This window comes from Streptococcus sp. sy004 (genome assembly GCF_007859205.1).
GTDB lineage: Bacteria > Bacillota > Bacilli > Lactobacillales > Streptococcaceae > Streptococcus.
This window is the reverse complement of record NZ_VOHP01000002.1, coordinates 115,343-172,786: the sequence shown is the minus strand read 5'-3', so window position 1 is coordinate 172,786 and position 57,444 is coordinate 115,343. Positions and strand designations below refer to the sequence as shown.

Sequence of the window (57,444 nt, the reverse complement as noted above, 5' to 3'; positions counted from 1 at the left end):
AACCAGCATCTCGTGTAGCACGACTTTCTAAAATTTGAAAGTTGTCTGCCACTACTTCAGTTACATAAACACGCTGACCTTGAGCATTATCATAGTTGCGTGTTTGAATGCGGCCAGTAATCCCCAAAAGTGTGCCTTTTTTAGCCCAGTTAGCTAAGTTTTCAGCCTGTTGACGCCAGATGACAACATTGATAAAGTCAGCCTCTCGCTCACCTGCCTGATTCTTAAAGTTACGATTAACTGCTAAGCTAAACGTAGCCACTGCTTGGTTATTTGGTGTGTAACGAAGTTCAGCATCACGGGTCATACGCCCGACTAGTACTACATTATTTATCATAAACTACCTTCTTAAGCGTCAAGTTTTACAATCATGTGACGAAGAATGTCATTGTTGATTTTTGATAAACGGTCAAACTCGTTAAGAGCTGCATCGTTAGTCGCTTCAACAGTTACGATATGGTAAAGTCCTTCACGGAAATCTTTGATTTCGTAAGCAAGACGACGTTTTTCCCAAGCTTTTGATTCAAGGATAGTTGCACCGTTGTCAGTCAAAATTGTGTCAAAACGTGTTACCAAGGCGTTTTTCGCTTCTTCTTCAATGTTTGGACGAATGATATAAAGAATTTCGTATTTAGCCATTGATGTATTTCCTCCTTTTGGTCTAATGACTCATGACTTTTGCCACGAGTAAGTGAGGTATTCTCACAAGATATTATTATATTACCTTTCGATTAAAATAGCAAGAAAAAACTATCATAATTTTATTTTTCTATCCTAGCTTATGCTATAATGAAGAAAATTATAGATTGGGGAAAAGGATGAATCTAGCAGATTATGGCATTGACATGTGGGATACTGATAAAATCGTATCGTTTAGAAAGACCTTACTGGCTTGGTATGACAAAGAAAAACGTGATTTACCTTGGCGACGTAGTAAGAATCCTTATCACATTTGGATTTCTGAGATTATGCTTCAGCAAACTCAAGTTATCACGGTTATTCCCTACTATCAACGCTTTTTAAAATGGTTTCCCACAATTAGTGATTTAGCCCATGCTGAGGAAGAACTCTTGTTAAAGGCTTGGGAAGGTCTGGGCTACTACTCTCGTGTGCGTAATATGCAAGCTGCCGCTCAACAGATTATGACCGAGTTCTCTGGTCAATTTCCTACGACTTATGACGATATTAGAGGATTAAAGGGAATCGGTCCCTATACAGCTGGTGCCATTGCTAGTATTGCTTTTGATTTGCCAGAGCCAGCTGTTGATGGCAATGTGATGCGAGTAATCGCTCGGCTTTTTGAAGTTGATTACGATATTGGAGATCCCAAAAATCGTAAAATCTTTCAACATATCATGAAAATTCTCATCGATCCTAATCGACCTGGAGATTTCAATCAAGCTTTAATGGATTTGGGGACTGACATTGAGTCTGCAAAAAATCCACGACCTGAAGAAAGTCCAATCCGTTTTTTCAGTGCGGCTTATCTACACGGTACGATGGATAAGTATCCTATTAAAAAACCTAAGAAAAAGCCTCGCCCTCTTCGACTAGATGCTTTTATTATTAGTAATGACGTAGGACAATTACTGCTTGAAAAAAATACTGAACAAACCTTGCTCGCTGGCTTCTGGTCTTTTCCTTTATTGGAAAGTCAATTCAAACATCAATTAGACCTGTTTGATCAAAATAAAGAGGACGTGTTGGAAAATTACGACCCCAAAGCTACTTTCAACCAAAACTATCAACTACATCCAGACTGGTCATCTGAAACATTTCCAGCTATTTCTCATACCTTTAGTCATCAAAAATGGCATATTGAACTACATAGTGGACAAGTTGAAACCGAGGCAGTAAATCAATCAGCAACTTTGACTTGGGTGGATCTTGAGCAGCTTGAGCAATATCCCATGGCAACCGCTCAAAAAAAGATGCTAGCAAGTTATCTAAAAATCTGTAATCAAAAAAAGGCTTAGGATCGTTCTAGCCTTTTTAATAACCACAACTATTAACTCCACCAAGTGCTAAAAAGCGGAACAAGATTGACCAGAACTCTGACAAATCCACTACTATATAATCTTTCTTGTAAACTGGTCAAAGGTACAGTTGCTAAAATCGTCAAAACCATACTAATGCCTAATAAAGTCACTAAGACAGATAAACCACCTGCCAAGATATTTCTAAAAGCACTAGTTAAACTATCTACCTTAAATAAATGAACAAACAACCCTAAAATACGTCCTGTTAAATAGACGGATAAATAAAGCAAAAAGAAAGCTACACCTGCATAAAAGACATCATCTAGAGAAAAAATATCTCGATTAGTGAAAAATCTGACTTGAGCATCTTGACTAGGATTAGAATAGGGTACCCACAAAGTGAGGGCTTGAGCCACTTGGCGATAAAAAAGATTGGCGACAAACAAGCCTAATAAACTGGTTAAACTATAGTAGGCTTGTAAAAATATGCCACGCGCATAACCAATGTAAAAAGCCCAAACCAAGATTAGAGCAATGATTAAACTGATCACTTTTTGCTATCTCCTTTATCTTCAAGACGGCTTTGTGCCACACTTGTCCATTTTTCCCATTCTTTACGTTCTTTGTCAAACTCTTGTTCTCGACTTAACTGTAAAGCCAAACTATTAACTGCCAATAAAATAGCAATGGTTTCATCATCGGCTTGCGGTAAACGCTCCTTTAAAGCTTCATATTTCTCGCGAGCCAAACGTTCGACTTCTTCCATGAACAAATTGTCATGATCCATCGTTAAGGTCAAGGCTTTTTTGCCAAAAGTAAATTTATAGCGATTCTTACTCATCGTTTTCTCCTCGTTTGTTTCCATTATACCTTAAAAGTAGCTTTTCGTAAAATAGAAGAAAACTTTTATTTAATGAAAACTCCTCTTGATTATGATAGAATAAAAGACATGAATACAGTTGTTATGACCCTAGGAGATGGCGCAACAAATCAGTTGACGACCCGTTTATACGAATACCAAATTCCAAATAAACAAGCATATGTCCAATTCACTGCAAAATATCAAGGCGTGACTGTTCAACTTTATCATTCAGGAAAGATTGTCTTTCAAGGAAAAGAGGCACTCTCTGTGGCAAAAACATTTGGTTACCAAGACCATACGCCCAAGCCAGCTAGTCAAACCCGTCAGGTTACTAGTATGATTGGCACTGATGAGGTTGGAAATGGTTCTTACTTTGGTGGCTTGGCTGTTGTGGCTAGTTTTGTCACTGCCCAAGATGAAGAATTTCTAAAAAAATTAGGAGTAGCTGATTCTAAGCAATTAAACGATGCTAAGATTAAAGCACTCGCCCCTATCCTAAAAGAAAAAATTCGTCACAAAGCCTTACTTTTAACACCAAAAAAATACAATGAATTGATTGGTCAAGGAAAACCTTATAATGCTGTTTCTGTTAAGGTCGCTCTACACAATCAAACTATTTTTCTTCTTTTGCAACAAGGTATCCAGCCTGATAAAATTGTTATTGATGCATTCACAACAATGGCAAATTATCAAAAATATTTGAAACAGGAAAAAAATCCCATTCAGCGCGAGTTTCATCTCGAAACCAAGGCAGAGGATAATTATTTGGCAGTTGCAGTTAGCTCAATTATTGCCCGTCAACTTTTTTTGGAAAATTTAGAGCAATTAGGACAAAAAGTCGGACATCAACTCCCAAGTGGCGCTGGAGCTCAATCAGATCAAGTTGCTAGCCATATCCTAGCTCAACAAGGACAAGCAACTCTTGCAAAAGTTGCTAAATTACATTTTGCGAATACGAATAAAGCATTAAATCTACTAAAAAAATAAGGTCTTATCATGAAAACAGTTAAATCTTTTATCAAAGAATGGGGAAGTTTTACCCTCATTCTCACTCTCTTCTTTTTATCTTGGATGTTTATCTGGTTCAATGTTCGCGTTGAAGGACATTCGATGGATCCCACTCTTAAAGACGGACAACGTTTGTTTGTCCTAAAGGTCACTCCAATCGATCGTTTTGATATTGTGGTGGCCCAAGATGGCAATAAAAAAGTGGTTAAACGCGTTATCGGTATGCCAGGTGATACTATCACCTATAGTAATGATAAACTATCTGTCAATGGTCAAGAAGTTCAAGAAGATTACCTGAATGAGTATGTCACAGCGTTTCAAAAGGACAAGCTACAAGCAACCTACTCTTACAATAGCATGTTCCAACAACTAGCCAACCAAGCCAGTGCTTTTACGGTTGATGCGAATGGATCGGCTGAGTTTTCTGTAACTGTCCCTCAAGGACAATATTATCTCTTAGGTGATGACCGACTGGTGTCCAAAGATAGTCGTGCTGTGGGTACCTTTAGTGAAGAACAACTCATTGGAGAAGTGGCCTTTCGTTTTTGGCCTGTAAGTAATCTTGGAACGGTTAAATAAATGATGCTGCTGAGTGGTTGAAAATGAGATTCTACCACTCTTTTTGATAAATAAGGAAATAGATATGGATTATTATTTTTCAGGTAGGGTCGAACGAATTATTTTTGAAAATGCCAATAATTTCTTTAAGATTCTTTTATTAACAATTGACGACAGTGATAGTGATTTTCCTGATAGTGACATCATCGTCACAGGTACTATGGCTGATATTATCGAGGAACAAGACTACACTTTTTGGGGTCAGTTAACAACCCATCCCAAGTATGGTGAACAATTACAAGTTAGTCGATATGAAAAAACCAAGCCGTCTTCATCTTGTCTTATTAACTACTTTTCTAGCCAACAGTTCAAGGGAATCGGTAAAAAAACAGCTACTAAGATTGTTGAGCTGTACGGTGATAATCCCATTGATAAAATTTTGGAAAATCCAGATGCCCTCAAAACAATTTCTGGACTATCACAAACTAGCCGTGAGGCCTTTGTTGCCAAGCTCAAATCAAACTATGGTACCGAGCAAATTCTTACGCAACTCGCCAATTATGGTTTAGGTAATCAACTAGCAGTTGCCATTTTTGAACAATATAAAGAAGCAACCCTGCAAATCATTTCGGAAAATCCTTATCAGCTAGTCGAAGATATCAAGGGAATTGGCTTTAAGCTAGCCGACCAACTAGCCAAAGAAATTGGTATTGCTGATGATGCACCAGAACGCTTTCGAGCAGCTCTTATTCACTGTCTTATCCAACTTTGCTTAGATAAAGGCGACACCTATGTTGAAGCAAAAGAACTACTCGAAACAAGTCTGACATTGCTCCAAGAAGCTAGGCAAACCGAGTTAGATCCTAGCTTGGTTGCAGAACAACTTAGTCAACTCATTACTGAAGAAAAGGTGCAACATGTTGACACTAAAATTTTTGACAATAGTCTTTTCTATGCTGAAGTTGGTATCCACAAGCATCTCAATCGCTTGTTAAAAGAGGACTTGCCTGAAAAACTGACAACAGAAAAATTTGAAGAAGAAATCCAAACAACAGAAAAAGAACTGGGGATTTCCTATGATCAGCAACAAAAAGAGGCCATTTATCAAGCCCTTAGTCAGAAAGTATTCATTTTAACTGGTGGGCCTGGGACTGGAAAAACGACAATTATCAATGGCATTATTAACATCTATGCCCGTCTTAATGGTCTCGAGTTGAAAAAACAAGACCTACCAATTATCCTAGCAGCTCCAACTGGACGAGCGGCTAGACGCATGAATGAATTGACTGGCTTACCTAGTGCCACCGTCCATCGTCATTTGGGATTGACGTCTGAAGATAGCGACTACCAAAGCATTGATGATTATTTAGATGGTGATTTAATTATTATTGATGAATTTTCAATGGTGGATACCTGGTTAGCCAATCAACTGCTGTCTGCTATTTCATCTAACACCCAAATAATCATCGTGGGGGATAGCGACCAACTGCCCTCAGTAGGGCCTGGACAAGTCTTAGCCGACCTTCTTCAGATTACACAAATTCCAAAAATTCGTCTGACTCGCATTTTCCGTCAATCTGACCAATCAACCATTGTGACCCTTGCTAGCCAAATCAGAGACGGTTACCTGCCTAGTGATTTTAGTGAGAAAAAGCCAGACCGTTCTTATTTCGAGGCTAACCCTCAGCATATCCCCCAAATGATTGAACGTATTGTGCAAGCAGCTATTAAAACTGGCATTGCCCCCCAAGACATTCAAATCCTAGCTCCCATGTATCGTGGACTTGCTGGTATCAATACCCTAAATAAGCTACTGCAAAATCTTCTCAATCCTTTAGATGATGAACCTGAATTCATCTTCAACGACACCAGTTTTCGTCGTCATGATAAAATTCTCCATCTTGTGAATGACACCGAAATCAATGTCTTTAATGGCGATATTGGTTATATTAGGGATTTAGTTCCTGCCAAATATACTGACAGCAAGCAAGATGAGATTATTTTAGAGTTTGACGGTATTGAAACCTCTTATCCAAGAAAAGATTGGCACAAGATTACCCTAGCCTATGCCATAAGTATCCACAAGTCACAAGGTAGTGAATTTCCTGTCATTATCCTACCATTGACGCAGCAAAGTGGACGTATGCTCCAACGTAACCTCCTCTACACTGCCATTACCAGAGCTAAAAGTAAACTCGTTATGCTAGGACAAATTTCCGCCTTTGACTATGCCGTTAGCAACGAAGGCACACAGCGTTTAACCTATCTCAAGGAACGTTTTGAAAGTCCAGATGTTCCCAAACAAAGAGAAACTTTTCCACAAGATGTGGATAAGGCTGTGGATAAACAAGAAAACTATCGTCTAACTGAGGACAACTGGCAAAACATCAATCCCATGATTGGTTTGGAACAGGCTGACATTGATCTTTTTTTCAAAAATTCTTAGCAAACAAAAGAGGACCCGAAACCAAGTCCTCTTTTTATTGCATTAAATTTGCTTACTAGAGCTAGTTTAATTCTCCAAATCCAGTAGAATATCTTGACCTTGATCTGATAAGCCAATGGCTGTTACCCCAAGCAGACGGATACCTGAATTGTTTTCTTCCATTTCTGTAAAAATCTGCCAAGCATGTTGTTGAATACTCTCAACATCTTGCCTTGCTTGCTCCAAACTATGCCGTCTAGTCAAGGTCGAAAAATCTGCATAGCGAATCTTTAACACAATCGTTTTAGCCAATTTTCCATTTTTAATTAACAAATTGGCCACACGCCGTGCATTCTTATTGATTTCTGCCTGAATATCTTCTTCATTGTAAAGCAGCTTGGCGTAGGTTCTTTCACTACCGATTGATTTGCGTACCCGATCAGGCTTGACTGGAGAGTGACTAATCCCCCTAGCCTTACGGTACAAATCATAACCAAAACGACCAAATTGGTCAATCAAGGTCATCTCAGGCAAGTCTAGTAAGTCTTTTCCTGTAAAAACCCCTAAATCATTCATGCGTTGGACAGATTTCTTGCCCACCCCGTGAAATTTCTCAATGGGTAAGTCAGCTAAAAATGCCTGTGCCTCTTCTGGTAAAATGACTGTCAAACCTCTGGGTTTCTCAAAATCACTAGCCAATTTGGCCAAAAATTTATTGTAAGAAACACCTGCCGAGCAGGTTAACTGCAATTCTTGCCAAATATCATGCTGAATTAGCTTAGCAATCTTAATGGCAGACTTGATACCAAGTTTATTTTCTGTCACATCTAGATAAGCTTCATCAATACTCATTGGCTCAACCAAGTCTGTATAACGCTTAAAAATTTCCCTTGCTTGCAGACCAACTTGTCGATATTTTTCATAATGACCAGAAATAAAGACGGCTTGTGGACAACGTTCATAGGCTTCCTTGGAACTCATTGCCGAGTGAATACCAAAGGTTCTAGCCACATAATTACAGGTTGATACGACTCCTCGACCACCTGTCAGACGAGGATCTGCACCAATTACAACGGGTTTTCCTACCAAATGCGGCTGATCTCTTTCTTCAATGGCTGCAAAAAAAGCATCCATATCAATATGAATAATCTTTCTTGATGTGTCTTGTTTCAAAGGGAAAATTAACATCGCTTCTCCTTTTTCATTCCAATCCAACATCATTATAATACAGTTTATAAAAAGTTGACAACTGTTTTATAAAAGAATTTTTCAAAAAAAGCACTCCACTTATTGCAAACGCTTACTTTTGCGATATAATAAGGATAGACCAAAAGATATTAAGGAGGACGTCTATGGTAACTGTTAAAACTAGCACTGATATTTTTGAAAAAGCTTGGGAAGGCTTTAAAGGAACTGACTGGAAAGAAAAAGCTAGTGTTTCACGCTTTGTCAATGCCAACTACACCCCTTATGATGGTGATGAAAGTTTTTTGGCTGGTCCAACTGAACGCTCACTTCGTATCAAGAAAATCGTTGAAGAAACCAAGGCAGGTTACGAAGCAACCCGTTTCCCTATGGATACTGACCGTGTCGCTTCTATTGCGGATATTCCAGCAGGCTATATTGATAAGGAAAATGAACTCATTTTTGGCTTACAAAACTCTGAACTTTTCCGTTTGAGCTTCATGCCAAAAGGTGGTATTCGTATGGCAGAAACGACCTTGGTTGAAAATGGTTATGAGCCTGACCCTATCCTACATGACATTTATACCAAACACACTACAACAGTAAATGATGGTATTTTCCGTGCTTATACGTCAAATATTCGTCGGGCTCGCCACGCCCATACGGTAACTGGTCTGCCAGACGCTTATTCACGCGGTCGTATCATTGGTGTCTATGCTCGATTGGCATTGTACGGTGCTGATTACCTCATGCAAGAAAAAGTTAATGACTGGAATGCCTTAACTGAGATTAACGAAGAAACTATCCGTCTGCGTGAAGAGATTAACTTGCAATATCAAGCCCTTGCTGAAGTCATCAAGTTTGGTGAACTTTATGGTCTTGATGTTCGTCGCCCAGCCTTTGATACCAAAGAAGCTATCCAGTGGACCAATATCGCCTTTATGGCTGCTGCTCGTGTTATCAATGGTGCTGCCACTTCACTTGGTCGTGTACCAATTGTTTTAGATATTTACGCTGAGCGTGATTTGGCTCGTGGTACTTATACCGAGTCTGAAATCCAAGAATTTGTTGATGACTTTGTCATGAAACTTCGTACGGTTAAATTCGCTCGTACTAAAGCCTATGACCAACTTTACTCTGGTGACCCAACCTTCATCACAACCTCTATGGCTGGTATGGGGAATGACGGTCGTCACCGTGTGACAAAAATGGACTACCGTTTCCTTAACACGCTTGATAATATCGGCAATTCACCAGAGCCTAACTTGACAGTTCTTTGGTCTAGTGAACTCCCATACGCTTTCCGTCGTTATTGTATGCACATGAGCCACAAACATTCTTCTATCCAATATGAAGGTGTGTCAACCATGGCTCAAGAAGGCTATGGCGAGATGAGCTGTATCTCTTGCTGTGTGTCACCGCTTGACCCAGAAAATGAAGAAAAACGCCACAACATTCAGTACTTTGGTGCTCGTGTTAATGTCATGAAGACCCTTCTCACTGGATTAAACGGTGGTTATGATGATGTCCACAAGGATTACAAGGTCTTTAACGTTGTTGAACCAATTACTTCAGAAGTTCTAGATTTTGATGAAGTGAAAGAAAACTTTGAAAAATCATTGGATTGGTTGACTGATACCTATGTTGACGCTCTAAACATCATCCACTACATGACAGACAAGTACAACTACGAAGCTGTTCAAATGGCCTTTTTACCAACTCATCAACGTGCTAATATGGGATTTGGTATCTGTGGTTTCGCTAATACCGTTGATACCCTATCAGCGATTAAGTATGCGACCGTTAAACCAATCCGTGATGAAGATGGCTACATCTACGATTATGAAACAATTGGTGATTTCCCTCGATATGGTGAAGATGATGACCGAGTAGATGACTTGGCTAAATGGCTCATGGAAGCCTTCTATACTCGTTTAGCTCGCCACAAACTTTATAAAAACGCTGAAGCGACTGTGTCACTTTTGACCATCACATCAAACGTTGCTTATTCTAAACAAACTGGTAATTCTCCAGTTCATCGTGGTGTCTTTCTAAATGAAGATGGTACTGTAAACACTAGCCAAGTTGAATTCTTCCCACCTGGAGCTAACCCAACTAGCAAATCTCGTGGTGGTTGGTTACAAAACCTTAATTCCCTTTCAAAACTTGAATTCTCTCATGCTAATGATGGTATCTCTCTAACAACCCAAGTATCGCCACGTGCCCTTGGAAAAACAAGAGATGAACAGGTTAATAACCTCGTCACTATCCTAGATGGCTACTTTGAAAATGGTGGGCAGCATGTCAACCTCAATGTTATGGACCTTAACGATGTCTATGAACAAATCATGAGCGGACAAGATGTTATCGTTCGTATCTCTGGTTACTGTGTCAATACCAAGTATCTCACTAAGGAACAAAAAACTGAGTTGACACAACGTGTCTTCCACGAAGTCCTATCTATGGATTCTGCCTTATAATCAAAAAGTCCTAGAATTTTCTAGGACTTTTTTCATTTAATCAATTCCCAAACTCAGCTTAGGCACCTCATGCTTGATATAGGGGATTTGCTTATCCTCTAACAGTTTAATAGCAAAGGGATGGGGCCGATACTCTGTTTTATAGGTAATCTTGCCAATACCTGCCTGTAAAAGAGCCTTGGTACAGTTGACACAAGGAAAATGTGTGACATAAAGTTCTGTTTCTGCCGTTGAAATCCCTTCTTTGGCACATTGGATAAGGGCATTCATCTCAGCATGCACCGTTCGGATACAGTGGCCGCTATCCATCTGATGACCAATATCATCACAATTTGCTGTTTTTGACACACCACCATTGTAACCTGTTGCAATAATACGCTTGTCTTTGACCAAGACTGCTCCAACATAGGCACGATTACAGGTCGAACGCTTAGAAATCAGCTCTGCATTTGCCATAAAATAATCCTGCCAAGATAGACGTTCAGCCATCACTCAACTCCTATAAAACAATCAATTCTTTTGGTGCACTGGTTAGCACTTCACAACCTGTTTCGGTAATGAGCAGGTCATCTTCAATACGAACACCATATTTGTTATCCAAGTAAATACCTGGCTCATCTGTTACCACCATACCTGCTTGAAGAGTGTCTTTTGTTTTAGTGAAAAATGGTAGTTCGTGAATATCCAAGCCCATACCATGTCCAATCGAGTGTGTAAAGTTATCGCCATAACCAGCCTCATCAATCACACGACGAGCCACACCATCAAAATCAAGATAAGTCATGCCAGCCTTGGCTTGGTCAATCAAAGTTTTATTACTACGAAGAACAATATCATAAATCTCACGCTCTTCATCAGTCACATGACCGATGTGAATGGTTCTTGTCATATCACTGACATAGTGCTGATAGTAGCAACCAAAGTCCAGAGTCAAACTTTCACCAGATTTAATCACCTTATTACTGGCAACACCATGGGGCATGGCTGAGCGATAGCCACTCGCCACGATAAATTCAAAGGAAGCACCTGCTGCACCCAGAGCTCGCATACGTTGGTCTAGGAAATGATTAACTTCCATCTCTGTTGTAACATTTGGTTTAATAAAGTCCAACACATCTAGAAAGGCTTGGTCTGAAATTTGACAGGCTCGGCGAATTGTCGCAATCTCACTGGCATCCTTGATAATTCGTAACTCTTCAACGAAATTGGTTAATGGTTTAAGCTCGTAAGCCTCAAATACCGTTTGTAAGGCTTGATAAAACTGATACGACACCTGGCTATCAAAACCAATACTTGTCAAGCCATCATCTTTGATAATCTTAGCAATCTCTGCCAAGGCTTGACGTGTTTCTACAATATCAAAGCCCTTAATTGATTCTTTTGCCATCAAGGTATAACGTGAATCCGTTAGGAAAAGACGGCGATTTTCACTAATAAAAACCGTACCTTCTGTCCCCCAAAAACCTGTAAGGTAATAAACATTGTTTTGACCTGTGACTAATACAGCGTCAACATCAGTCTGAGCTAATTTGCTTTCAAATCTTGCTAAACGTTCTTGCATGGGTTATCTCCTTTTTATAATTTTGTTTTCAAATAGTGTCCAGTATAGCTTTCGGCAACTTGGGCGACTTCTTCTGGTGTACCAGTGGCAATAATCAAACCACCGCCAACGCCACCTTCTGGACCTAAGTCAATCAGATGATCGGCAGTCTTGATGACATCTAGATTATGCTCGATCACTAGGACGGTATTGCCATCATCAACAAAACGCTCTAAAACCTTCAATAGACGAGCAATGTCATCGGTATGTAGGCCTGTGGTTGGTTCGTCAAGAATGTAAAAACTCTTACCTGTGGAACGTTTATGAAGTTCACTGGCTAATTTCATACGTTGGGCTTCACCACCTGAGAGAGTGGTTGCTGATTGCCCCAGAGTGACATAACCCAAGCCCACATCTTGAATGGTCTGTAATTTGCGAGCAATTTTAGGAATGGCTGCAAAGAAATCAAGGGCATCATTGACCGTCATCTCAAGGATTTGAGCGATATTTTTGTCCTTATAGTGAACTTCTAAGGTTTCGCTATTATAGCGAGTGCCATGACAAACTTCACAAGGGACATAAACATCTGGTAAAAAGTGCATCTCAATCTTGATAATCCCATCACCTGAACAAGCTTCACAGCGACCACCCTTAACATTGAAACTAAAACGTCCTTTTTTGTAGCCACGAATCTTGGCTTCATTGGTTTGGGCAAAAAGGTCACGAATATCATCAAAAACACCCGTATAAGTTGCAGGATTAGAACGTGGCGTCCGTCCAATTGGACTCTGATCAATATCAATCAAACGATCGATATGTTCAATTCCAGTTACCCCTTTATGCTTACCTGGTTTTTCAGAATTACGGTTGAGGGCTTGGGCTAGAGCTTTTTTCAAGACGCTATTAACTAGGGTTGATTTCCCTGAGCCAGATACACCTGTTACGGCAATAAATTTACCTAGAGGGAATTTGACATTGACATCTTGAAGATTATTTTCACTAGCTCCCTTAACCTCAATAAAACGACCATTACCAACTCGTCGTTCTGTTGGAACAGGAATCACTTTCTTACCAGAGAGGTATTGACCTGTGATAGACGACTTATTTTTAGCAACTTGCTTGGGAGTTCCTGACGCAATAATTTGACCACCAAATTGACCTGCCCCAGGACCAACGTCAATTAACCAGTCGGCTTCTCTCATGGTATCTTCATCATGCTCAACTACAATCAAGGTATTGCCTAAATCCCTCATTTTTTTAAGACTAGCAATCAAACGGTCATTATCTCGCTGATGCAGACCAATTGACGGCTCGTCTAGGACATAGAGGACACCACTTAGGTTAGAGCCAATCTGAGTCGCTAAACGAATGCGTTGACTCTCACCACCAGAAAGAGTTCCAGCCATGCGTGACAGGGTTAGGTAGTTTAAACCAACATTATTAAGGAAGGTCAAGCGATCGGTGATTTCTTTAAGAATCGGTCTGGCAATAGCTGCTTGATTCTCATTCAGCTCCAACTGATTTGCCCAAAGCAAATGATCTGAAATGGACAGCTCTGCTAGTTGTCCGATATGAAGACCTTTTTCCCCACCTAAATGAACAGATAAGGCTTGATCATTCAGACGGTAACCTCGACAGGTCAAACAAGGCAACTCGTTCATATAAGCTCGCATGACATTACGCGTATAATCACTGTTCGTTTCACGATAGCGACGATTAATATTGGTCACCACACCTTCAAAAACAATATCAATATCACGTATGCCACCAAATTCATTTTCATAATGAAAATGAAACTCACGCTCACCTGAACCGTAAAAAATTAAGTCCTGATCTTCCTTGGCCAATTCCTCGAAAGGCGTGTCCATGCTAATGCCAAATTGATCCATGGCTTGTTCCAACATCAAAGGATAATAATTAGACGAAATGGGATTCCACGGAGCTAGAGCTCCCTCACGCAATGTTTTTGTACCATCAGGAACAACCAAGTCTAAATCAACTTCTAGTTTATTACCCAAACCATCACAGGTGGCACAAGAGCCAAAAGGAGCATTAAAAGAAAACAGACGAGGTTCTAATTCTGGCACAGTAAAGTGGCAAACTGGGCAAGAGTAATGCTCAGAAAAGAGTAATTCCTTACCGTCCATAGTGTCGATAATGACATAGCCATCACCCAAGCGTAAGGCTGCTTCAACCGAGTCAAATAAACGGCTACGGATACCCTCTTTATTGATTAAACGATCAATGACCACTTCAATATTATGCAGTTTACTCTTAGACAATTCTGGGACGTCTGCCAAATCATAAATCTCACTATCTACTCGTACACGAACATAACCATCTTTTTGAACACGTTCCAGTATGCCTTTATGTTGACCTTTTTTGCGTCGGATAATCGGGGCTAAAATTTGCATTCTGGTTCGTTCAGGCAACTCCAATACCTGATTAACAATCTGCTCAACTGAAGATGCTGTAATCGCCCCATGACCATTAGGACAATATGGAGTCCCAACACGAGCGTAAAGCAAGCGAAGGTAGTCACTGATTTCTGTCACTGTTCCTACGGTTGAACGTGGGTTCTTACTAGTTGTCTTTTGGTCAATCGAAATAGCTGGACTCAAGCCTTCAATAGAGTCAACATCCGGTTTTTCCATATTCCCCAAGAATTGACGAGCATAAGCTGACAAGCTCTCAACATAACGGCGTTGCCCTTCTGCATAAATCGTATCGAAAGCCAGACTAGATTTACCAGAACCCGATAAACCTGTCACGACCACTAACTGATCACGAGGGATTTCAATATCAATATTTTTCAAATTATGGGCGCGTGCCCCACGAATAACTAATTTATCTTGCATCTTTCTCAACTTCTTTATTTGTGATTAGGCTGCTTTCATTATAACACAAAGCTCATCTTCTGTACCTTGATAAAGTCACAAGCTCTCTTGATTTGCTAAGATTCAACTTTTTTTAACCAGTCTCCCCAAAACCTGTCTTTTTATAGTATAATAGAAGGAGTATGTATTGACAACGTAAGGGAGGGCTTGAAGATGAAACAAATGTTTCTTTCAAATGCAAGAGAATTCAAGGAAATTGACACATTCCAACCTGGAGCATGGATCAATCTTGTCAATCCTTCCCAGGAAGAGTCTGTCCAGTTGGCTGAGCAATTTAATATCGACATCACTGACCTAAGAGCACCTCTTGATGCCGAAGAAAGCTCACGTATTGCTTCTGAGGACAACTATACCTTGATTATCGTTGACGTGCCTACCCAAGAAGAACGTAATGGAAAGAGTTACTATGTAACCATGCCTTTGGGAATTATTGTCACAAAAGAAGCAGTTATCACGACTTGCTTAGAACCTCTTTCTCTCTTTGATTACTTTCTCAATCGACGGATTCGTAATTTCTATACTTTTATGAAAACTCGCTTTGTCTTTCAATTACTCTATCGTAATGCCGAACTCTTTCTAACTGCCTTACGTTCCATTGACCGCCAAAGTGATAAAATCGAAGCCGAACTGGAAGCAGCTACCAAAAATGCTCAATTGATTGACATGATGGAGTTGGAGAAGTCTATCATCTACTTAAAGGCTTCGCTTAAAATCAATGAACGAATCGTCAAAAAACTGTCTAGCAACGCCTCTAGTTTGCAAAAATATATTGATGACGAGGATTTACTAGAAGATACCTTGATTGAAACCCAACAGGCCATTGAAATGGCTAGTATCTATGAAAATGTCTTGAATGTCATGACAGAAACCTCAGCTTCTATCATTTCAAACAATCAAAATACGATTATGAAATCATTGGCTCTAATGACCATGGCTCTCAACATTCCAACCGTTATCTTTTCAGCCTATGGCATGAATTTCCAAGACAATTGGCTGCCACTCAATGATATGCCTAAGGCTTTTTGGATTATTGTCTTAATCGCTGCTCTTGGCAGTTCATCTGTCGTCCTCTACTTTTTCCGTAAAAAATGGTTCTAACCCCAAGGAGTATTTATGTCTATCCAAAATTTAACTAAGAAAAATCAAGATTTTATTAACATTGCCACTCATCAACTCATGAAAGATGGTAAAACAGACAACGAGATTAAAGTTATTCTTGAAGAAGTTTTACCAAGTATTTTGGAACAACAAGGTAAGGGCGTTCCTGCCCGTAACTTCCTTGGTGCACCAACTGTTTGGGCTGCTAGCTTTAGCCAACCGACCGAAACAGAACAAGAAACTGTTGCTGAAGAAAAAAACACCAAGCCACTACTCATGTGGTTGGATAGTTCCTTCTTTTTATTAGCTATTGTCTGCCTGATCAATGGTATGATGGCTATTTTCAATCCTAAATCAGTCAACACTATTTCTTCAGGTTTAACCACGCTACTTACCCTTGCCTTTGTTGGGGGCTTGGCCTTTTACATGATGTACTATTATATTTACCGTCATGCCAATAAACCTCGTAGCGAACGTCCAAGTACTTGGAAATCTCTGGGAATTATCTTTTTGGCAACGCTTGTTTGGATGATTCTTTACACACTCACACCACTATTGCCAAGTGCACTTAATCCTAGCCTACCTGTTTGGGGCTTACTCCTATTATCTGCGTGTGCCTTTTTGGTCTGCTACTATCTTCGCCGTCACTACAAGGTGCAAAGTGCTTTTGCTCCGCCACGCAAATAAGCTAGATATAACGACACATAAAAACCAAGTTGAGATGAACTCGACTTGGTTTTTTCTTATTTTCGTTTACGGGCAATGAGATGGATTGGTGTTCCTTCAAACACAAAGGCTTGACGGATTTGATTCTCTAAAAAGCGTAGGTAAGAAAAATGCATCAATTCTTCTTCATTGACAAAAATCACAAAGGTTGGTGGTTTGACAGCCACTTGGGTGGCATAGAAAATCTTCAAACGTTTACCTTTATCAGTCGGTGTCGGGTTAATGGCAATGGCATCCATGATGACATCATTAAGCACTGCCGATGGAATACGCAGATTTTGATTCTCACTAATGGTCTTAATCATCTCTGGTAATTTGTGTAGGCGCTGCTTAGTTACGGCAGACACAAAGATAATTGGTGCATAAGAGATATATTGGAAATTGTCACGAATATCTGCTTCCCATTGACTAACCGTATGATTATCTTTTTCAAGCGTGTCCCATTTGTTGACAACGATAATAATTCCTTTACCTGCTTCATGGGCAAAACCAGCAATTCGCTTGTCGTACTCTCGAATCCCTTCTTCTGCATTGATAACCATTAAGACCACATCAGAACGATCAATGGCCCGCATAGAACGCATGACAGAATATTTTTCTGTATTTTCATAGACCTTACCTGACTTACGCATTCCAGCGGTATCAATCATGACATATTCTTGACCACTGCTATCCGTAAAACTGGTATCAATAGCGTCACGCGTTGTGCCTGCGATTGGACTAGCAATCACTCGTTCTTCGCCCAAAATTGCATTGATCAAACTAGACTTACCGACATTAGGACGACCAATCAAACTAAACTTGATGACATCAGGATTGTCCTCTTCGTGTTCAGTTGGCAAGTGATTGACAATCGCATCTAGCACATCACCTGTTCCAATACCATGAACAGAAGATACTGGATAAGGATCGCCCAAACCGAGTGAATAAAAATCATAGATTTCACTACGCATTTCTGGATTATCGACCTTATTAACTGCCAAAATCACCGGTTTGTTAGTTCGATAGAGAATCTTTGCTACATACTCATCCGCATCGGTGACGCCTTCCTTGGCTGAAACGACAAAAACAATCACATCTGCTTCGGTCATGGCAATATCTGCCTGATGTTTGATTTGCTCCATAAATGGCGCATCGACATCATCAATTCCCCCAGTATCAATTAGACTGAACTGGCGATTAAGCCATTCGGCACTAGTATAGATACGGTCACGAGTGACCCCTTCCACATCTTCAACGATAGAGATTCGCTCTCCTGCAATCCGATTAAATAAAGTTGATTTGCCAACGTTAGGACGTCCGACAATAGCAACTGTTGGTAAAGCCATTTTGATTTCTTCGCTTTCTTTTTATGATAAACGGCGATTTTCGCCTTCTAAATGTAATTCACTTGCTAAATAACGTATGCGTTCCATGACTCGCTTAGTCTGCCAACGCTCATCTTGATCTTTAACCAAGGCTAGCTTGTTCTCCAAGTCTGCCATGCTATAATTAGACGTGAAAAAGGTAGGCAATTCTTCTTGCATACGATATTGTAAAATCACCTGTAAAACTTCATCTCGTAACCAAGAACTAGCCTGCTCTGCTCCAATATCATCTAGAACTAACACTTGAGCTGTTTTTAGCACATCAATTTCTTCCTTAACACTAGCAGTTTTAATGGCATGCTTAATGTCAATGGCAAAACTTGGGTAGTGAACCAAGGTTGTACTCACCTGTTTTTTTTCAGATAGTTCATAAGCTAGAGCTGCCATGAGAAAGGACTTCCCAATTCCCATATCGCCATAAAGGTAAAGTCCTTTGGCCTGTTTTTCTGGATAAGCCTTGACAAAATCAACTAGAGATTTAAGAACAGTCAAACGTTTATGGTCATCCAAATGAACATCATTTTCAAAACTAATATGACGATAGGCTTTTGGGAGATTCAACAATTTTACACGACCTGTGATTTCTCGTTCTTCTTGCTGTGCTTTAAGCTCTGCTGTTTCCAGATAAGACACATCCGCATAGCCTTCATTCATGACCAATATGGGCTGATAGCCCTTTGCCACATAAGCAGAGTCCTTACTTAAAAAACGTTGTCGTTCAATCAGATACTGATTAAACTTAGGTAAACTGCGTTTGATTTCTTCCTGTGACAAGCCCTCCCGGCTAATAAATTGAGCAATATCACTATCAGCCAATATAACTTGTAACAGTTGTCTTGTTTCAACCTTTTGAAAACCATCACGGTTCAGGGTTTGACTAATCTTTTTCATCTAGTCCTCCTTTCTCAACTGGGCTAAAAGGTCCTGCTTAATATTTTTTAACCTAGCTTTCTCTTCATCACTGGTTTGATTTTGGTAATCTTGATTACTCCACTGGGGAATATTAGGTTTAGTCATTTTTTTAGCCGACACCTTAGACTGACTAGACGGTTTCATGCCGATTTTCAGATACATCAAAGCGGCTTCTGCACTGTTAATCTTTTTATAGGCAAAATCATTGGCTAATTTCAAGACATAATTCCGATTCAAATTAGTTGAATTAGTCTTTTTTAAACTATACATGATGATGACATTAATGACTTCATCCAGTAAGTTCTTAGCGACCAATTCATCAAGTAAGTGACGCTCACTATCTAACAAACTCGCCTTATAAATTTTTTTGAGTTGCTCTAATAGGTCTCTTGGCGTCGTAACTTTGAAGACTTGTAACATTTCCTTTTCTTCTTGAGAAAATTCCCCTGTTAATTTCTGATCTTGCTGTGTTTTCTTAGCCCAAATTCGTTTGGGATAGATCATCCCCTGATAAGATGTTTCTTTGGCTAAGCGATAGAGCGACAACCAGTCCAAATTAAATCGCTCAGCCAATTCATAAAGGGCCAAAATGTCGTCTTGTTCCTTTTCAAAGCGTAACCCATCATTAAACATTCGCTTCTTAAAATGTTCTAAATCAAAGGCAGTTTGTTTGACTTCAAGTTGTGGTTCTAACGAGGTAGAAAAAACAGCTGAGAAAGATTTAGTGAGTTTAGTCAAACCTGTGGGCAACTTAACCTGCAAACTAGAGACTGCTTGCCCCCCTAAGGCCTTTTCCAACAAGGCACGAAAAGCTGCATTTTTTAAAAAATCCTCTGTCGGTAACGGTTCTTTTAAATGAACTAAATAAGCCTCTTTCTCTGAATCTTGATAAAGGTCTAATAGCTTAATCGCCATTAAACGATCCAAGGCTTGGGTCAACTCTTGTGGTGTCAATTGAAGCTGATCGAGCAAATGACTCACCGACCATTGGCTACGACCATCATCAAAAAATGTGACAAAATAATAATAAAGACCTAGGGCTTTTTGTCCCATAACTGGTAGATAAAGGCGATGCAAACTCTGATGATTGGGACTCAACCAGTTATGTGCCAAATAAGAAAAGCGATCAGTCGGTTTCATCTGCTACCTGACTAGACTTGCCTTTACTGCGAACTTTTTTAGTAATTTGTTTCAAGAGTTCTTCAATTTCATCCACATCCTTGAAGCTTCGATAAACACTGGCAAAACGAACATAAGTAATCTCATCCAACTCTGCTAGCTCATCCATAACCAAATTACCGATAACCACACTAGAGACTTCACTGTCATAATCCATACGAATTTTTCGCTCAATTCGGTTAATCGCCTTATCAATGTCATTACTTGAAACAGGACGCTTTTGAGCACTTTGAATAATCCCATTTAAAATCTTATCTCGAGAAAACTGCTCTCTTGTTCCATCCTTTTTAATCACCAATAAAGGCGAGTCCTCCACACGTTCAAAGGTCGTAAAACGTGCCTGACAATCATCACAAACACGGCGACGACGAATAGCCTGACCGTCTTCTGCTTGACGGCTATCAACAACACTAGATTTATTACCTTGACACTTAGGGCACCGCATTTTCTTACTCCAATCATTCTTTGCTTATCTATTTATTCTACCATATTTTAGGTAATTATAAAAGGAAGGGCCAACCCTTCCTTAAATTCTAATCATCAAATAAACCATCTAAAGCTGCAAAAGGATTGTTAGCCTCTTTTTCTTCAGCTTTGAGGTTCTGATATTGACTTTCCGTCAACACGACCCAATCATTACCTGATGGTAACTGTTCTTCCTTAGCCTCTTCTTCCGTCAAAACTTTTAGAGGGATGTTTAACAAGATATTATCAATCACACTCTCAGCTAAATCAATCGCATCACCTTCAACAACCAAAACAAGATGGTCTTCAACCAAGTCTTTTTTGTCTGCGACTTGACTGGCTTCGATAAAAATCTCATCAACCAAAAGTTGCTCAGTCAAATCAACTGGCACTAAAGAACGACTAGACGGCAGAGTGATGACATAAGACAAGTCATAACTCAGATGATACAAGCCATCTTCGTAAACCACACGTCCCTTGGCAACAAGAGCTGCTACTTTCAAAATCTCTGGCTGTCTATCTTGAAGAGCTATTGTGACATCTAAACTTTTTTCAAAAGAAAGACCTTCTTGACTTTTCTTGATCTCATTAAGATTAAACACTGCTTTCTCCTTGTCTTACTACATCTGTCTCAAACGTTCAATTCGATCAGCAATTGGTGGATGGGTTTGAAAAAGTGCTTGAAAATCCTTTGACTTACGAGGATCACTAATATAAAGTGCCGCACTAGCATCATCTACCTGCTGACTCATAGGAGCAGATTGATCTAATTTTTGTAGGGCATTGATCATCCCTTGAGGATTACGAGTTAGCTCAACAGAACTTGCATCAGCCAAATACTCACGTTGGCGAGAAATGGCCAGACGAACCAAGGTGGCTGCCATTGGTGCTAGCATAATAGATAATATCGCAAAAACTAGAATTAAGGCAGAGGCACCACTGTTGTCACGATTATTTTGACGACGACGTCCCCCACCATACCACATCATGCGACCACTCATACTACCAATCAGAGTTATTGCACTGGTTAAGGCAACCGCAATCGTTGAAATACGAATGTCATAATTTCGGATATGGCTGACCTCATGTCCCATAACGCCCTCTAACTCTTCACGATTCATGACGGCTAGAAGTCCTGTGGTTGCAGCTACCGCAGCATTTTCAGGCTTAGACCCTGTCGCAAAGGCATTTAATGCCCTATCTTCAATGATGAAGACACGTGGCATCGGAATCTGAGCGACCATAGCCATGTCTTCGACGATTCGATAGAGTTCTGGAGCTTCATTTTCCGTAACCTCACGAGCATTATTCATAGACATGACCACGTTAGTTGATTGGAAAAGCATGCTCATGGCATAGATGGCGCCAATGATAAGAGCAATCACGGCTCCGCCACCTAAACTCCCCCACATGAGATAACCGACACCTGCTCCCAATAGGGCTAGCAACGCAAAAAAGGCAATCAAAAGCAAGACAGTCCGACGCTTATTACTTGCAATTTGTTGATATAGCATATTGACCTTTCTTTAATTAGAAGTTAAATTCCACTTTAGGTACTGCTTTTTCTTCCTCTGGTGTTTGTAAAAATTCACTGGCCTTAAAACCAAAAATTCTTGCAAACAGATTAGTTGGGAAAGTTTGCAACCTAGTATTGTAATTTGCTGTTGTTGTATTGTAAAGCTGACGCGAATAAGAAATTTTATTTTCAGTGTTGGTCAACTCGTCCTGTAGTTTAACAAAGCTAGCATTGGCTTTCAAGTCAGGATAATTTTCTGCTACTGCAAACAGACCTGACACTTGCTTAGACAAGGCATCACTGGCTTGCATAGCTTCGTTTGGTGTTCCAGCACTCAAGACTTGTGTACGAAGTTGTGTAATTTTTTCAAAGGTCTTTTCTTCGTAGTCTGCATAACCCTTAACCGTTTCAATCAGATTGGGAATCAAATCATTACGGCGTTTGAGTTGGACATCAATCTGACTCCAAGCCTCCTGCGTTTGCATTCGACTCTTTACCAAACCATTGTAAGCCGAAATTCCAAATAGAGCCAAAAAGACCACAACAATAATCATAATCCACATGTTTCTTACCATCCTTTCTTGTTTTGAACATTATACCAAAAATCCTGTCATTATACCAGTTTGAGCTAGTTAGCGAGCGACTAGCTCACTTTTTTTCCCCTTATTTTTATGGTACAATAAAGTCAAGGAGAAAAGAAACACTTATGACACCTGATGTATTTTACCAACTCTTGGCTGAGGCTGGCTTTGCCCTATCAGACCAACAAAAAGAGCAATTTGAAACCTATTTTGAGCGATTGGTTGAATGGAATGAAAAAATCAACCTGACTGCCATTACTGAGAAAAACGAGGTCTATCTGAAACACTTTTACGATTCTTTGGCACCGATTCTCCAAGGAAAAATCACCGACCAAGCCTTAAAAATCTTAGATATTGGGGCTGGGGCAGGTTTTCCTAGTCTCCCTATGAAAATCCTCTTTCCTCAGTTAAATGTCACCATTATTGATTCGCTCAACAAACGTATTAACTTTCTGAACCTACTCGCCCAAGACCTTGGTCTGACAAACGTGCAGTTTTATCACGGACGTGCCGAAGATTTTGGTCAAGACAAGGCATTTAGGGGACAATTTGACATCGTTACGGCACGTGCCGTGGCTCGCATGCAAATCTTATCTGAGTTGACCATTCCCTTTCTCAAAATCAAGGGGCAGCTCATCGCTCTCAAGGCTAGCTCTGCCGAAGAAGAATTAGATCAAGCTAAAAACGCTCTAAATCTTCTCTTTGCTCAAGTTGATGACACAATCAACTACCAACTACCAAACGGTGATGACCGTAATTTGACTATCGTGGTCAAGAAAAAAGAGACTCCCAACAAATACCCTAGAAAAGCAGGGCTACCAAATAAAAAACCATTATAATCCCTTGATAAGTAGTTCTCAACAACAGAAAGCTCTTCAAAGCAAGATCAATCTTTCTTTTGAGGCATTATTGACCAGTCGCAAGTAAAGATAAGACATGTCTATCTACTATGCCGTCTGCTTAGATTAGGAGTGATTTGCCTATGATGAATTATGAGAAAATGATAACTGATGTTCTAAACGATCCAGAAGTCAAACAAAATCAGCAACTCCATACCTTGTTTTCTAAATCATTATCACGATACTTAAAAAATCACGATCGAACAGAAATCGCTTATCTTGTTAATGACATCTCCTATTACTTAATCTTAAATAACTACATTGCCCCTAAGATTGTGCTTGACTTTGCCACTAAAACCCAAAAAGAATTACACAGACTAAGGGGACTGGGTTCCGCCCTAGATATGTTAGCCACGTCAATTTTAGGATTTGTGATTAAAGAGAAAGTAAAATAAAAGACAGTAGTAAGCTACTGTCTTTTATTTTTGTTCTTTTCTAGCTTAACTAAACCAGCAAACACCTTATTCAGCGACAACGAGCATTGACTTAATCGCCTTACGGTCTGCCATATCTTGATAGGCCTGATTAACCTCTGCTAAGTCATAAGTATGCGTAAAGACTTTTCCAGGATTGATATTGCCATCTAACACCTCTTTGAGCAAGAACTGCTTGTCATAAGTGGTAACTGAGGCAGAACCGCCACCAATCGTGATGTTTTGAGCAAAGGTCGATCCAATTTTCCGATCGCCATAGTGAGGGACACCGACTGCTCCGATACGTCCACCATTGTGGAGAACTCCCAAGGCTTGCTCAAGGGCTGCTTCTGTTCCGACACATTCAAGGGCAACATCTGCACCGCCGTTTAGAATCTCACGAACCTTTTGGATACCTTCTTCACCACGTTCGGCAACCACGGCTGTCGCACCAGACGAGAGTGCCATTTGTTGGCGATCTTCATGACGACTCATCATGATAATTTGAGAAGCTCCACGCATTTTAGCTGCGATTACAGCACATTGACCAACTGCGCCATCACCAATGACAACAACCTTATCGCCTGGTTGAACATTGGCTACCCGTGCAGCATGATAACCTGTTGGCATCACATCTGCCAAGGTCAAGAGAGATTTTAACATCCCTTCAGAATAATCTGACGGTTGGCCTGGCACTTTAACAAGCGCCCAATTAGCATAATGAAAACGCAAGTATTCTGCTTGGAAACCACCACCCCAATTCGTTGGGACAGGATGATTATCACAAGTGCCATCAAATCCTGAACGACAAGCATCGCACTCACCACAACCGTGAGTAAAAGGAACAATGACAAAATCTCCTGGTTTCACTGTCGTGATGTCAGGTCCGACTTCTTCTACAATACCAAGTGCCTCATGACCACTATTGATTGAGTTGTGCTCACGAGCATCACCATGTGAGTATGACCACAGATCAGACCCACAAACACAAGCACGCACAATTTTAATAATGGCATCATCCGCTGCTTGAATAGTCGGCTTATCACGCTCCTCGACAATCATCGACCCTGCTTTTTCAAAAATAGCAACTTTCATCAGTCATCTCCTTATCATATTAGTGCCACTCATTATAACATAGACTTAATAAAAAGGCTATTGTCCTACTTACTGTTGACTACTCATCAAAGACTCCCAGAATTTTTAGATCTCACAATCTAAGTGATACTTTCTTTTTAGAGCCAATAAAAACACACGCGAGATCAGTCTGCTCCAAAAGAAAATCAGAAAAAATCTGTTGTGAGGAAGTTTTCCCAAAATGGGCTGAACCAAAAAAGTTTGTGAGGAGAACAAATCCATTTGGAAAACAGCTCGTCACAACCGTGAGGAAATCAATCCCTTTTGGGCAAGCAAGCTCAAGACTGTGAGCATATCTGCCCTTTTTGGGAAAAGCTCCTCACAGTTGTCAGTATATCTACCTATTTTGGACAGACCTCATTTATTTGGTTAGACTATCCCATGACTCTTGGAAATAACTAGCTATCTTATACAATAGATTATCATGATAGATACAAGTAACCTTTTCAAAAAATCATCAAAAAACACCCAAGAGATAAACTCTCGAGTGCTTTTTTGAGATCTAGTTCAATGTTAGATCTTGTTATAAATCAAAATAACGCTTTGTTAGTCTTCAGGATTTAAACTTGGAAATGAAGATTCAATATCTTTTTTCATTTGCTCTAGATTACTAACAAATTCTTTTACTTTTTCAATAATTTGTTTAACAATTTCTTTCTCCACTGGATTTCTGATACTATTAATTTCTTCAACCTCAGGAATTTGAACTTCGCTTATACCTTCCTCATACATTTTATTAAATAATTTCAATAGATTATCTTTAGACAATTCTTCTGGTTTTATTTCATCACCATCTATCAAAAAATAACACCCTTCATCATCAACTGTTAAGAGTTGCATATACTTCTCCCTTCTTAGCATAAGACTCTATTCCAGATTCCATTGCTTCAATAAATTTATCGTAGCTTTTTTCTTCGATCCTTTTTATAGAATCCCTTATTTTAGTAGAACTGAATTCCCCCGACATAATAGAATAATTTCCGTCATTGTCTTTTGAAGTGACAATCAGATAATCTGGCTCTAGTAATGTACCTAATGTAGAATTATGTGTTATAACAATAACCATACTATTTCTTGCAAGTTGCTTCAGTTCTTTATTTAACTCGTTTCTTATATAAGCATTATCTAAAGATGATTCTGGCTCGTCTATTAGTATAATTGGCTTATTTTTAGCTTCATTTAGCCTTAACATAAGAGCAAATCCTACAGCTTGCCCACCCGAAGCAGGAATCCCATCTGAATCAAGAAGTTTAACTTCTTTACGCACTAGATATTCTGCAAGATTTACTTCATTATAAAACTTCTTACCTTTTAAAATGTTTAAAAAAGTAGTAAACTCTTTCTTTTTGTAAGCTTCCATTAAATCATCGTTAACAGCTTCTCTCGTCCCAACCTCTTTTTGAAACTGACTAGCCAATTCATATGGAACTAAATTTACTTGTATCTGATAACCATGCAAACGTTCATTTTTTAGCGAAGTCTCAGTAATAATATCTTTTAGAAACTCATTTATTTTTTTCTCTAATTGTATCCTACGGATAACTTTGTTAATACTGCATTGTTGAACATTTGAAATTCCAGTACGAGCTGTAAGAGTAGTTTTAACTTCATCCATAATTTCATTAACTTTTTCCTTAATGTCATTCTCTTGTCTGAATTTCAAGTATACCCCTCTGAGCTCTGAATAAACATCAATAAAATTATTTTTCTTTTGGATCCTATTTTCTAATAAGTTCCAAATTTCAGTTTTTTCAATAACTTCTTTAATATTTACGAGTGCATTTTCTAGATAACCTATCTCGGATAGTTCATATTCAGATTCTTGAAATAATACATATTTTTTACTTGATTTACTTATAGCCATTTCATTAGCATATTTTTTAACGTCATCTAAAAATCCTTCAATATTTTCTTGTTCCGTTGCATCATTATTTAAATAATCCTTAACTTTCGAAAATTGAGTTTCATATTTTTCCTGCCACAAATGTAGAGCCGATAAACCTTGTTCTTTTCTTTGTTTCTCAATATATTCATCAGCTCGAGCGGTTTCAAATTGTTTTATTTCATAGCATTCATTTTCGCCATACTCCTCCTTTATTTTTTCCAAAAAATGAGTTTTGCCAGTTCCACGTTTTCCTACTACCAAGTTAAGACCTGAAGAAATATTTACTCCATTAACGTTGATAACACTTTGTAAATTATCCTTATTTATACTTATTTTACTTCTATCACGCAAACATCTTTTTATATCCTCAAATTCACATGAGTCAATCTGTAGATACGTCTGTTTGTTTTGTAATTTTTGAATATTATTTCTGTCGTTGGTGTCACTATCTGTGGCGTGAGCGTCACTAAACAAACAAGGAATTAAAGTTTCAGAATTCTTATGAGCGATATTAAATCTTAGTTGGTTAGGGACACCACCAACATGTACAACGCTATTTAATACACTGGGTATTTCTTTTACTCCTTTACTTTTTCCAAGCTCAAATATGTAAATCCCCTTATTCCAGCAAGGTAATTGTTCACATAACTTCTCACTTGTGATACTTTCTGACTGGGTTTGATGAATTTCAGACAACCAATTTGAAAAGTTTGATAATTCATCAATGCAATCAACAGGAAAAACTATATTTACATGTCCAACATCTAAGGTAAGCTCAATCCCAGGATAAACCATAATTCCTTCTAAGGCTTCCTTAATTTCTTCAAAATTTTCCTTGTCAAATAAGTCATGGTTTGTTATTGCTATTGCATCTAGTTTTGTTGTTTCAACATATTTTTTTAACCACTCTAACGAAAATACAAATTTAGAATCCTTTATACTTGAAACAGTGTGGATATGAAAATCAATCTTTCTAGTCATTAGGCAATTCTTAACCTTTCTATCAATTTACTGTCTCTTCAGTTGACTTTATTAATAAGTTTCACTTGAATTATAATTAGCCAATTATCTTATATTTTGATAAAAAAACATCTCTCAACACTGAGAAATGTTTTTCTGTAACATAATCCAAATAAAAGATTAACGTTTTGAGAACTGGCTAGCTTTACGAGCTTTCTTAAGACCTGGTTTTTTACGTTCAACCATACGTGCGTCACGAGTCAATAGACCTGCACGTTTCAATGAATCACGGAAATCTGGGTCAACTTGAAGCAATGCACGGGCGATACCATGACGAATTGCACCTGATTGACCAGCGTAACCACCACCAACAACGTTAACGAAAACATCGTATGAACCTTCAGTAGATGTTACCGCAAAAGGTTGGTTGATAACAAGACGAAGATCAGCATGTGGAATATACTCTTCAACGTCTTTTTTGTTTACAGTAATTTTACCAGTACCTGGAACCAAACGTACACGCGCAACTGCGTTTTTACGACGGCCTGTACCTGCATATTGTGCTTGTGCCATAATTTATTTGCTCCTTTCCTCTTAGATAAGTCCTGAGATGTCAAGTACTTCTGGTTGTTGTGCAGCATGAGTATGCTCACCGCCAACAAATACTTTCAATTTCATTCCTTGAGCACGTCCAAGAGTGTTATGTGGAAGCATGCCTTTAACTGATTTTTCAATCAAACGAACAGCGTTTTTAGAACGCAACTCACCTGCAGAGATTTGTTTCAAACCACCTGGATACAATGAGTGAGTGTAGTAAATTTTATCAGTCGCTTTTTTACCAGTTAATTTAACTTTTTCAGCGTTGATAACAATGACAAAATCACCTGTATCAGTGTGGGGTGTGAAAGTTGGTTTGTTTTTACCTCGAAGTACGCTAGCAACTACTGCAGAAAGACGTCCAAGAGGTACATCAGTTGCGTCAACCACGTACCATTTACGTTCAACTTCACCTGGCTTAGCCATGTATGTTGTTTTGTTCATGATTTCTCCTATACGAATCGTTTTTGTTTACTAGTGTGGATGTTCCAGTCCACAAGTTATTTGAAGGGTTCCGGGGCCTTTCAAATGGGGTAAACAATACCGCTTATTATTCTATCAAATCATATAGACTATCGTCAAGTATTTATACTTTATTTTTTTAATAATTTTGAGAAAGATTGTTATTACTCTTAATCACTAAAATAAATACTCTCATGTTCCTTACAGGCCGGGTTAAACGCTGCAGAACAATTAGGACAGACACTTTTCCCCTGACGATAAGCCAGAGCTGTCATACCTATCTGACAAGCTCCACAAAAAACAACCTCATCTTCTGATTGACTAGAGTAGGCTTGATAAGTATGTTGCTCATAGGTGTCATGGCAATGGTAACACGGATAGTAACGACGACAAGAAAAACACCTAAGTGCCACGATGTCCCTAGCACTATGATAATGTAGGCACCGTGTTTCCAAATCAACCACATCACCATAAATATGCTCAGGCCATTTTTGATCCACAACTAAATCCACACAACTGCCATCTTTCGTCACAAGATAACGCTGATCCGCCGACCAAAAATCTGCCAATCTGAATCTAGTCTGTTGCAAATCAGACGTCATCAAAAGACACTTCCCCTGTTTGACTAACAATAAGTGGGCATCTAGCAACTCAAGCAATTCTCCGTTAGAAGACACTCCAAGATTAACTATTCGCTCATTTGCAAGAGGTGGACTAACTAAAAATCCTTGACTTTCGCCCTCAACTATCAAAACAACTCTGGCTTGTTTTTGGCAATTAATCTCTAGTTTTCCGTCTTGAGTTAACTTGAACACACTCTTTCTCCTCGCAATAAGATTAAAACCAATATAACCTCATCATAAGAAGTCTGTCAAAAGAATTCCTTTTCTCACTTATTTTTTAACCTTTATGATATAATGAAAAAATGGATAAAATAGTTAAATCAATAGCAAGTTCTGGCTATTTCCGTGCTTTCGTGCTTGATTGTACCGAAACAGTCCGTACTGCCCAAGAAAAACATCAAACACAAGCTAGCTCTACTGTGGCTTTAGGACGCACCTTAATTGCCAACCTTATTTTAGCGGCCAATCAAAAAGGTGATAGTAAAGTGACCGTCAAAGTTATTGGTAATAGTTCTTTTGGCCATGTCATTTCCGTCGCTAATACCAAAGGACAGGTCAAAGGTTATATTCAAAACAAGGGCGTTGACATCAAAAAAACTGCCACAGGCGAAGTGCTGGTCGGTCCTTTTATGGGACAAGGGCATTTTATTACCATTGTTGACTACGGAACCGGTAATCCTTATACCTCAACCACTCCTTTGATTAGTGGAGAAATCGGCGAAGATTTGGCCTATTATTTGACAGAGAGCGAGCAAACTCCTTCTGCTGTTGGGCTTAATGTTTTGCTTGATGAACAGGATCAAGTAAAAGTTGCAGGTGGCTTTATGCTACAAGTTTTACCTGGTGCACCCGAAACTGAAATCAAGCGTTATGAAGACCGTATTCAATCTATGCCTGCTATCTCAAATCTACTAGCTGCAGAAGATCCCCTGACTGCTCTGCTCGATGCCATTTACGGCGAAGACGAATACAAGCGTCTTACAGAAAGCGAGCTTGCTTTTGTTTGTGATTGCTCTAGAGAGCGTTTTGAGCAAGCCCTCATCACCCTGCCAAAAACAGATTTACAAGAGATGAAAGACGAAGACCACGGAGCAGAAATCAACTGTCAATTCTGTGGCACAAATTATTACTTTACCGAAACAGATTTGGAGAATTTAATCAATGACAAAGCTTAATTCATCATTTATGATTGGCAATGTAGAAATCCCTCATCGGACAGTACTTGCCCCAATGGCTGGCGTGACTAACTCTGCCTTTCGTACCATCGCGAAGGAATTTGGTGCTGGTCTAGTCGTTATGGAAATGGTGTCAGACAAAGGAATCCAGTACAACAATGAAAAAACCTTGCACATGCTTCATATCGAAGATGGGGAAAATCCAGTTTCTATTCAGCTATTTGGTAGTGACGGCGACAGTCTAGCTCGTGCAGCCGAATTCATCCAAGAAAATACCAAAACAGATATTGTTGACATCAACATGGGATGCCCTGTGAATAAGATTGTTAAAAATGAAGCTGGTGCTAAATGGCTCAAAGACCCTGAAAAAATTTATTCTGTTATCAACAAGGTTCAATCTGTGCTTGACATTCCTCTAACGGTCAAAATGCGAACAGGTTGGGCTGACGCTTCTTTAGCAGTTGAAAACGCACTTGCTGCCGAATCTGCTGGTGTGTCTGCCCTTGCCATGCACGGACGCACACGCGAACAGATGTACACTGGCACTTGTGACCACGAAACCTTAGCCAAGGTTGCCAAAGCCCTAACTAAGATTCCTTTTATGGCTAATGGAGACATTCGTAGCGTTGAAGAAGCTAAATTTATGATTGAGGAAATCGGTGCCGACGCTGTTATGATTGGCCGAGCTGCCATGAACAACCCTTACATCTTCACTCAGATCAACCACTATTTTGAAACAGGGGAAATCCTACCAGATTTACCTTTTGAAAAGAAATTGGACATCGCCTATGAACACCTACGTCGCCTTGTTAAACTTAAAGGCGAGCACATTGCCGTTCGTGAATTTCGTGGGCTTGCACCACACTATCTGCGAGGAACGTCAGGAGCTGCCAAGATCCGTGGGGCTGTTTCTCGTGCAGAAAGTTTAGCAGAAGTTGATGAGATTTTTGCTTCAGCGCGTCGGTAGGTTAGTTTTAGTTAGACTTAAGTTTCATCACTTATACTAAGCTCATCCGAAATATTATTTGTTTTTCATAGATCTCCAAAAGAGTGCCACTTGGCACTCTTTTTCTAGTTTAGAACAACATACTTATCACAAAAAAACTGGGATAGCATCCCAGTTTTTACCTATACGATATCAAATTTTAATTTATTCTTGCTCAAGCCAACTTTCAGCGTTTGACCAGCCGTTAACTCTCCGCCTAGAATCAATTCTGCCAGCCTATCTTCCACCTGAGTTTGAATAGTACGTCGTAGAGGGCGAGCTCCCATCTCCACATCATAACCATCTTTAGCCAAATGTTTCAAGGCAGCAGGTTGGACTTTAAGCACAATATTTTGTTCTGCTAGATGAACTACCAAAGGCTGAATCAACAATTTAGCAATCGCAAAAAGATTATCTTCCGTCAAACTATGGAAAACCAATTTGTCATCAATACGATTCAAAAATTCTGGACGATAAGACGTTTTCAACTCTTCCAAAATACGTTTTTCCATAGCTGTATGGTTTTGACTCAAATCCCTTGCCCCAAAACCAACGGTTTTATCATCACGCAGAGCAGTCGCTCCCAAATTACTGGTCATGATAATCAAGGTATTTGAAAAATCAACTCGACGACCACGGCTATCTGTCAAGACACCATCATCTAGAACTTGTAGCAGCAAGTTAAACACATCTGGATGAGCTTTTTCAATCTCATCAAAAAGTAAAACAGAATAAGGTTTATTTTTCACTTTTTCTGTCAACTCTCCACCTTCATTATAGCCAACATAACCTGGTGGCGCCCCATTCAAACGACTAGCTGCAAATTTTTCCATGTATTCACTCATGTCAAAACGAATAAGAGCTGATTCATCATCGAACAATAAGGCAGCCAAGGCCTTAGCCAATTCTGTTTTACCAACACCTGTCGGCCCCAAAAACATGAAAGAGCCAATCGGTCGCTTACCTGTTCGGATTCCAGACTGATTACGACGAATGGCACGAGCAATAGCTGAAACGGCTTGTTCTTGACCAATCACTCGCTTATGCAACTCTTTTTCGAGAGTTAAGTAGCGTTTGTTATCTGCTTGGCTTAATTTTTGAACAGGGATACCCGACAAACGACTTAAAGTTTTCATCACATCAACTGATGTCACTTCAATTGGCTTCATCAACTTATCTTGCTTATCTACTTGCTTAAATAGAGCCTTAGCTTGTTTCATATCTGCCGCTAAAAAGGCCTGATCTAAAGCCGTTAAATGACTACCTAATTCTTTTTTAATCATGGTTTGGACAGTTGCACTGGTTTCATCCAACAAATCCAAGGCCGAATCAGGTAATCTCTTGCTTGTTAGGTAACGGTGGGCTGCCTTAACAGCTGTTAACACCACATCATCAGATAAAACAACCCGATGATAACTTTCATAAGTTTCTTTAACACCTAAAAGAATCTGATAAGCTTCTTCAATGCTTGGCTCTTCCAAAGTAATCTTAGCAAAACGACGAGAAAGTGCCGCATCTTTTTCAATATGTTTTTGATATTCATCTTGAGTAGTTGCCCCTACCAAACGAAGATACCCACGAGAAAGAGCTGGCTTAAGAATATTTGCCGCATCTAAAGTACCTTCCATGCCACTACCTGAACCCATAATGGTATGCAGCTCATCAATAAAAAGAATGATCTTGCCGTCTGTCTCAACATCCGCAATAATCTTATTCATGCGTTCTTCAAAATCACCACGAAAACGAGTTCCAGCCAAAACGGTCATCATATCTAATTCTAAAACACGAAAATCTTGTAATTCATAAGAAATTTCACCTGCCACAATACGTTGTGCCAAACCATAAGCTAAAGCGGTTTTACCCACTCCCGCTTCACCAACGAGAACAGGATTGTTCTTGCTTTTACGACTAAGCACACGAATCATGCGAGTAATTTCTTCTTGACGACCAATAACTGGATCCAGCCTACCTGCTTGAGCTAAAGCTGTTAAATCACGAGTAAACTCTTCTAATTCACCTGCCGTTGACACTGGCTTCATCATCTCTGAAAAGCCACCTTTTTTAGCTTTTTTTGGTACCTTTAACTCACGAATTGCTTTGATCTGATCCTTAGTAAAGCCAGCATAGGCTTCAACAGTCTTTCGCAAATCATGGATTTTAACCATTTCACCTTGTTCAACATTACGATCAAAACCAACCAATTGCAGCAATCTAAAAGCAACTGTATCCTCACTTAGTAAAATTGCTTCCAAGACATGCTCTGAACCAATCTCTTTGTTTGAGGTCACTGCACAAATCTCACTAGCATAATCCAACAGACGACTCAAGGCTTGAGATTGAGGCACAAAAGAAAAACCAAGATTCGCTTCCTCAGGTTCTTGTCCTATCATTTCAATCGCGGCATCTTGATAACGCTCAAGAGGAACTTCTTGATCATATTCTAAAAAACTAAGTGCAGCAACAGAACCTTCTGTTGCGGTCATTGCCAAAAGAATATGCCAACTTTCTAAAAATTTACTCTTAAAACTGACCGCAATAAATTGACCCAAGCCAAAAATTTCCTGCATTTTTAGTGAATACTGATGTGTCATCACTTATTATTGTCCTTTTCTATCTAATCGTTGTAATAGTTTGTCTAACATACGTGCACGAATTGCTGGAGCATCTTGACCTAACACTTCATCACAACTGGTTGCTAATAGCATTTCACCTTCACGTTGACTAATGATTTTTTCATCAAAAAGATACTGTATCAAATCCGCAAAAACTGTTTGACTAACTCTCAGTCCTAGAGATTCTCTCAGATTACTCAACAATTTATGTTTATCTGAAAAAGTGACCTTGGCAATTCGAATATAGCCACCACCACCACGCTTACTTTCTACCATGTAACCACGATTTTCGGTAAAACGAGTTTTAATGACATAGTTAATCTGACTAGGGACAACTTGAAAAAAATCTGCCAAGCTAGAACGACGAATTTCAGCAATTCCTTCTTGGAGTAATATTTTCTTTATGTATTCTTCAATATTATCAGATGTGCTTTTATTTACCATACGTCCCTCTTTCTAAGAACTTGACCTTATTTGACTATTCTATCATAAATTCGTATTTTACGCCAATAAATCAAAAAGTCCTAGCTAAGCTAGAACTTTTAGTTTTCCTAGTTATTTAGGGCTGCTGCCATAGTTGCTGCAACTTCTGCTTCAAAGTCGTTAGATGCTTTCTCGATGCCTTCACCTACTTCAAAACGAGCAAATGAAACAGCCTTAGCATTTACTGACTCAAGGTAAGCTTCAACTGTCTTGCTGTCGTCCATGATATAAACTTGTGCAAGAAGTGTGTAAGCTTGGTCAACTTGTGTATTGTCAAGCATGAAGCGATCCATTTTACCTGGCAAGATTTTATCCCAGATTTGCTCTGGTTTACCTTCTGCCGCCAATTCAGCCTTGATGCTTTCTTCTGCTTGAGCAATGACTTCATCAGTCAATTGAGCTTTTGAACCATATTGAAGAAGTGGAAGAGCTGGTTTGTCAACCATCGCACGACTTTCATTATCTTGTTCAATCTTATGGTTCAATTGAGCCAACTCATCTTTAACAAATTGTGGGTCAAGTTCAGTGTAAGACAAAACAGTTGGTTTCATTGCTGCAACGTGCATTGATACTTGTTTAGCAAGTGTTTCGTCACCACCTTCGATAACAGTGATAACACCGATACGACCACCATTATGTTGGTAAGCACCAAAGGCTTGAGCGTCTGTTTTTTCAACCAAGGCAAAACGACGGAATGAAATTTTTTCACCGATTGTTGCAGTTGCGTTCACATAAGCTTCCTCAAGCGTTTCACCTGAAGGCATTACCAATTTAAGAGCTGCTTCATTGTCAGCAGGTTGACCTTCTGCGATAACTTTAGCTGTTGTGTTAACCAACTCAACGAATTGAGCATTTTTAGCAACGAAGTCTGTTTCAGCATTCACTTCAACAACTGCTGCAACATTACCGTTAACATAAACACCTGTCAAACCTTCAGCCGCTACACGGTCAGCTTTTTTAGCTGCCTTAGCCATTCCTTTTTCACGAAGCAATTCAATCGCTTTATCAATGTCACCATCAGTTTCAACAAGGGCTTTCTTAGCGTCCATAACGCCAGCACCTGATTTTTCACGCAATTCTTTTACGAGAGCTGCTGTAATTGCCATTTTTCATCCTCCAAATATTGTTTCAATAAAAAACGGAGACAGAGCGGTTAGCTTTGCCCCGTTTGGTCTAATTTCAAATTTTATCGAGCTGATTAAGCGTTGTCGCCTTCAACAACTTCAACGATTTCTTCGATTGAATCAGCTTCTGCTGCTGTTTCAAATTCAACAACTGCATCCTCACCTTGACGACCTTCGATGATAGCATCAGCCAATTTAGCTGTAATCAATTTAACAGCACGGATTGCATCATCGTTAGCTGGGATGATTACATCGATATCATCTGGATCAGCGTTTGTATCAACCATAGCTACAACTGGAATACCAAGTTTTTTAGCTTCTTTAACAGCGATTTGTTCTTTATGTGGGTCAACAACGTACATTACATCTGGAATGCGTGGCATATCTTCGATACCACCCAAGAATTTCTCAAGACGAGCACGTTGTTTGTTAAGAAGTGCAACTTCTTTCTTAGGAAGTAGGTCAAAAGTTCCTTCTTCTTCCATACGTTTGATTTCTTTAAGGCGTGCAATACGTTTTTGAATTGTTCCCCAGTTAGTAAGGGTTCCACCCAACCAACGATGGTTGATAAAGTATTGACCTGCACGAGTTGCTTCTTCTGCTACAGCTTCTGCTGCTTGTTTTTTCGTTCCAACAAACAAAACAACTGCATCATTTGCTGCTGCATCACGCATGAAGTCGTATGCTTGATCAGCCAATTTTACAGTTTGTTGAAGGTCGATAACGTGAATACCATTACGTTCCGTAAAGATGTATTTAGCCATCTTAGGATTCCAGCGACGAGTTTGGTGACCAAAGTGAACACCAGCCTCAAGAAGTTGTTTCATTGAAATTACTGCCATGAGTATTTCTCCTTTTAATATGTTTTTGCCTCTCCCAAACTTAAACTCGCAAATCCACCATAACGGCAACAGACCCACAATCCATTTGAGATGAGTATTATCGGAAAACACCGACCTTTATATGATACCACATTACTTCAAGAATTGCAATTTTTTTAATGTAAAATAGCGTGTTTTTATGGTGTTGCTTTTCTTATTGATTAAAAAATCGATTGACATAATAATAAAAATATGTTGATTGACCTGTCACAATAGTCACAGTACCTTCCATACCATAAAAAGCAACATGACGTGGAAGTCAGGTTGCTAAATTCTTATCAAAATAAATCATTTACCCAAAAATTCTAGCCACTCCATAGCCGACAATACCCACTCCTGTTCCGGCTAGAACAGAATAGCCAATAACTGCCAAAACGCCCATTCCACCATCAACAGTTGCAAGTTCTTCCGTCGTCATTTCTTCAAATTTATTCATTAATTCCATGATTTAACTCCTTTATGAGCCTGTTATTTAAATCATTTAATTTAATCCCAAAAACACACCTACAAGTAATCCAATCCATGATGCTACAGCAATAATCACTGCTGAAATATTTGGCTTAATCTCTTTTGTCATAATGCACCTCTTAATTAATGTTTATTTTATGATAAACCAACAGCAATTCCTGCACTAAAACCAGCAAAAGCTGAACCAGAAATAATTGTTGCTGCTACAGCAATTGGAAGAATACCACCTTCCACTTTCATCAATTCCTGATCTGAAAGATTTAAAACATTTGTATTGACATGATTTAACGTTTCTAATGTATTCATTTTATTTCTCCTTTCTATCTATTCGCTTTTTTATAGTAAAAACCAAAGATAAAACAAAAAAAGCCAAGCTTTTCTGCTCAGCTTTTTTACTAATGAGTTAATTGATAAATCATCGAAATTACTTCATTAATAATAGTAAAACCCACTAGAAAGGCAATGGCAAACTTAGAGATGAATAACTCTGACTCGGCCGAATTTTTTAACCTAAATATTAAATAGACTACCACAACTAGTAGCGTAAAGAATTTCAAATCAAGTGACATCATTTCCCCCGTATTTCTCTACTAATCATAATCAACAACACCCCATTTAGTATCAGTAACGTTGGATCAAAAACTTGTAGCCATTGAGACATTGGATAGATCTTTGTATCATTCAAAACGGTTAACACTAGATACGCTAACATGATGATAAAAGCAAGTAATTCTGGTAAGTATTTCATTTTCACCTCTTTTCTCCCTTTATCTAGGCAAAATTTTATCCAAATCAATACTTATTATTCTTTTTAAAATCAAAGTAGATCAGAATAAAAATTAAAAACACAATAATCGAAAAAGAATTAACTTTATCACTCACATTATGTTCAACAATAAAAGCAGAAATAAACGCTTGAAAAAAAGCTGTTTTTTGATAATTCTTTTGAAGAATAATGTCACAAATAATCGTATAAATCCAAAAGACCACAACAATAGCGATTAAAATCCATTTAAAATAATCAATTTGTCCCATAACTAATACACCGTCTAACTGTTTACCATAATAGAATACGTCACAATAACATATTAGGAACAATTGTCATTTGAAAACAAAATGATTAACATAAAGACCAAATAAGCAAGCCAAACAAATACTAAATTTTTAGAGGCCAGAAATAATAATAGAAATGCGTTAATACTAAATAGAGAATAAAAATTTTCGCTTTGTTTAGATTGTTTTACCGTTTTATAAATGATATAGAATTGAACCAATACAATTGTTATAAAGATATAATTACCATTATGAAGTTATCCTTTTTCAAGAGCAATAGTTTTTTATGACTTTTCTGTATGTTTAATTGATATTAAAATCACTGTTGTACTAATCACACTCATGATTGCTACTAGTAGATAATTAGGCTCAACGTTGCCCATCTGACGAAACTGATAGGTAAGAAAAACACAATGGAATAATAAATTTAAAACATAAATTACCTGAAATACTTTTTTACCTGTGATTGTCATAAGTTCCCCTCCTACTTATATATTCGCTTTCTTTATACCTTTATTATCATCTAAAAATTTGACTTATCTTCCAAACTTTCTTCTCAAACCTTTACCAATATTATATGAAACCATAAGTATAGCTACTTCTAAACCTAGGTTAATTTCTCCTTATTTTTTAATCGAAGTCATTGTTAAACTTAGACAATAAAATATAATGGCTAAAGGTAATGGTAAATAATATTCTAAGTTAAAATTTAAAAGCCCTGCATCAAATAAAATAACAAGTACAGAATAAATGCTGAAAAGAATAAATAAAAAAGTTGTATCATTTTGTTTCATCTCATTCCTCCACTTTTTAAATTCATTGTTTTTTAATTCTTAATTAAGAAAATATAAAATTGTTAGTAAAACTATTATCTTTGTTATGACTAATTCATCAATCGACTAGCATACACTAACCCTGTTGGAGCTTTATCTCCGAAAATTGCTCCATAGTGATGTGCTGGCATCTTACGTAAAGCACCCCCAGCTGTTCCTGTTGCCCCAATTTTGAAGTTAGTTCTCAAAGAAGGTTTTAAGCCAGCCATTAAAATTCTCACATGATTATCTATCCAGCAAATGTATTTTTTTGTAAAAGCGTCTTGTACCCATTCAGGTTGCTCAGTATCTCTACCAATTTCCCAAACATCTACAATTTTTCCGTTATAACGTGCTTTCATATTATGTTGTTTCCTTAGTAACCATTACATGAATTAGGTGTTCCACCATATTTGTAACGAAACTGCTATCGATTTATCTTTTGGAGAATCTCTACTCATAATCTCCTCTTCTTTTGTGTAATCGCTTTCTTTATATTTTTATTATAGCATAGACCCACTCAAAAAGCTATTATTACGCAGTCTAATCTCCTAAAAATATCAAAAAAACACTTACCCCCCCCCCCATATTTTCAGTAATATGTCGAAAATATGAAAATTTTTCCGTTTCTTTCAGAAAGATTAAGATAAGTTAAAGTTTTCGTTGCTATGCTTGAGTTATCTTAATCATAGAAAGTCGTATATGGCAAAAGATTTTTTTAAGCGAAAAGAAAAAAAGTACCTACTAAATCAAGCAGAATATGAACAGCTTACGCTCTTTTTACAGGAACGCATGCTACCTGACCCTTACTTCAAGACACAAAATAACACGGTTTATTTTGATAATGTCCATGACGAGATGATTATCAATTCGATTCATGGAACAGATTATAAATGCAAGGTCAGAGCTCGCCACTATGCCGGGACTGACCAAGTCTTTTTAGAAATCAAATCAAAAATTTATGGCACGGTCTTCAAACGTCGTATTATTATCAGTCAAGACGACTACCAAACTTTTCTTGATAAAAAGCAGCTCCCTGATAGTCAAATCGCTAGAGAACTCCTCCATTTATTTCAAGAAAAACAACTCGCTCCAAAGATTTTCATTATTTACAATCGAACGTCTTATATGGCTAAAGAGGCGTCTTCTGACCTACGCATTACCTTTGATGAACGACTACGCTCATCAACGACCAATCTAGATTTATTTTCTGATACTAGTATGACGCCTCATTTTGATGAACCACGAATTATCATGGAAATCAAAACCAAAGAAGGCCTGCCTGACTGGTTGGTTAACTACCTCTCGCAACATTGTATTTACCCACAATCTTTTTCTAAGTATGGAAAGATTTTTACTAAAGCAAGAAAGGAAGAACTCATTCATGTTTGATTCAATCTTAGCTCAAGGAGTGACCTTGTCATCTTTAACCATCACTTCTACCGTTGCTCTTTTGGTAGGCGTTATGGTGGCAGGGGTACATGCTAAAACCACACATTACTCGAAAAACTTTGCCATTACCCTTGTCACCCTACCTATTTTGGTTCAGTTCGTGATTATGATGACATCAGGCAATCTAGGAACTGGTGTGGCTATTATGGGAACATTCAGCTTGATTCGTTTTCGTTCCATGCCAGGGACTTCTCGTGAGCTAATCAGTGTTTTTGCGGCCATGACTATGGGCTTGGTTATCGGAACAGGTTATGTCTTTGTGGCACTATTTGCGGCCTGCTTTGTGTCTATCGTGTTATTGCTACTTCATCATCTCGCCCTTTTTGATCCAAGCAATAGCAGCCAATACCTAACCATTTCGATGCCAGAAGATCTTGAACACGAAACTGTCTTACAACCTGTCTTTGAACAATATCAGGTGAAAGCAACTTTAGAAAGCATTCGGCTGAAAAATATGGGGTCAATTTTTGAATTAAATTACCATTTGGAATTGCCTAAACAAATGGATCGTAGAGCCTTTATCAATGACCTACGCATTCGCAATCGCAACTTAGCCATTATTCTTGGCACCAACCCCAACAAGGCTGGCTTATAGAATATCACTAGAACACAAGGAGATTATCATGTTTTTACCATTATCACATCGAACTAAAAAAGCCCTAGCCAGTCTATTATTGACCTCAACCTTGACCCTCGCAGCCTGTCAAGCACAATCAACGGCAACAACGACAGCAACTTCCACTCAACAAACAACCTTACAAACTAGTGTGAGCGAGATTGCTTGGGACTCTCTCCCTTCTAAAACAATTGAACTTGGACAAGACACACTCACCATCACAGAACCTGGAACCTATACACTGACAGGAACGACAACCAATGGGGTGATTGTCAATACCACTGGAAATGTTCGTTTGATATTAGCAGGTGCCAATATTTCAAGTCAGGACAATGCTGCCCTTTATGTTCAATCGGCTGACAATCTTGTCGTGGAATTACAAGATAATACCGAAAACACCATCACTGATAGCAGTAAACATTCAGATAGCAGCATTGAGGGAGCTCTTTATTCTAAGGATGATTTGACGATTACAGGAAATGGTAGCTTGACCGTCAAGGGAAACTATCAAGACGGGATTGTGTCTAACGATCGTCTGGCCATCTTATCTGGTCAAATCACTGTTGAGGCGGCTGATGACGGTATCCGTGGTAAAGATGAATTGACAATTACAGGCGGAAAGATTCAAGTCACTGCTGGAGGCGACGGCCTAAAAGCCACTAATGACGAAGATTTGAGTAAGGGAATTACCTATATTGCAAATAGCGACATTAGCGTGACGGCAGGTGACGATGCCATTAAGGCTGAGTCGCACTTGACCATTGATAGTGGTAACATCCTTGTGCAAAATGCCACGGAAGCTCTAGAAGGAGCAACCGTAACCATAAACGGTGGCACCTTGAAACTTTATGCCACTGATGATGCCATCAATGCCTCAAGTACGCTCACATCTGATGTCTTTATCAAAATCACTGGTGGTGATGTCACTGTTGAAGTTGGTTCAGGAGATACAGACGCTATTGATGCCAACGGCAGCATTTACATCTCAGGTGGACAACTTAACATTACTGCCCAATCTGCCTTTGACTACGATGTTCAAGCCGAGATGACTGGTGGGACTGTTATCGTTAACGGAGAAAAACAAACAGAGATTATCGCAACTGGCCCTGGCGGACGTGGCGGCTTTGGAGCTCCTTAACATATTAAATTAAAAAATACCGTTTCTAACCATAAACTTCCTATCATTCCGATAGGGAGTTTTGTTAACTCTTTTGAAATCACTCTTCTCTCTGCCATCGTTTCTGATAAACAGCGAATAGCATCTAAGAATTTTTACCAAAAAGCCCATCGAACAATTGATTCCCTTTTGGAACAAACACAAAAACCTTGTGAGCTACTCTGCCCAAAAGGGGCAGGCCTAAAAAATCTTGTGATGAGGACAACCTCCTTTGGAAATAAGGTCCTCACAACTGTGAGGACGTCTGCCCATTTTGGGCAGACAGGCCTTAGCTCGTCAGACTAGCTTGCGACTTTTGGGCAGAGGTAAATAGTCTAATTAGACAGAATAAACTAAATTGATGAAAAAACAAAAACTAGCCTAGAGTTTGAGTTACACCCTAAACATGATATAATGATAACAGTAAAGTATGCGACTAGATGACTGATGTTGTTCATCCAGTAGTGTACTATCACTAACCAACAAGGCTTAATCCCTTACTAAGAAAGGAATTTTAGAAATCTTATGATGAATATGCAAAACATGATGCGTCAGGCACAAAAACTACAAAAGCAAATGGAAAAGAGCCAAGCTGAGCTTGCTGCAACCAGTTTCACTGGCAAGTCTGCTCAGGATTTGGTGGTTGCAACCTTTACTGGTGATAAAAAACTAGTGAGCATTGACTTCAAGGCTGATGTGGTTGACCCAGACGATCTTGAAACCTTACAAGACATGACCACACAAGCTGTCAATGACGCTCTGCAACAGATTGATGCCGCAACTCAAAAAACACTGGGTGCTTTTGCCGGTAAATTACCATTTTAAGCCCACATAAAAACTCACCTGATAACAGGTGAGTTTTTTAGTCCAACCATGAACTCAAATCTAAACCAGCAAAGGGATGACTGACTGCTGTTTCTTGTCGTTCAAGCAGCGCCTTATTCTCATCAAATTCTAAAAATTTTTCATAGATAAGAGCCGTCATTCTTGCGTCCTCCAAGCTATCATGCCCTTTCCCAGAAATGCCTAATTGCTCAGCGACCGTTTGCAATTTCAAATTGGCAATGCCATTCAAGTCACTACTGCGTCTATCAAAGGCTTGGTCAAAGACATCAAGGGCATATTGGTGACTTAAGTCCAAACCATTTTCCAACAAAAGGGGCAAATCACTCTTATGAGCATTGTAGCCGATCAAAGCCTTCTCCCCGACAAAGTCAGCAAAATCAGCCAAGACCTGCTCCAAGGTCGGTGCTTGTTCAATCTTCTCCTGGGTGATACCTGTCAAGCCATTGATAAAACTCTGCAAAGGCACTTCAGAATAGACATAGGAATCAAACTGAGCAAGTTCCCGACCGTCAAGCATGGCAACCGCAGACAATTGAATGATATGACTGACACCATCTACCGTATTAAATTCTAAATCAAAAGCAACATACTCACTTAGTTTCTGCATGGGTTTCTCCTTTTTAATCAAAAAAGACTAGCTTTACCCAGTCTTTTACTTCTTACGACCAAACAAACGACCGAAAAAGCCTTTTTTCTCCTCAACCTTGGTCTGAATCTCTTCCACTTGCGTTCTAGCCTGATCCACTTCTGCCTTGGCTTCGTCTAATTCTAACTTGAGCGTGTCCTTGTCAGCCATCGCCTTGGCAGTTAGTTGCTGCTGCTGATCCAGTTGCTTGTCTTTTTCAGCAATCTGAACATCCTTGACACGAATCTGCTCATCTTTTTTCTCAATCTGGATGTCCTTGGCCTTGAGTTGTTCATAGAGCCTTGCAATCTCATCATTTTTCTCATCGACAAGAATCTCCATCAGTTCACGCTGCTTGGTTTCCTCACTAACTGGCTCATCTTCAAAAATCGTCTTTTTGTAAATTTCTTCTAGCTTAATCAAGCCACTACGCTTGACCACAGTGACCCCTTTTTCATTTTTTTCAAGGTCTTCATCTGGTAGATTTTTCACACGATTATTGACAGCTTGGCGACTGACACCCAAGATTTCAGCCAGCTCGCTGACGGTTTTTTCTACTCCCATTTTTTTCCTCTTCTTGCACTTTTCTTACTATTCATACTACCATAAGAGCCTGTCTATGTCAATTTTGCAAAAGATGGCGGTTGCTCTTTCTTTATGGTAAAATGAAAGCATGACACATTATGATACGATTGTTATTGGTGGAGGGCCGGCTGGTATGATGGCGACGATTTCTTCTGCCTTTCATGGCAAGAAAACCCTCCTTATCGAAAAAAACAAACGCTTGGGTAAAAAGCTGGCAGGTACCGGTGGTGGACGTTGCAACGTCACCAACAACGGTAGTTTGGACGACCTTCTAGCTGGTATCCCTGGCAATGGCCGCTTCTTGTATAGCGTTTTTTCTCAGTTTGATAATCATGACATTATCAACTTTTTTGAGGACAATGGCTGTGCTCTCAAGGTCGAAGATCATGGGCGTATGTTTCCTGTCACAGATAAGTCACGCAGCATTATCGCTTGCTTGGAAGACAAGATACAAGAACTCGGTGCCACGATTAAGACCCAAACCGAAGTGGTTTCGGTCAAAAAGATGGACGACCTCTTTCATGTCAAGTCGTCTGATGAGAGCCTAACCAGTCATCAGGTGGTTGTGACGACTGGTGGCAAGACCTACCCTTCAACTGGCTCAACGGGGTTTGGGCATGACCTGGCTCGCCACTTCAAACTGGCAGTCACGCCTCTTGAGTCGGCTGAAAGCCCTCTTTTGACCGACTTCAACCACAAGGCATTACAGGGCATTTCCTTGGACGAGGTTACTCTAAGCTATGACAAGCATGTCATCACCCATGACCTACTCTTTACCCACTTTGGCTTGTCTGGCCCTGCTGCCCTTCGCATGTCTAGTTTTGTCAAGGGTGGCGAAGAACTCCGACTGGATCTTCTCCCCCAAGTCACATCAGATGACCTGCTCGGCTATTTAGAAAAAGAAAGGGAAAAATCACTCAAAAATGCCCTCAAGGCAAAACTGCCTGAGCGTCTGGCTGACTTTTTAGCCCAAGACCTACCAGAAAAGGTCAAACAACTAGACCCCAAGCAGTTGCTTGACTTGGTTGATAAGATTAAGGCCATGCCAATCCCTGTGACTGGTAAGATGTCCCTTGCCAAGTCCTTTGTCACAAAGGGTGGGGTTGACCTTAAGGAAATCAATCCCAAAACTCTTGAAAGTAAAAAGGTTGCTGGGCTGCACTTTGCTGGCGAGGTGCTGGACATCAACGCCCACACAGGGGGCTTTAACATCACTTCTGCCCTTTGCACTGGCTGGGTGGCTGGTAGCCAGTATCCTAACAGCTGGAGCTAAAAGAAAAAACTGACTAGAAGACTACCCTTCTAGTCTTTTTTGTTGCCAAGATACTTAACCGGTTGCCTAAACGCTTTCACGCCGGGGCAAGTCTGTTACTCCTGCCCTAACTTTCGTCTGTCTTAACTTCTTGAGAGAGTAAGGGCTGGTTATTTGTTTATAGGTATTATAGGCGTTGGTAAACAGCTATAATACCATCCATACCACTTGACAGGAGAGTGGTATAGCGATTTTTTGAAGAAGAAAGGAGACAACTATTTTGTCAAAATATAAGTGGGATAAACAGATGAGTTCATTTTATAATGGTTTATTTAAAAGCTCATCAAAATTCTCTAATTTATCTTATAAAGAAAAAGTTATAACTATCATTAGTTTAATATTTCTTTTATCAAGTCCACTAATCGCTTCGTTTAAATTTTCACCATGTAAAGAGTTCGATCAATATATTTCTCTTACAGCTCTAATTACAACTATTATTATATCTTTGATAAAAATATTTGGAATTCCTGAAAGATTTTATGATAAGGTCGATAAGATAGAGTTTGAAAAAACGATTCAAAAACTACCTGATGAAGTCTGTCAAGGACTAATCAAGGAAATTGAACTAGTTGAAAGTAGTAGTTCTTCTTTAAAGCCCATTGTAGAAACTATCTTAAATTTAACTATTTTTTCGATGTTATCTTCTAAACTTATTGCTGACATACAAGAACAAATAGGAAAAGATAGGTTTATTCAACAATTTATTTCCGTCTCTATACTTATTCCTCCAATTATATTATTGATTTTTATAGTAATTAAGCTCTTTAAACATTTCCGTGGATTAGATGTAGATAAACGAACTAGAAAACAAGTTTACTATCTACTCATTACTCGTCATTATAATCAGTACGACATAGATACACAAAAGGAGAAAAATCATGACCAAACAACTTAAATCAGCCAAAACCCTTATCGCTACCAGTGCTTTAGCTAGTCTCAGTCTTGCTCTAACTAATACTGTATATGCCGATGAAGCACTAGATACCAGTACATCAACCACAAATGAAATACTCTCAGAAAACACCTCGATTGCTACAGAACAAACCTCAACAACTGTCGAACAAATGACTAATTCTAACGGAAAATCAACCGAATTAAGTTCTAGCTCCTCAGACAATATCTCCGAGCAGCTACTTGAAGCTGAAACTATTTCTAGTCAAGTTGAGTCAGTTGAGCAGGAAACTGCTGTTGCAACAGCTCAAACAAACCTAACTGACGCCACAGATCTTGTTAACATTTTAGAAACAAAACTCGAAGACTACCAAACTCAAGTAACAAAGGCTCTCACTAGCAAAACACAAGCTGAAAAAGAGTTTGAAATTGCTCAAACTGCTCTCAACAGCACAGATGATAATAAATACCCTAGTCAAATCAAACTAAGCCAAGACTGGCTAGACAATTTCAAAATTCTTAGAGATTCCACTAACTCTAATTTAATTAATCTTAATAAACCTGAAATAAAACAAGCATTTGATAAACTAAATACACTCGAAGATTCCAGTGAAGAGCAAAATCCATTTACTGTTTTTGGTGAAAAACCCACTTATCAATACCTTATTAGTGAAGATAAAGCCATTTATGATATGAATAATCTACCTGATGAACTAAAAATTCGTCTCAATCTCTACTTTGCCAAGCTAGTCAACAGCATCCATGAGCAACTAGGTGATGATCAAAAAATGCAAATCAATAAAAATTTAATGGGATTTGCTGATGTAGTTTCTAATGGATATGCTAATCTAACATTAGAAAATAAAAACAATCGAGATGAATGGGATAAAAGAACTGGTGGCCACCATACATTAAGTATCAATACAGGAGCAGAAAAATTTGGATTTCAAAATGGGGGACATTGGAACTACTACGAAAATTTAAGTTCTTCTCCTGGTCATGACGCTTGGATAGTTAATGATAAAGTAACCGAAGAATTTTTATTTAGTTGGGTTTACAGTGCTGTAAAAGGATTCTTCCTTCATGATGGGGGAGAAAGAAAAGATGGAGGTTCTGAATTCGGACATGCTTTAAGTCTGATTCGTAATGACACACAAGGAATTAGTGTTGCTTGGAATAACAAAATACTTAATACAACTCTATCAGCAATTTCTGGTTCAAAATCGTTATTCTTGGGTACTTATGGTAACGAGTATGTATCTCTAACTAAAGAGTATCGTGCTCTTGAAGAGACAAATGAACAAAAAGCTCAAGAGGTTTATAATAATGAAACCTATATTCGCCTTAGAGACGAAAGACTGACTCTAGCCGAACAAATCGATCAACTAACTAAACAAATACCTAGTCGCTTCTCCTCTGATGAACCTAACTATGATTACTATAAAAGTCTATTTGATCAAAGATACGAATTGAGAGAACAATTAAAAAACCTTAACGAAGAAATTAGTGTCTATGAAAATGAATTTTATAGACTTAAAGGTGCTAAACAATATGAACCTTATCTCCAAAAATTAGAAGAACTTAGTGAGAAAATTTATTTAGAATATGAAGAACGTTATGGCGTCAATTCTAGCTACAATATTAAAGAATTTGATAACATTAAAGAACTTGAGGAAAGCTATCGTCAAGCACAAGAACGCTTAACTTTGAGCAGTCAACAATATAATTCTAAACTTCAAGAATTAAATTCTATCCAAAAAAACCTCAACCAAGCTAAAGAACAACAAAAACAGGCTCAGTTGGCTTTAGAAAAAGCAGAAACTATAGCAGAAAATAATAAAAACACTGAAAATCAACCTGCTATAATCACCGAGGAAATTGCAGACAAAGATAATGCTAGCAACACTAACGAAGAATCTGCTGACAAAGAGAATACTAGCAACACTAACGAAGAATCTGCTGACAAAGAGAATACTAGCAACACTAACGAAGAATCTGCTGACAAAGAGAATACTAGCAACACTAGCAAAGAATCTGCTGACAAAGAGAATACTAGCAACATTAACAAAGAAACTGTAGCTAATCCCAACCACTTAGCTCAGCGTGACCCTAAAGACTACGCTAAGTTAGTAGCTAAGGTCAATCAAGCTATGACAGTTGATAGCAGTCAGCCAAGTGCTACGACTGACTTAAAGCAAGCCACTGTCTCTCAAGCTGAAAGAAGGGAACTTCCAAAAACAGCCAGTCGAGACAGTAAGCTACTTACATTCCTAGGACTTGGTCTGTTGGGATTTATGAAAGCTAGAAAAACAAAAAATCAGTTTAACACTGATTAGACAAAATAAAAACTAGAGTCACTAAGAACTCTAGTTTTTTTGATGGCCTAATTTGTTAAAAATCATCTGATAGAACGATTCTGTTATTCTCAACTAGAAACGATTACGAAAGACTTCGTACATAAGTAGGGCTGCCGCAACACTAGCATTCAAGCTTTGAACATGGCCTTTCATGGGAATGGTAATCATTTCATCTACTTGTTTTTTAAGATTGACTGACATACCGCGACCTTCATTACCAATAATCAGAGCCAGTTTGCCAGAAGTATTCCATTGATGACTCGGCGTGCCTGACATGTCTGTCCCAAAAATCCAAAACCCTTGTGCTTTGAGCTGCTCAATCGTGCGACTGAGATTGGTCACACGGGTAATAGGAACGTGGGCAACTGCTCCTGTTGAGGTTTTAGCCACTACAGGTGTCACACCAACGGCACGATGTTTGGGAATGATGACACCAGTCACATTGGTCGCATCTGCTGTTCGTAAAATTGAACCAAAATTATGGGGATCGGTCAAGCCATCCAAGATGAGAATCAATGGATTGTCTGTTTCTTCTGACTTGGCTAGAATGGTTTCCAACGACGCATAAGGAAAAGCTGCCACGCGAAGCACAAAGCCTTGGTGAACTGCTCCTTGAGTCATGTCGTTTAACTCTTTTTTAGATGTCCAAGAAATCGAAACTTTTTTATCTCGAGCCAAGGATTTGATTTTATCGACATTTTTTCCACGCAAATCTTCTTGCACATAAAGTTTATTGCCTAAATCAGCTTCTAAACTTTCAATAACGGCATGTACGCCATAGATGATATCTTCATTTGTCATGACTTTATTATACCACAAAAAAAGGGGCTTACCCCTTATTTAACTAATATAATGATTTGATAATTTCTACACGAGTAATCTGATCGCCACGCATGCTGTCAACTCGTAAGGCCACATCTTTAATGTAAATGGTTGAGCCTACTGCAACACTTTTATCCTCTTCTTCCAAATGGCGTTCCATAAAATCACGTAACAATTCCCCTTTTTTATTGGGTAACTTTACCCGCGCCAAAATTCCAGCAATCTGTACCTTTTGGCTACCACGCAAGATGATATTATTGGAATCATCAAAACTAGTAAAGAGGTATTTTCTCGTGGCAAAAAGAGCACCAATCGCAATAACCCCTAAAAGCGTATCAAGTGCCGTCCCATGAGATACCACAATCTGTCTAGCAACGGCAAAGAGCAAGACTTCGACAATCGTGCCAGACGTGTGTTTACAAAGCATTTTAATTAACTCCACACCGACTGCTATCGTCATGGCTTGGGTCAGAAAGGTTTGTAAATAATCTTCAATAGTTTGAGTTGCTGTCCAAAGATCCACTGCTCCAACCAACAGACGCATGGTCAAGGACATTAAAACCAAGACCAAGATAATAGAAATAACAATCTCCACATAAAAAGAAATCTCGTATAAACTGGTTTGTAAAAATTTTCTCATTGAAACCCCTCTCTGTTAACGCATTCACTATATCTATTGTACCATATCTCACCATTAAAAATTAGAAAAACTTTGATAGACAAAACATCATAGGTAATCGACTAACTGGCTTGTTTATCCATAGACAATAAAAAGAGCACACAACCGACATCGCTTAGGGCTGCTGGATTCCTCCCCTGACCCGCTTCACGCACAGTTGTTGCTCCATTTCTTATTATATCAATAAGAGAGCTATTTGGCAAGAACTAGCCTTGCTTTTTTTCAAGTCGTCTTTGGCGGAAAAAGGTTTGCATGATCTCTGCACAGGCTTCTGCCATTAGACCTGATTCAACTTCTACACGATGATTGAGTCGGCTATCAGACAAAATATCATAAAGACTACCCGCCGCTCCAAATTTTTGATTGGCTGCACCATAAACCACTTCAGGCAGACGAGCTAAACCAATAGCTCCACTGCACATGATACAAGGTTCAATGGTCACAAAGAGTGTACAATCCAACAAACGCCAATTTCCAAGAGTTTGGTTAGCTTCTTGAATGGCCATGATTTCAGCGTGCATAATGGCCTGTCCTAGCTCTTCACGAGCATTGTGACCACGTCCGATAATTTGACCGTCCTTCACAATTACACAACCAATAGGAATTTCATTTTTAGCAAGAGATTTTTCAGCTTCAAGCAGAGCTTGGGTCATGAAGTATTCTTTTTCAGCTTGCGAATACGTCATTACAATTCTCCAAATTCCCAAGAACGTTTGGGTTGAGCCAAGTCCACTGGAATCTGTCCGGCATAGGTCTGAGCTTGCTGACGCAAGACTTCTAAGTGATTGTCTGAATCAATGCCTTCTTCTGCAAACTGAGGAAGATGGGTCAAGACTAAGCGTTTCACTTGAGCTTGTTTGGCAATCTGCCCCGCTTCCTTACTAGTCAAATGAGCTGGGTGATTTTCGCGACCTTCAAAGAAATACACATCTGCCAAAAACAAATCGGCATCTTTGGTAAATTCTGCTAAGCCTTCAAAATAGCCTGTGTCACCAGTAAAAACTAAGACTTGATTAGTTGCAACTTCACGAATACACATAGCATAACAAACCACCGGATGTACCGTCTTGATGAAACTGATTTCAAAAGGGCCTATCTGATTGACACGATCAACTTGATAGGCTTGTCCTTTTAAGGCTGTTCCCATGTTTAACTTGGCAAATTCATGTTCATCCTCATCATGACCATAGACCAACAAGGTCGGAGAGGTTTGGGGATGAAGCAAACGATAATGACCCAAGACACCCAAGTCTGCAATATGGTCTGGATGATAGTGACTAATAATCACCGCATCTAGATCTAAGGGATTAAGAATTTTTTCCAACTCTGTCACAGCTCGACTACCTGCATCAATTAGCAGATTAAACCCATCTTGACTGGTCAACAAATAACTGGTTGTTCCAGCATCTTGATAAGGATAACCACCCCAACAACCCAAAGTTTGTAATTTCATTTAGACATTTCCCTTCGTCACTTTTTCTACCATTATATCATAGCTTGACAAAAAGACCTTGAAATCTTTTATTACAGATTTCAAGGTGATGATTAAGATAATTGAAGAAAAATAAAACCAAGAACAAATAGACACAAGATGAGTAACAAAACCAAAATACCAGATACACTGGTTAGCGTTAAATTGGATAAACATGCAAAAATTAACAACAAAGTTGTTGCTAGAGAAAACCATAACTTAGCAATCAAGTCTGCTGAAACATTAGTTGATGCCTTGCTGACTTCTGTTAACTCTTTAATCTCTTGTTCTACTTGTTTCATGATGAGTTCCTCCTACTTTATTATTTCGTAAAAGTAGATAAAAAATAGAAGAAATCAATGATTTCTTCTATTTGTCTCTTATTTCAAGTTATTAACAAGTTCAACAACTTTTTCCACAGTGAAGCCATATTCTTCGATCACTTTATTAGCTGGAGCTGACGCACCAAATTGATCAATACCAAGAACTGCTCCATCTAAGCCAACATATTTATACCAGCTTTGGCTTGCTGCCATCTCAATCGCAACACGACGACGCACTTGACTTGGCAAGATACTTTCTTTGTATTCTGCTGATTGTTGGTCGAACAAGTCAGTTGATGGTACTGAAACCACACGAACCTTAGTACCTGATTTTTCAAGTTCCTTAGCCACTTTAACAGCTAGGTTAACTTCTGAACCAGATGCCAAAAGAATGGTATCAAAATCACTCGATGTTTCATAAGTTACATAAGCACCCTTAGCTACTTCATTGAATTGACTGCCTGCTTCAACTTCTAGATTTTGACGTGTTAAAACAAGGGCAGTTGGTGTGGTCTTACTGGTTAAAGCATAATGCCAAGCCGCTTGTGTTTCACGCGCATCTGCTGGACGAAGAACAGTCAAGTTTGGCAAAGCACGAAGGGCTGCTAAATGTTCGATTGGCTCGTGAGTTGGCCCATCTTCACCAACGGCAATCGAATCATGAGTAAAGACATAAGTTACTGGTAAACCTTGAAGGGCTGATAGACGCATTGCTGCCTTAACATAGTCTGAAAAGACGAAGAATGTTCCACCAAAGACACGAACACCGCCATGAAGTGCCATACCGTTTAGGACAGTCCCCATAGCAAACTCACGCACACCAAATTGGATATTACGGTTAAGTGGATTTTGAGCATCTTGCAAACCATCTTCTTTGATGTAAGTCATGTTAGAGTGAGCCAAGTCTGCTGAACCACCAAGGAAGTTTGGCAAGACCTTAGCTACGGCATTGATGGCATCTTGTGATGAATTACGCGTTGCTTGTGAAAAACCATCTTCATAAGCTGGGAAGTCTTTTCCTGTCAATTCAGCAACTGGTTCGTTAGCTAAAACGGCTGTTAACTCAGCTGCCATTTCTGGATAAGCTATTTTATAGTCGTTGACTAATTTTTCCCAAGTGTCATAGGCTGCTTGACCACGATCTGCCACTTGTTCTTTGAAATCAGCATAAACTTCTGCTGGAACTTCAAATGGGGCATAATCCCATCCAAGAGCTTGACGAGTTGCTTTTGTTTCTTCTTCACCAAGTGGGGCACCATGGACACCGTTCGTTCCTTGTTTGTTTGGTGAACCAAAACCGATAACGGTTTTTACTTCAATCAAGCTTGGTTTTTTAGTTGCCTTAGCTTCTTCAAGGGCTTTTGAAATAGCTGCCAAATCATTGCCATCTTCAACTAAACTTGTATGCCAGCCATAAGCCTCATAGCGAGCACGGATATTTTCAGAAAAGGCATCTTTTGTTTCTCCATCCAAACAGATGTCATTTGAATCATAAAGGACAACCAACTTGTCAAGGTTTTGTTTACCAGCATAAGAAGCTGCTTCTGCTGATACCCCCTCCATCAAATCTCCGTCACCACAGATAACATAAGTGTAGTGGTCAAAGATTGGGTAACCTTCTTTATTATATTTTGCAGCAAGGAAACGCTCAGCTTGAGCCATACCGACAGCTGTTGCAATACCTTGACCCAATGGTCCTGTTGTGGCATCCACACCTTGGGTATGACCAAATTCTGGATGACCAGGTGTTTTTGAATTCCATTGACGGAAGTTTTTAATTTCTTCCATACTAACGTCTTGATAACCTGATAGGTGCAAGAGGGCATAAAGCAACATTGATCCATGACCTGCTGATAGGACAAAGCGATCACGGTTAGCCCAATCTGGTTGATTTGGTGTGACACGTAAATGCTTAGTATAAAGACTATAAGCCATTGGAGCTGCCCCCATGACAACACCTGGGTGACCTGATTTTGATTTTTCAATCGCATCAACTCCTAAAAAGCGGATGGCATTAACTGATAAGTTAGACATGTAAAATTCCTTTCTATTTTAAGCTACAACTTGGTAAGCTCTTACATTTTAATATTAACAAAAATATCCGCTTATCGCAAGGATAGGCGGATATGGTTTTCAAACCAATTGATTATAGTAAAGCTTTGAATTGGATATTAGAATCTTGTTCGAAGCAATCATCAAATCCGCGTGGGTGATGGTATTCGATAATATCTTTATCTTGTGGATAAGTGTATTTACCACCAACTTCCCAAATAAATGGATGGAATTTGTATTGTAAACGTTCTTTACGCATTTTCCACAATTCTAAGATTTCATCGGTTGACGCCATAAAGTTTGACCAGATGTCATAGTGAACTGGGATAATTACTTTAGCACGAAGATTTTCTGCCATACGAAGAAGGTCAACAGAAGTCATCTTGTCTTGGATACCGATTGGGTTTTCACCGTAGTTATTTAGGGCAACGTCAATCTCAAAGTCTTTACCATGTTTAGCAAAGTAATTAGAGAAGTGAGAGTCTGCTCCATGGTAGATTGTTCCACCTGGTGTTTCAAAGACATAGTTAACTGCCTTACGGGCCATTTCTTCATCAGTAACAGCAAGTCCACTCAATTCACCACCAGCTTCTTCTGCACCTTCTACTGGTAGAGTTACCAAGCAAGTACGGTCAAATGATTCAACGGCATGAACTTTGACATCTTTAAACTCGAAGCTATCACCTGGTTTCACAACGATGATACGATCTTCTGGAACACCCCATTTTTTCCAAATCTCACCACATTCGTAAGGACCAACAAATTTAACATGATCAAGTTTTGGATTGTTGATAATTGCCGCTGCTGTATTGATATCAATATGATCACTATGGAAATGAGAAACCAAATAGTAATCCAACTCGTTAATAGCAAATGGATCAATAACCATTGGTTGCACACGGAGGTTTGGTTGCAATTTACGCACACCTGCCATATTAGCCATTTGGTGACCACGAACCATGTCTTTTACTTTTTTAGTTGATTTGCCACGAGCTGACCATAAATCCATAACTAAGTTAGCGCCACCTGGTGTTTTCACCCAAACTCCACAGTTTCCTAGCCACCACATCGCAAAATTATCTGCTGGGACAACTTCTTCTTCAATTTCTTCATTTAACCATGTGCCCCATTCTGGGAAAGTGCTTAAAATCCAAGATTCTCTTGTAATATCTTTTACATTAGCCATTTGTGTTCCTCCTCAAAACAATAATAAATAAGTTTCTTTACTTTTTTATTATAGTAAATGACAAGAAAAAGAAAAAGACCAAGTCTTACACAAGTCAGTGTTCACTTGTCACACCTTGAAAATGACTTGCTAAAACTTGATCTTCAAACAAACGACAAATGGCTTGACTTAGGTTTTGAGCTTGGTCTGATTGAGATAAATGGGGGAGTAATAATTGATTGATTTGTTCTTCAAAATAAGGCAAGCGATGACTAAAATCATGTTGGCGAGAAAATTGTTGAAGTTTTCTAACGTCCTCAGGCGATAAAATAGGATGTACTTGAATTAAAGGAAACTGTGTTTCAAAAGCATCACTGGTTGAAATCAAAACATCTGCCACCAATAAATCTTCAACACTTTTGAATTGCTCGCTAGTAAAAATCGCCTGAATACTATTGACTGGTAAGTAATCTTGACACTGTTTTAGGAGCAATTTTTGCATGGCAACCCCGTCGTCACAAATGATATAAACTTGCTTGGGTAAGACTGGACCAGACGTTAGTTGAAAATGGTTGATATACCCACCAAAATGAATGGTAAGGTAAGCCAAATCATCATCATTCAATTCAAGTTGCCAGGCTTCTTCTAAAATGGCAGATACTTTTTTCACTGCTTGAAAAACTTGTTGATATTTTTCTTTGATGTGTTTGGTGAGCGGATTTTTAGATAAAATACCATATTGTTTACGAAAAATGAGAGACTTAACATGCGTCAACAAACGTTTATTTAAATCTTCTTGATTCAAAATAATTGTACCACAAGCTTCTTCAAAGGCTTCAATGAAGGTAGTTAAGGTCTTGGTCATTTCCAAGAAATCCTTGCTGCTAATATGGGTATCCTTATCCTTTCGATAAGATAATAGTAAAACTGCTATCAGGCAAGTATCAACATCATCTAAAGCAATACCTATTCGCTCCCAAATGGACTGGCTTAGGGCCTTAGCCACTTGATACTCAATTCTCTCATAGACAGGAGAAAATTTTTGTTCAATATCTGCCATATCTTCTGTGGTCAAATCCATATTGTGATAAGACAAGAGTAGATAAGGCAAAATGCGTAACATCATCTTGACTTCTGAACGGTTGATTTTTTTACCCAATTCATGTTCTCTCTGGCTCAGTTCTATCAATAGAAAATCTTGCACTTGATCGGACAAAAGCTCTTCTTGACCAAAAATCAAAGCTAATTTTTCTCGTAAAATATTGATAAAGCTATCACTGGCTTCATTAAAAATATCATAAAGAAAGGAATGAACATATTGGATTTTATTGATTGGGTGACATTGAAGAAAATAGCCTTGCGATTTGTTGGCATAAAGGTTAACCTTATACTGCTCTTGTGACAGACGATAGCGAATGTCATTGAGGTCATTAAGAACTGTATTGCGTGACACATCGGTTAATTCCATCAATTTTTCAATGGTGACACGAGCTGGAGACACGGCAATATAAACTAGCATCAACTGAATACGTTCGTCAATACTCATGATATAACTATCTGCCGCCACCTCATCCAAAAGTTTTTGACAAGCTTTCTTTTGATTGGCATCCAATAACAAGCCAATCCGAGGTTGACTGACAAGCGGATTAACCGTTTCTGGCAAGGCGTCATTGATTTTTTCTAAGTGATAATAAATCTTTCGCCGTGACTGCTCCATCGCACGACTAATGGCCATAACCGTTTCTGGA

The 57,444-nt window shown here is 39.0% G+C and carries 58 protein-coding genes, 1 other RNA gene and 1 pseudogene (2 of these 60 only partly in view); 18 read left to right on the top strand and 42 right to left on the bottom strand.

The window, feature by feature from the left end:
- Positions 1 to 337 carry the 5' portion of a single-stranded DNA-binding protein gene (locus FRX54_RS03610; protein ID WP_146461157.1) on the bottom strand. It extends 158 nt beyond the left edge of the window, so only the first 337 of its 495 coding nucleotides appear in the window; its start codon is at positions 335 to 337; its stop codon lies beyond the left edge, outside the window.
- 11 nt (positions 338 to 348) lie between these two features.
- A complete protein-coding gene (gene rpsF / locus FRX54_RS03605; protein ID WP_146461155.1) occupies positions 349 to 639 on the bottom strand; it encodes a 30S ribosomal protein S6 in 291 nt (96 codons plus the stop codon).
- A gap of 179 nt (positions 640 to 818) precedes the next feature.
- Between rpsF and mutY the strand changes: the two genes are divergently transcribed.
- Positions 819 to 1,976 carry an A/G-specific adenine glycosylase gene (mutY, locus tag FRX54_RS03600; protein ID WP_146461153.1) on the top strand — a complete coding sequence of 386 codons (1,158 nt, stop codon included), beginning with the start codon at positions 819 to 821 and terminating at the stop codon, positions 1,974 to 1,976.
- Positions 1,977 to 2,008: 32 nt separating this feature from the next.
- On the opposite strand, the gene FRX54_RS03595 is transcribed toward mutY, so the two are convergent.
- Positions 2,009 to 2,530 carry a CvpA family protein gene (locus FRX54_RS03595; protein ID WP_146461151.1) on the bottom strand — a complete coding sequence of 174 codons (522 nt, stop codon included), beginning with the start codon at positions 2,528 to 2,530 and terminating at the stop codon, positions 2,009 to 2,011.
- On the bottom strand, positions 2,527 to 2,820 hold the full coding sequence (locus tag FRX54_RS03590) for a hypothetical protein (protein WP_146461149.1): 294 nt from the start codon (positions 2,818 to 2,820) through the stop codon (positions 2,527 to 2,529). Before FRX54_RS03590 ends, FRX54_RS03595 begins: the two co-directional genes overlap by 4 nt.
- 108 nt (positions 2,821 to 2,928) lie before the next feature.
- On the opposite strand from FRX54_RS03590, the gene rnhC reads away from it, so the two are divergent.
- The 3 genes and pseudogenes from rnhC to FRX54_RS03575 all read left to right on the top strand — a co-directional run.
- Positions 2,929 to 3,828 carry a ribonuclease HIII gene (gene rnhC, locus FRX54_RS03585; protein ID WP_146461147.1) on the top strand — a complete coding sequence of 300 codons (900 nt, stop codon included), beginning with the start codon at positions 2,929 to 2,931 and terminating at the stop codon, positions 3,826 to 3,828.
- Positions 3,829 to 3,837: 9 nt separating this feature from the next.
- Positions 3,838 to 4,428, top strand: coding sequence for a signal peptidase I (lepB, locus tag FRX54_RS03580; protein ID WP_146461145.1), 591 nt, complete (start codon positions 3,838 to 3,840; stop codon positions 4,426 to 4,428).
- Between the two features lie 64 nt (positions 4,429 to 4,492).
- Positions 4,493 to 6,692: pseudogene (locus FRX54_RS03575) on the top strand (ATP-dependent RecD-like DNA helicase); the annotation flags it as partial.
- Between the two features lie 227 nt (positions 6,693 to 6,919).
- Here the strand turns inward: FRX54_RS03575 and dinB are convergent.
- Positions 6,920 to 8,020, bottom strand: coding sequence for a DNA polymerase IV (gene dinB, locus FRX54_RS03570; RefSeq protein WP_146461140.1), 1,101 nt, complete (start codon positions 8,018 to 8,020; stop codon positions 6,920 to 6,922).
- Positions 8,021 to 8,184: 164 nt separating this feature from the next.
- On the opposite strand from dinB, the gene pflB reads away from it, so the two are divergent.
- Positions 8,185 to 10,497, top strand: coding sequence for a formate C-acetyltransferase (gene pflB / locus FRX54_RS03565; protein WP_146461138.1), 2,313 nt, complete (start codon positions 8,185 to 8,187; stop codon positions 10,495 to 10,497).
- A 36-nt stretch (positions 10,498 to 10,533) separates the two neighbouring features.
- On the opposite strand, the gene FRX54_RS03560 is transcribed toward pflB, so the two are convergent.
- The 3 genes from FRX54_RS03560 to uvrA are packed head-to-tail and all read right to left on the bottom strand — an operon-like array spanning position 10,534 to position 14,895.
- On the bottom strand, positions 10,534 to 10,986 hold the full coding sequence (locus FRX54_RS03560) for a cytidine/deoxycytidylate deaminase family protein (protein ID WP_146461136.1): 453 nt from the start codon (positions 10,984 to 10,986) through the stop codon (positions 10,534 to 10,536).
- 10 nt (positions 10,987 to 10,996) lie between these two features.
- A complete protein-coding gene (locus FRX54_RS03555) occupies positions 10,997 to 12,058 on the bottom strand; it encodes a Xaa-Pro peptidase family protein (protein ID WP_146461134.1) in 1,062 nt (353 codons plus the stop codon).
- Positions 12,059 to 12,072: 14 nt separating this feature from the next.
- Positions 12,073 to 14,895 (bottom strand): excinuclease ABC subunit UvrA, encoded by a 2,823-nt coding sequence (uvrA, locus tag FRX54_RS03550; protein WP_146461131.1) that lies wholly within the window; start codon positions 14,893 to 14,895, stop codon positions 12,073 to 12,075.
- A gap of 192 nt (positions 14,896 to 15,087) precedes the next feature.
- Here uvrA and FRX54_RS03545 point away from each other — a divergent pair, with 192 nt between their 5' ends.
- Together FRX54_RS03545 and FRX54_RS03540 are read left to right on the top strand one after the other, a co-directional pair.
- Complete coding sequence (locus FRX54_RS03545; RefSeq protein ID WP_146461129.1) at positions 15,088 to 16,032, top strand: magnesium transporter CorA family protein; 945 nt, start codon at positions 15,088 to 15,090, stop codon at positions 16,030 to 16,032.
- 15 nt (positions 16,033 to 16,047) lie between these two features.
- Positions 16,048 to 16,719 (top strand): DUF1129 domain-containing protein, encoded by a 672-nt coding sequence (locus FRX54_RS03540; RefSeq protein ID WP_146461127.1) that lies wholly within the window; start codon positions 16,048 to 16,050, stop codon positions 16,717 to 16,719.
- A gap of 56 nt (positions 16,720 to 16,775) precedes the next feature.
- Here FRX54_RS03540 and der read toward each other — a convergent pair whose 3' ends face one another.
- From der to FRX54_RS03505, 7 genes are all read right to left on the bottom strand, one after another.
- Positions 16,776 to 18,086 (bottom strand): ribosome biogenesis GTPase Der, encoded by a 1,311-nt coding sequence (gene der, locus FRX54_RS03535; protein WP_146461125.1) that lies wholly within the window; start codon positions 18,084 to 18,086, stop codon positions 16,776 to 16,778.
- Positions 18,087 to 18,107: 21 nt separating this feature from the next.
- Positions 18,108 to 19,016: a primosomal protein DnaI gene (gene dnaI / locus FRX54_RS03530; protein WP_146461123.1), complete on the bottom strand. Its 909-nt coding sequence runs from the start codon at positions 19,014 to 19,016 to the stop codon at positions 18,108 to 18,110.
- A complete protein-coding gene (locus FRX54_RS03525; protein WP_146461121.1) occupies positions 19,017 to 20,177 on the bottom strand; it encodes a DnaD domain protein in 1,161 nt (386 codons plus the stop codon).
- Positions 20,164 to 20,661 (bottom strand): transcriptional regulator NrdR, encoded by a 498-nt coding sequence (gene nrdR / locus FRX54_RS03520; protein ID WP_146461119.1) that lies wholly within the window; start codon positions 20,659 to 20,661, stop codon positions 20,164 to 20,166. The genes FRX54_RS03525 and nrdR overlap by 14 nt, the downstream gene beginning before the upstream one ends.
- An 88-nt stretch (positions 20,662 to 20,749) precedes the next feature.
- Positions 20,750 to 21,283 (bottom strand): DUF177 domain-containing protein, encoded by a 534-nt coding sequence (locus FRX54_RS03515; RefSeq protein ID WP_146461117.1) that lies wholly within the window; start codon positions 21,281 to 21,283, stop codon positions 20,750 to 20,752.
- An 18-nt stretch (positions 21,284 to 21,301) separates the two neighbouring features.
- Complete coding sequence (gene htpX / locus FRX54_RS03510) at positions 21,302 to 22,195, bottom strand: zinc metalloprotease HtpX (protein WP_146461114.1); 894 nt, start codon at positions 22,193 to 22,195, stop codon at positions 21,302 to 21,304.
- Positions 22,196 to 22,211: 16 nt separating this feature from the next.
- Positions 22,212 to 22,760: a LemA family protein gene (locus tag FRX54_RS03505; protein WP_146461112.1), complete on the bottom strand. Its 549-nt coding sequence runs from the start codon at positions 22,758 to 22,760 to the stop codon at positions 22,212 to 22,214.
- 143 nt (positions 22,761 to 22,903) lie between these two features.
- Between FRX54_RS03505 and rsmG the strand changes: the two genes are divergently transcribed.
- Both rsmG and FRX54_RS03495 read left to right on the top strand, forming a co-directional pair.
- Positions 22,904 to 23,617, top strand: a complete 714-nt coding sequence (gene rsmG / locus FRX54_RS03500; protein WP_146461109.1) for a 16S rRNA (guanine(527)-N(7))-methyltransferase RsmG — start codon at positions 22,904 to 22,906, stop codon at positions 23,615 to 23,617.
- 143 nt (positions 23,618 to 23,760) lie between these two features.
- Entirely contained in the window at positions 23,761 to 24,072 is a 312-nt protein-coding gene (locus FRX54_RS03495) for a bacteriocin immunity protein (RefSeq protein ID WP_146461107.1), read from the top strand.
- 66 nt (positions 24,073 to 24,138) lie between these two features.
- On the opposite strand, the gene FRX54_RS03490 is transcribed toward FRX54_RS03495, so the two are convergent.
- The 6 genes from FRX54_RS03490 to FRX54_RS06460 form a co-directional block, all read right to left on the bottom strand.
- Complete coding sequence (locus FRX54_RS03490; protein WP_146461105.1) at positions 24,139 to 25,185, bottom strand: zinc-binding dehydrogenase; 1,047 nt, start codon at positions 25,183 to 25,185, stop codon at positions 24,139 to 24,141.
- Positions 25,186 to 25,770: 585 nt separating this feature from the next.
- Positions 25,771 to 26,064, bottom strand: a complete 294-nt coding sequence (locus FRX54_RS03485) for a hypothetical protein (protein WP_146461103.1) — start codon at positions 26,062 to 26,064, stop codon at positions 25,771 to 25,773.
- The gene (locus tag FRX54_RS03480; protein WP_146461102.1) at positions 26,045 to 28,090 is read right to left on the bottom strand and encodes an AAA family ATPase; all 2,046 of its coding nucleotides are present in this window, start codon (positions 28,088 to 28,090) and stop codon (positions 26,045 to 26,047) included. The genes FRX54_RS03485 and FRX54_RS03480 overlap by 20 nt, the downstream gene beginning before the upstream one ends.
- 159 nt (positions 28,091 to 28,249) lie before the next feature.
- Complete coding sequence (gene rpsI / locus FRX54_RS03475) at positions 28,250 to 28,642, bottom strand: 30S ribosomal protein S9 (RefSeq protein WP_012516324.1); 393 nt, start codon at positions 28,640 to 28,642, stop codon at positions 28,250 to 28,252.
- Between the two features lie 21 nt (positions 28,643 to 28,663).
- The gene (gene rplM, locus FRX54_RS03470) at positions 28,664 to 29,110 is read right to left on the bottom strand and encodes a 50S ribosomal protein L13 (protein ID WP_146461100.1); all 447 of its coding nucleotides are present in this window, start codon (positions 29,108 to 29,110) and stop codon (positions 28,664 to 28,666) included.
- A gap of 188 nt (positions 29,111 to 29,298) precedes the next feature.
- The gene (locus tag FRX54_RS06460) at positions 29,299 to 29,943 is read right to left on the bottom strand and encodes a CHY zinc finger protein (RefSeq protein WP_398586739.1); all 645 of its coding nucleotides are present in this window, start codon (positions 29,941 to 29,943) and stop codon (positions 29,299 to 29,301) included.
- A 110-nt stretch (positions 29,944 to 30,053) separates the two neighbouring features.
- On the opposite strand from FRX54_RS06460, the gene hslO reads away from it, so the two are divergent.
- Both hslO and dusB read left to right on the top strand, forming a co-directional pair.
- Entirely contained in the window at positions 30,054 to 30,926 is an 873-nt protein-coding gene (gene hslO / locus FRX54_RS03460) for an Hsp33 family molecular chaperone HslO (RefSeq protein WP_146461098.1), read from the top strand.
- Complete coding sequence (gene dusB, locus FRX54_RS03455; protein ID WP_146461096.1) at positions 30,913 to 31,893, top strand: tRNA dihydrouridine synthase DusB; 981 nt, start codon at positions 30,913 to 30,915, stop codon at positions 31,891 to 31,893. Before hslO ends, dusB begins: the two co-directional genes overlap by 14 nt.
- A 161-nt stretch (positions 31,894 to 32,054) precedes the next feature.
- Here the strand turns inward: dusB and FRX54_RS03450 are convergent, their stop codons facing one another.
- The 10 genes from FRX54_RS03450 to FRX54_RS03410 all read right to left on the bottom strand — a co-directional run bounded on the left by FRX54_RS03450 (position 32,055) and on the right by FRX54_RS03410 (position 39,706).
- Positions 32,055 to 34,502 (bottom strand): ATP-dependent Clp protease ATP-binding subunit, encoded by a 2,448-nt coding sequence (locus FRX54_RS03450; RefSeq protein ID WP_146461093.1) that lies wholly within the window; start codon positions 34,500 to 34,502, stop codon positions 32,055 to 32,057.
- A 6-nt stretch (positions 34,503 to 34,508) separates the two neighbouring features.
- Positions 34,509 to 34,967, bottom strand: a complete 459-nt coding sequence (locus FRX54_RS03445; RefSeq protein ID WP_146461090.1) for a CtsR family transcriptional regulator — start codon at positions 34,965 to 34,967, stop codon at positions 34,509 to 34,511.
- A 107-nt stretch (positions 34,968 to 35,074) separates the two neighbouring features.
- The gene (tsf, locus tag FRX54_RS03440) at positions 35,075 to 36,112 is read right to left on the bottom strand and encodes a translation elongation factor Ts (RefSeq protein WP_146461088.1); all 1,038 of its coding nucleotides are present in this window, start codon (positions 36,110 to 36,112) and stop codon (positions 35,075 to 35,077) included.
- Between the two features lie 92 nt (positions 36,113 to 36,204).
- The gene (gene rpsB, locus FRX54_RS03435) at positions 36,205 to 36,972 is read right to left on the bottom strand and encodes a 30S ribosomal protein S2 (RefSeq protein WP_146461086.1); all 768 of its coding nucleotides are present in this window, start codon (positions 36,970 to 36,972) and stop codon (positions 36,205 to 36,207) included.
- Positions 36,973 to 37,303: 331 nt separating this feature from the next.
- Positions 37,304 to 37,456, bottom strand: coding sequence for a Blp family class II bacteriocin (locus FRX54_RS03430; protein ID WP_146461084.1), 153 nt, complete (start codon positions 37,454 to 37,456; stop codon positions 37,304 to 37,306).
- Positions 37,457 to 37,614: 158 nt separating this feature from the next.
- Complete coding sequence (locus tag FRX54_RS03425) at positions 37,615 to 37,785, bottom strand: class IIb bacteriocin, lactobin A/cerein 7B family (RefSeq protein WP_146461082.1); 171 nt, start codon at positions 37,783 to 37,785, stop codon at positions 37,615 to 37,617.
- A 486-nt stretch (positions 37,786 to 38,271) separates the two neighbouring features.
- Positions 38,272 to 38,514 carry a hypothetical protein gene (locus tag FRX54_RS03420; RefSeq protein WP_146461080.1) on the bottom strand — a complete coding sequence of 81 codons (243 nt, stop codon included), beginning with the start codon at positions 38,512 to 38,514 and terminating at the stop codon, positions 38,272 to 38,274.
- 302 nt (positions 38,515 to 38,816) lie between these two features.
- Positions 38,817 to 39,005, bottom strand: coding sequence for a hypothetical protein (locus tag FRX54_RS03415; RefSeq protein ID WP_146461078.1), 189 nt, complete (start codon positions 39,003 to 39,005; stop codon positions 38,817 to 38,819).
- 150 nt (positions 39,006 to 39,155) lie between these two features.
- The gene (locus FRX54_RS06335; protein WP_186652456.1) at positions 39,156 to 39,326 is read right to left on the bottom strand and encodes a hypothetical protein; all 171 of its coding nucleotides are present in this window, start codon (positions 39,324 to 39,326) and stop codon (positions 39,156 to 39,158) included.
- Positions 39,327 to 39,415: 89 nt separating this feature from the next.
- The gene (locus FRX54_RS03410) at positions 39,416 to 39,706 is read right to left on the bottom strand and encodes a hypothetical protein (protein ID WP_261379623.1); all 291 of its coding nucleotides are present in this window, start codon (positions 39,704 to 39,706) and stop codon (positions 39,416 to 39,418) included.
- A 340-nt stretch (positions 39,707 to 40,046) separates the two neighbouring features.
- Between FRX54_RS03410 and FRX54_RS03405 the strand changes: the two genes are divergently transcribed.
- The 4 genes from FRX54_RS03405 to FRX54_RS03390 all read left to right on the top strand — a co-directional run bounded on the left by FRX54_RS03405 (position 40,047) and on the right by FRX54_RS03390 (position 43,393).
- Positions 40,047 to 40,736: a polyphosphate polymerase domain-containing protein gene (locus FRX54_RS03405; RefSeq protein WP_146461076.1), complete on the top strand. Its 690-nt coding sequence runs from the start codon at positions 40,047 to 40,049 to the stop codon at positions 40,734 to 40,736.
- On the top strand, positions 40,729 to 41,391 hold the full coding sequence (locus tag FRX54_RS03400; protein ID WP_186652454.1) for a DUF4956 domain-containing protein: 663 nt from the start codon (positions 40,729 to 40,731) through the stop codon (positions 41,389 to 41,391). The genes FRX54_RS03405 and FRX54_RS03400 overlap by 8 nt, the downstream gene beginning before the upstream one ends.
- 28 nt (positions 41,392 to 41,419) lie before the next feature.
- A complete protein-coding gene (locus FRX54_RS03395) occupies positions 41,420 to 42,550 on the top strand; it encodes a carbohydrate-binding domain-containing protein (RefSeq protein WP_146461070.1) in 1,131 nt (376 codons plus the stop codon).
- A gap of 543 nt (positions 42,551 to 43,093) precedes the next feature.
- Positions 43,094 to 43,393 (top strand): YbaB/EbfC family nucleoid-associated protein, encoded by a 300-nt coding sequence (locus FRX54_RS03390; RefSeq protein WP_146461068.1) that lies wholly within the window; start codon positions 43,094 to 43,096, stop codon positions 43,391 to 43,393.
- Positions 43,394 to 43,430: 37 nt separating this feature from the next.
- Here FRX54_RS03390 and FRX54_RS03385 read toward each other — a convergent pair whose 3' ends face one another.
- Together FRX54_RS03385 and FRX54_RS03380 are read right to left on the bottom strand one after the other, a co-directional pair.
- Positions 43,431 to 44,021 (bottom strand): 3'-5' exonuclease, encoded by a 591-nt coding sequence (locus FRX54_RS03385; protein ID WP_146461066.1) that lies wholly within the window; start codon positions 44,019 to 44,021, stop codon positions 43,431 to 43,433.
- Positions 44,022 to 44,066: 45 nt separating this feature from the next.
- Complete coding sequence (locus tag FRX54_RS03380; protein WP_146461064.1) at positions 44,067 to 44,603, bottom strand: DUF536 domain-containing protein; 537 nt, start codon at positions 44,601 to 44,603, stop codon at positions 44,067 to 44,069.
- 109 nt (positions 44,604 to 44,712) lie between these two features.
- Between FRX54_RS03380 and FRX54_RS03375 the strand changes: the two genes are divergently transcribed.
- From FRX54_RS03375 to FRX54_RS03365, 3 genes are all read left to right on the top strand, one after another.
- Entirely contained in the window at positions 44,713 to 45,897 is a 1,185-nt protein-coding gene (locus tag FRX54_RS03375; protein ID WP_146461061.1) for an NAD(P)/FAD-dependent oxidoreductase, read from the top strand.
- 259 nt (positions 45,898 to 46,156) lie between these two features.
- On the top strand, positions 46,157 to 46,831 hold the full coding sequence (locus tag FRX54_RS03370) for a hypothetical protein (protein WP_146461057.1): 675 nt from the start codon (positions 46,157 to 46,159) through the stop codon (positions 46,829 to 46,831).
- Positions 46,815 to 49,163, top strand: coding sequence for a hypothetical protein (locus tag FRX54_RS03365; RefSeq protein ID WP_146461055.1), 2,349 nt, complete (start codon positions 46,815 to 46,817; stop codon positions 49,161 to 49,163). The genes FRX54_RS03370 and FRX54_RS03365 overlap by 17 nt, the downstream gene beginning before the upstream one ends.
- Before the next feature lie 93 nt (positions 49,164 to 49,256).
- Here FRX54_RS03365 and rlmB read toward each other — a convergent pair whose 3' ends face one another.
- The 9 genes from rlmB to FRX54_RS03320 form a co-directional block, all read right to left on the bottom strand.
- Positions 49,257 to 49,985: a 23S rRNA (guanosine(2251)-2'-O)-methyltransferase RlmB gene (rlmB, locus tag FRX54_RS03360; protein ID WP_146461051.1), complete on the bottom strand. Its 729-nt coding sequence runs from the start codon at positions 49,983 to 49,985 to the stop codon at positions 49,257 to 49,259.
- Between the two features lie 43 nt (positions 49,986 to 50,028).
- A complete protein-coding gene (locus tag FRX54_RS03355; protein ID WP_146461048.1) occupies positions 50,029 to 50,646 on the bottom strand; it encodes a hypothetical protein in 618 nt (205 codons plus the stop codon).
- Between the two features lie 120 nt (positions 50,647 to 50,766).
- An RNA gene (gene ffs / locus FRX54_RS03350) (signal recognition particle sRNA small type) lies at positions 50,767 to 50,862 on the bottom strand.
- Between the two features lie 29 nt (positions 50,863 to 50,891).
- Positions 50,892 to 51,371 (bottom strand): tRNA adenosine(34) deaminase TadA, encoded by a 480-nt coding sequence (gene tadA, locus FRX54_RS03345; RefSeq protein WP_146461045.1) that lies wholly within the window; start codon positions 51,369 to 51,371, stop codon positions 50,892 to 50,894.
- Complete coding sequence (locus FRX54_RS03340; protein ID WP_146461044.1) at positions 51,371 to 52,138, bottom strand: MBL fold metallo-hydrolase; 768 nt, start codon at positions 52,136 to 52,138, stop codon at positions 51,371 to 51,373. The genes tadA and FRX54_RS03340 overlap by 1 nt, the downstream gene beginning before the upstream one ends.
- A gap of 92 nt (positions 52,139 to 52,230) precedes the next feature.
- On the bottom strand, positions 52,231 to 52,458 hold the full coding sequence (locus tag FRX54_RS03335; RefSeq protein ID WP_146461042.1) for a hypothetical protein: 228 nt from the start codon (positions 52,456 to 52,458) through the stop codon (positions 52,231 to 52,233).
- Between the two features lie 78 nt (positions 52,459 to 52,536).
- Entirely contained in the window at positions 52,537 to 54,513 is a 1,977-nt protein-coding gene (gene tkt / locus FRX54_RS03330) for a transketolase (RefSeq protein WP_146461040.1), read from the bottom strand.
- 112 nt (positions 54,514 to 54,625) lie between these two features.
- Positions 54,626 to 55,717, bottom strand: a complete 1,092-nt coding sequence (ulaG, locus tag FRX54_RS03325) for an L-ascorbate 6-phosphate lactonase (protein WP_146461039.1) — start codon at positions 55,715 to 55,717, stop codon at positions 54,626 to 54,628.
- 94 nt (positions 55,718 to 55,811) lie between these two features.
- Positions 55,812 to 57,444, bottom strand: partial view of a transcription antiterminator gene (locus FRX54_RS03320; protein ID WP_146461037.1) — the 3' portion only. 59 nt of this gene lie beyond the right edge of the window; the window shows 1,633 of its 1,692 coding nt (coding positions 60-1,692); the start codon falls outside the window, past its right edge; its stop codon occupies positions 55,812 to 55,814.

What these genes read in the sequence shown, in the direction of transcription:
- rpsF (WP_146461155.1), bottom strand. Translation starts at nt 639, where the DNA reads ATGGCTAAATACGAAATTCTTTATATCATTCGTCCAAACATTGAAGAA.
- mutY (WP_146461153.1), top strand. Translation starts at nt 819, where the DNA reads ATGAATCTAGCAGATTATGGCATTGACATGTGGGATACTGATAAAATC.
- FRX54_RS03590 (WP_146461149.1), bottom strand. Translation starts at nt 2,820, where the DNA reads ATGAGTAAGAATCGCTATAAATTTACTTTTGGCAAAAAAGCCTTGACC.
- rnhC (WP_146461147.1), top strand. Translation starts at nt 2,929, where the DNA reads ATGAATACAGTTGTTATGACCCTAGGAGATGGCGCAACAAATCAGTTG.
- lepB (WP_146461145.1), top strand. Translation starts at nt 3,838, where the DNA reads ATGAAAACAGTTAAATCTTTTATCAAAGAATGGGGAAGTTTTACCCTC.
- dinB (WP_146461140.1), bottom strand. Translation starts at nt 8,020, where the DNA reads ATGTTAATTTTCCCTTTGAAACAAGACACATCAAGAAAGATTATTCAT.
- pflB (WP_146461138.1), top strand. Translation starts at nt 8,185, where the DNA reads ATGGTAACTGTTAAAACTAGCACTGATATTTTTGAAAAAGCTTGGGAA.
- FRX54_RS03560 (WP_146461136.1), bottom strand. Translation starts at nt 10,986, where the DNA reads ATGGCTGAACGTCTATCTTGGCAGGATTATTTTATGGCAAATGCAGAG.
- FRX54_RS03555 (WP_146461134.1), bottom strand. Translation starts at nt 12,058, where the DNA reads ATGCAAGAACGTTTAGCAAGATTTGAAAGCAAATTAGCTCAGACTGAT.
- uvrA (WP_146461131.1), bottom strand. Translation starts at nt 14,895, where the DNA reads ATGCAAGATAAATTAGTTATTCGTGGGGCACGCGCCCATAATTTGAAA.
- FRX54_RS03545 (WP_146461129.1), top strand. Translation starts at nt 15,088, where the DNA reads ATGAAACAAATGTTTCTTTCAAATGCAAGAGAATTCAAGGAAATTGAC.
- FRX54_RS03540 (WP_146461127.1), top strand. Translation starts at nt 16,048, where the DNA reads ATGTCTATCCAAAATTTAACTAAGAAAAATCAAGATTTTATTAACATT.
- der (WP_146461125.1), bottom strand. Translation starts at nt 18,086, where the DNA reads ATGGCTTTACCAACAGTTGCTATTGTCGGACGTCCTAACGTTGGCAAA.
- dnaI (WP_146461123.1), bottom strand. Translation starts at nt 19,016, where the DNA reads ATGAAAAAGATTAGTCAAACCCTGAACCGTGATGGTTTTCAAAAGGTT.
- FRX54_RS03525 (WP_146461121.1), bottom strand. Translation starts at nt 20,177, where the DNA reads ATGAAACCGACTGATCGCTTTTCTTATTTGGCACATAACTGGTTGAGT.
- nrdR (WP_146461119.1), bottom strand. Translation starts at nt 20,661, where the DNA reads ATGCGGTGCCCTAAGTGTCAAGGTAATAAATCTAGTGTTGTTGATAGC.
- htpX (WP_146461114.1), bottom strand. Translation starts at nt 22,195, where the DNA reads ATGCTATATCAACAAATTGCAAGTAATAAGCGTCGGACTGTCTTGCTT.
- FRX54_RS03505 (WP_146461112.1), bottom strand. Translation starts at nt 22,760, where the DNA reads ATGTGGATTATGATTATTGTTGTGGTCTTTTTGGCTCTATTTGGAATT.
- rsmG (WP_146461109.1), top strand. Translation starts at nt 22,904, where the DNA reads ATGACACCTGATGTATTTTACCAACTCTTGGCTGAGGCTGGCTTTGCC.
- FRX54_RS03495 (WP_146461107.1), top strand. Translation starts at nt 23,761, where the DNA reads ATGATGAATTATGAGAAAATGATAACTGATGTTCTAAACGATCCAGAA.
- FRX54_RS03490 (WP_146461105.1), bottom strand. Translation starts at nt 25,185, where the DNA reads ATGAAAGTTGCTATTTTTGAAAAAGCAGGGTCGATGATTGTCGAGGAG.
- FRX54_RS03485 (WP_146461103.1), bottom strand. Translation starts at nt 26,064, where the DNA reads ATGCAACTCTTAACAGTTGATGATGAAGGGTGTTATTTTTTGATAGAT.
- FRX54_RS03480 (WP_146461102.1), bottom strand. Translation starts at nt 28,090, where the DNA reads ATGACTAGAAAGATTGATTTTCATATCCACACTGTTTCAAGTATAAAG.
- rpsI (WP_012516324.1), bottom strand. Translation starts at nt 28,642, where the DNA reads ATGGCACAAGCACAATATGCAGGTACAGGCCGTCGTAAAAACGCAGTT.
- rplM (WP_146461100.1), bottom strand. Translation starts at nt 29,110, where the DNA reads ATGAACAAAACAACATACATGGCTAAGCCAGGTGAAGTTGAACGTAAA.
- hslO (WP_146461098.1), top strand. Translation starts at nt 30,054, where the DNA reads ATGGATAAAATAGTTAAATCAATAGCAAGTTCTGGCTATTTCCGTGCT.
- dusB (WP_146461096.1), top strand. Translation starts at nt 30,913, where the DNA reads ATGACAAAGCTTAATTCATCATTTATGATTGGCAATGTAGAAATCCCT.
- FRX54_RS03450 (WP_146461093.1), bottom strand. Translation starts at nt 34,502, where the DNA reads ATGACACATCAGTATTCACTAAAAATGCAGGAAATTTTTGGCTTGGGT.
- FRX54_RS03445 (WP_146461090.1), bottom strand. Translation starts at nt 34,967, where the DNA reads ATGGTAAATAAAAGCACATCTGATAATATTGAAGAATACATAAAGAAA.
- tsf (WP_146461088.1), bottom strand. Translation starts at nt 36,112, where the DNA reads ATGGCAATTACAGCAGCTCTCGTAAAAGAATTGCGTGAAAAATCAGGT.
- rpsB (WP_146461086.1), bottom strand. Translation starts at nt 36,972, where the DNA reads ATGGCAGTAATTTCAATGAAACAACTTCTTGAGGCTGGTGTTCACTTT.
- FRX54_RS03430 (WP_146461084.1), bottom strand. Translation starts at nt 37,456, where the DNA reads ATGGAATTAATGAATAAATTTGAAGAAATGACGACGGAAGAACTTGCA.
- FRX54_RS03425 (WP_146461082.1), bottom strand. Translation starts at nt 37,785, where the DNA reads ATGAATACATTAGAAACGTTAAATCATGTCAATACAAATGTTTTAAAT.
- FRX54_RS03420 (WP_146461080.1), bottom strand. Translation starts at nt 38,514, where the DNA reads ATGGGACAAATTGATTATTTTAAATGGATTTTAATCGCTATTGTTGTG.
- FRX54_RS03415 (WP_146461078.1), bottom strand. Translation starts at nt 39,005, where the DNA reads ATGACAATCACAGGTAAAAAAGTATTTCAGGTAATTTATGTTTTAAAT.
- FRX54_RS06335 (WP_186652456.1), bottom strand. Translation starts at nt 39,326, where the DNA reads ATGAAACAAAATGATACAACTTTTTTATTTATTCTTTTCAGCATTTAT.
- FRX54_RS03410 (WP_261379623.1), bottom strand. Translation starts at nt 39,706, where the DNA reads ATGAAAGCACGTTATAACGGAAAAATTGTAGATGTTTGGGAAATTGGT.
- FRX54_RS03405 (WP_146461076.1), top strand. Translation starts at nt 40,047, where the DNA reads ATGGCAAAAGATTTTTTTAAGCGAAAAGAAAAAAAGTACCTACTAAAT.
- FRX54_RS03400 (WP_186652454.1), top strand. Translation starts at nt 40,729, where the DNA reads ATGTTTGATTCAATCTTAGCTCAAGGAGTGACCTTGTCATCTTTAACC.
- FRX54_RS03395 (WP_146461070.1), top strand. Translation starts at nt 41,420, where the DNA reads ATGTTTTTACCATTATCACATCGAACTAAAAAAGCCCTAGCCAGTCTA.
- FRX54_RS03390 (WP_146461068.1), top strand. Translation starts at nt 43,094, where the DNA reads ATGATGAATATGCAAAACATGATGCGTCAGGCACAAAAACTACAAAAG.
- FRX54_RS03385 (WP_146461066.1), bottom strand. Translation starts at nt 44,021, where the DNA reads ATGCAGAAACTAAGTGAGTATGTTGCTTTTGATTTAGAATTTAATACG.
- FRX54_RS03380 (WP_146461064.1), bottom strand. Translation starts at nt 44,603, where the DNA reads ATGGGAGTAGAAAAAACCGTCAGCGAGCTGGCTGAAATCTTGGGTGTC.
- FRX54_RS03375 (WP_146461061.1), top strand. Translation starts at nt 44,713, where the DNA reads ATGACACATTATGATACGATTGTTATTGGTGGAGGGCCGGCTGGTATG.
- FRX54_RS03365 (WP_146461055.1), top strand. Translation starts at nt 46,815, where the DNA reads ATGACCAAACAACTTAAATCAGCCAAAACCCTTATCGCTACCAGTGCT.
- rlmB (WP_146461051.1), bottom strand. Translation starts at nt 49,985, where the DNA reads ATGACAAATGAAGATATCATCTATGGCGTACATGCCGTTATTGAAAGT.
- FRX54_RS03355 (WP_146461048.1), bottom strand. Translation starts at nt 50,646, where the DNA reads ATGAGAAAATTTTTACAAACCAGTTTATACGAGATTTCTTTTTATGTG.
- tadA (WP_146461045.1), bottom strand. Translation starts at nt 51,371, where the DNA reads ATGACGTATTCGCAAGCTGAAAAAGAATACTTCATGACCCAAGCTCTG.
- FRX54_RS03340 (WP_146461044.1), bottom strand. Translation starts at nt 52,138, where the DNA reads ATGAAATTACAAACTTTGGGTTGTTGGGGTGGTTATCCTTATCAAGAT.
- FRX54_RS03335 (WP_146461042.1), bottom strand. Translation starts at nt 52,458, where the DNA reads ATGAAACAAGTAGAACAAGAGATTAAAGAGTTAACAGAAGTCAGCAAG.
- tkt (WP_146461040.1), bottom strand. Translation starts at nt 54,513, where the DNA reads ATGTCTAACTTATCAGTTAATGCCATCCGCTTTTTAGGAGTTGATGCG.
- ulaG (WP_146461039.1), bottom strand. Translation starts at nt 55,717, where the DNA reads ATGGCTAATGTAAAAGATATTACAAGAGAATCTTGGATTTTAAGCACT.